Source organism: Streptomyces hiroshimensis (assembly GCF_014650335.1).
Classification (GTDB): domain Bacteria; phylum Actinomycetota; class Actinomycetes; order Streptomycetales; family Streptomycetaceae; genus Streptomyces; species Streptomyces hiroshimensis.
The window spans coordinates 1-56,766 of sequence record NZ_BMUT01000019.1 but is presented as its reverse complement, the minus strand read 5'-3'; the positions used below and the strand labels follow the sequence as shown (position 1 = coordinate 56,766).

54 protein-coding genes and 1 tRNA gene (1 of these 55 only partly in view) are annotated in these 56,766 nt (G+C 71.7%); 33 read left to right on the top strand and 22 right to left on the bottom strand.

The features are described from left to right. Together IE241_RS31065 and IE241_RS31060 are read left to right on the top strand one after the other, a co-directional pair. Window positions 1-132: the end of a cytochrome P450 gene (locus IE241_RS31065; RefSeq protein WP_190025199.1), read on the top strand. It extends 981 nt beyond the left edge of the window; 132 of the gene's 1,113 nt are visible here — the last part of the coding sequence; the start codon falls outside the window, past its left edge; its stop codon occupies window positions 130-132. Window positions 133-187: 55 nt separating this feature from the next. Next, window positions 188-1,381 (top strand): cytochrome P450 family protein, encoded by a 1,194-nt coding sequence (locus tag IE241_RS31060; RefSeq protein ID WP_229900094.1) that lies wholly within the window; start codon window positions 188-190, stop codon window positions 1,379-1,381. 21 nt (window positions 1,382-1,402) lie between these two features. Here the strand turns inward: IE241_RS31060 and IE241_RS31055 are convergent, their stop codons facing one another. Continuing rightward, window positions 1,403-2,308, bottom strand: coding sequence for a LysR family transcriptional regulator (locus tag IE241_RS31055; RefSeq protein ID WP_190025197.1), 906 nt, complete (start codon window positions 2,306-2,308; stop codon window positions 1,403-1,405). A gap of 101 nt (window positions 2,309-2,409) precedes the next feature. Between IE241_RS31055 and IE241_RS31050 the strand changes: the two genes are divergently transcribed. Together IE241_RS31050 and IE241_RS31045 are read left to right on the top strand one after the other, a co-directional pair. Continuing rightward, window positions 2,410-3,810 carry an MFS transporter gene (locus IE241_RS31050; protein WP_229900091.1) on the top strand — a complete coding sequence of 467 codons (1,401 nt, stop codon included), beginning with the start codon at window positions 2,410-2,412 and terminating at the stop codon, window positions 3,808-3,810. A 106-nt stretch (window positions 3,811-3,916) separates the two neighbouring features. Next, complete coding sequence (locus IE241_RS31045; protein ID WP_190025196.1) at window positions 3,917-4,432, top strand: hypothetical protein; 516 nt, start codon at window positions 3,917-3,919, stop codon at window positions 4,430-4,432. A 72-nt stretch (window positions 4,433-4,504) separates the two neighbouring features. Here the strand turns inward: IE241_RS31045 and IE241_RS31040 are convergent, their stop codons facing one another. From IE241_RS31040 to IE241_RS31030, 3 genes are all read right to left on the bottom strand, one after another. Next, the gene (locus tag IE241_RS31040; RefSeq protein WP_190025195.1) at window positions 4,505-5,428 is read right to left on the bottom strand and encodes an RNA polymerase sigma-70 factor; all 924 of its coding nucleotides are present in this window, start codon (window positions 5,426-5,428) and stop codon (window positions 4,505-4,507) included. 46 nt (window positions 5,429-5,474) lie between these two features. Continuing rightward, on the bottom strand, window positions 5,475-6,005 hold the full coding sequence (locus IE241_RS31035; RefSeq protein ID WP_190025194.1) for a carboxymuconolactone decarboxylase family protein: 531 nt from the start codon (window positions 6,003-6,005) through the stop codon (window positions 5,475-5,477). 108 nt (window positions 6,006-6,113) lie between these two features. Next, window positions 6,114-7,286, bottom strand: a complete 1,173-nt coding sequence (locus IE241_RS31030) for a PP2C family protein-serine/threonine phosphatase (RefSeq protein WP_190025193.1) — start codon at window positions 7,284-7,286, stop codon at window positions 6,114-6,116. A 205-nt stretch (window positions 7,287-7,491) separates the two neighbouring features. Here IE241_RS31030 and IE241_RS31025 point away from each other — a divergent pair. Both IE241_RS31025 and IE241_RS31020 read left to right on the top strand, forming a co-directional pair. Continuing rightward, window positions 7,492-7,564: transfer RNA gene (locus IE241_RS31025), tRNA-Ala, on the top strand. Window positions 7,565-7,890: 326 nt separating this feature from the next. After that, a complete protein-coding gene (locus IE241_RS31020) occupies window positions 7,891-8,988 on the top strand; it encodes a calcium:cation antiporter (RefSeq protein ID WP_190025192.1) in 1,098 nt (365 codons plus the stop codon). Here IE241_RS31020 and IE241_RS31015 read toward each other — a convergent pair. Both IE241_RS31015 and IE241_RS31010 read right to left on the bottom strand, forming a co-directional pair. Further along, on the bottom strand, window positions 8,961-9,926 hold the full coding sequence (locus IE241_RS31015) for a terpene synthase family protein (RefSeq protein ID WP_190025191.1): 966 nt from the start codon (window positions 9,924-9,926) through the stop codon (window positions 8,961-8,963). The two genes, IE241_RS31020 and IE241_RS31015, sit on opposite strands and share 28 nt — an antisense overlap. Window positions 9,927-10,054: 128 nt before the next feature. Continuing rightward, window positions 10,055-11,017: a Rieske 2Fe-2S domain-containing protein gene (locus tag IE241_RS31010; protein WP_190025190.1), complete on the bottom strand. Its 963-nt coding sequence runs from the start codon at window positions 11,015-11,017 to the stop codon at window positions 10,055-10,057. 440 nt (window positions 11,018-11,457) lie between these two features. On the opposite strand from IE241_RS31010, the gene IE241_RS31005 reads away from it, so the two are divergent. Continuing rightward, window positions 11,458-12,786: a hypothetical protein gene (locus tag IE241_RS31005; protein WP_229900089.1), complete on the top strand. Its 1,329-nt coding sequence runs from the start codon at window positions 11,458-11,460 to the stop codon at window positions 12,784-12,786. Here IE241_RS31005 and IE241_RS31000 read toward each other — a convergent pair. Further along, window positions 12,731-13,525: an IclR family transcriptional regulator gene (locus IE241_RS31000; protein ID WP_190025188.1), complete on the bottom strand. Its 795-nt coding sequence runs from the start codon at window positions 13,523-13,525 to the stop codon at window positions 12,731-12,733. The two genes, IE241_RS31005 and IE241_RS31000, sit on opposite strands and share 56 nt — an antisense overlap. Window positions 13,526-13,724: 199 nt before the next feature. Further along, complete coding sequence (locus tag IE241_RS30995) at window positions 13,725-15,095, bottom strand: cytochrome P450 (RefSeq protein WP_190025187.1); 1,371 nt, start codon at window positions 15,093-15,095, stop codon at window positions 13,725-13,727. Window positions 15,096-15,534: 439 nt separating this feature from the next. Here IE241_RS30995 and IE241_RS30990 point away from each other — a divergent pair, with 439 nt between their 5' ends. Beyond that, complete coding sequence (locus IE241_RS30990) at window positions 15,535-16,548, top strand: chitinase (protein WP_229900109.1); 1,014 nt, start codon at window positions 15,535-15,537, stop codon at window positions 16,546-16,548. 106 nt (window positions 16,549-16,654) lie between these two features. On the opposite strand, the gene IE241_RS30985 is transcribed toward IE241_RS30990, so the two are convergent. The 5 genes from IE241_RS30985 to IE241_RS30965 form a co-directional block, all read right to left on the bottom strand. Then, a complete protein-coding gene (locus tag IE241_RS30985) occupies window positions 16,655-17,728 on the bottom strand; it encodes a protein-L-isoaspartate(D-aspartate) O-methyltransferase (protein ID WP_190025186.1) in 1,074 nt (357 codons plus the stop codon). 93 nt (window positions 17,729-17,821) lie between these two features. Next, complete coding sequence (locus IE241_RS30980; RefSeq protein WP_229900087.1) at window positions 17,822-18,244, bottom strand: lasso peptide biosynthesis B2 protein; 423 nt, start codon at window positions 18,242-18,244, stop codon at window positions 17,822-17,824. Continuing rightward, complete coding sequence (locus IE241_RS30975) at window positions 18,241-18,531, bottom strand: PqqD family peptide modification chaperone (RefSeq protein WP_190025185.1); 291 nt, start codon at window positions 18,529-18,531, stop codon at window positions 18,241-18,243. Before IE241_RS30975 ends, IE241_RS30980 begins: the two co-directional genes overlap by 4 nt. Further along, window positions 18,515-20,344 (bottom strand): albusnodin/ikarugamycin family macrolactam cyclase, encoded by a 1,830-nt coding sequence (locus IE241_RS30970; RefSeq protein ID WP_268254442.1) that lies wholly within the window; start codon window positions 20,342-20,344, stop codon window positions 18,515-18,517. Before IE241_RS30970 ends, IE241_RS30975 begins: the two co-directional genes overlap by 17 nt. 97 nt (window positions 20,345-20,441) lie before the next feature. Further along, window positions 20,442-20,570 (bottom strand): lasso RiPP family leader peptide-containing protein, encoded by a 129-nt coding sequence (locus IE241_RS30965; RefSeq protein ID WP_107503490.1) that lies wholly within the window; start codon window positions 20,568-20,570, stop codon window positions 20,442-20,444. 189 nt (window positions 20,571-20,759) lie between these two features. Here IE241_RS30965 and IE241_RS30960 point away from each other — a divergent pair, with 189 nt between their 5' ends. The 16 genes from IE241_RS30960 to IE241_RS30880 all read left to right on the top strand — a co-directional run bounded on the left by IE241_RS30960 (window position 20,760) and on the right by IE241_RS30880 (window position 42,395). Next, entirely contained in the window at window positions 20,760-22,133 is a 1,374-nt protein-coding gene (locus IE241_RS30960) for an NsdA family TPR-like regulatory protein (protein WP_190025183.1), read from the top strand. Between the two features lie 321 nt (window positions 22,134-22,454). Next, on the top strand, window positions 22,455-22,739 hold the full coding sequence (locus IE241_RS30955; RefSeq protein WP_190025182.1) for a hypothetical protein: 285 nt from the start codon (window positions 22,455-22,457) through the stop codon (window positions 22,737-22,739). Window positions 22,740-23,022: 283 nt separating this feature from the next. Beyond that, a complete protein-coding gene (locus IE241_RS30950; protein ID WP_190025181.1) occupies window positions 23,023-24,138 on the top strand; it encodes a glycoside hydrolase family protein in 1,116 nt (371 codons plus the stop codon). Between the two features lie 339 nt (window positions 24,139-24,477). Then, the gene (locus IE241_RS30945) at window positions 24,478-25,206 is read left to right on the top strand and encodes a hypothetical protein (protein WP_190025180.1); all 729 of its coding nucleotides are present in this window, start codon (window positions 24,478-24,480) and stop codon (window positions 25,204-25,206) included. Between the two features lie 216 nt (window positions 25,207-25,422). Next, complete coding sequence (locus tag IE241_RS30935) at window positions 25,423-28,464, top strand: AfsR/SARP family transcriptional regulator (protein WP_190025179.1); 3,042 nt, start codon at window positions 25,423-25,425, stop codon at window positions 28,462-28,464. Window positions 28,465-28,631: 167 nt separating this feature from the next. Next, window positions 28,632-29,705: an L-tyrosine/L-tryptophan isonitrile synthase family protein gene (locus IE241_RS30930; RefSeq protein ID WP_229900086.1), complete on the top strand. Its 1,074-nt coding sequence runs from the start codon at window positions 28,632-28,634 to the stop codon at window positions 29,703-29,705. A gap of 68 nt (window positions 29,706-29,773) precedes the next feature. After that, window positions 29,774-30,652, top strand: coding sequence for a TauD/TfdA dioxygenase family protein (locus IE241_RS30925; RefSeq protein ID WP_190025178.1), 879 nt, complete (start codon window positions 29,774-29,776; stop codon window positions 30,650-30,652). Continuing rightward, complete coding sequence (locus tag IE241_RS30920; protein ID WP_190025177.1) at window positions 30,649-32,163, top strand: 4-hydroxyphenylacetate 3-hydroxylase family protein; 1,515 nt, start codon at window positions 30,649-30,651, stop codon at window positions 32,161-32,163. Before IE241_RS30925 ends, IE241_RS30920 begins: the two co-directional genes overlap by 4 nt. Before the next feature lie 53 nt (window positions 32,164-32,216). Further along, entirely contained in the window at window positions 32,217-34,100 is a 1,884-nt protein-coding gene (gene asnB, locus IE241_RS30915) for an asparagine synthase (glutamine-hydrolyzing) (RefSeq protein WP_190025176.1), read from the top strand. Beyond that, window positions 34,100-35,074 (top strand): quinone oxidoreductase family protein, encoded by a 975-nt coding sequence (locus IE241_RS30910; RefSeq protein ID WP_190025175.1) that lies wholly within the window; start codon window positions 34,100-34,102, stop codon window positions 35,072-35,074. The genes asnB and IE241_RS30910 overlap by 1 nt, the downstream gene beginning before the upstream one ends. Window positions 35,075-35,119: 45 nt before the next feature. Continuing rightward, entirely contained in the window at window positions 35,120-36,037 is a 918-nt protein-coding gene (locus IE241_RS30905; protein ID WP_190025174.1) for a DODA-type extradiol aromatic ring-opening family dioxygenase, read from the top strand. 34 nt (window positions 36,038-36,071) lie between these two features. Further along, a complete protein-coding gene (locus IE241_RS30900; protein ID WP_190025173.1) occupies window positions 36,072-37,235 on the top strand; it encodes an AAA family ATPase in 1,164 nt (387 codons plus the stop codon). 209 nt (window positions 37,236-37,444) lie between these two features. Next, the gene (locus IE241_RS30895; RefSeq protein WP_190025172.1) at window positions 37,445-37,894 is read left to right on the top strand and encodes a hypothetical protein; all 450 of its coding nucleotides are present in this window, start codon (window positions 37,445-37,447) and stop codon (window positions 37,892-37,894) included. A gap of 201 nt (window positions 37,895-38,095) precedes the next feature. Continuing rightward, entirely contained in the window at window positions 38,096-40,132 is a 2,037-nt protein-coding gene (locus IE241_RS30890; RefSeq protein WP_229900084.1) for a M6 family metalloprotease domain-containing protein, read from the top strand. Window positions 40,133-40,398: 266 nt separating this feature from the next. Then, window positions 40,399-41,313, top strand: coding sequence for a universal stress protein (locus tag IE241_RS30885; protein ID WP_190025171.1), 915 nt, complete (start codon window positions 40,399-40,401; stop codon window positions 41,311-41,313). Window positions 41,314-41,456: 143 nt separating this feature from the next. Next, window positions 41,457-42,395 (top strand): universal stress protein, encoded by a 939-nt coding sequence (locus IE241_RS30880; protein ID WP_190025170.1) that lies wholly within the window; start codon window positions 41,457-41,459, stop codon window positions 42,393-42,395. Between the two features lie 27 nt (window positions 42,396-42,422). Here IE241_RS30880 and bla read toward each other — a convergent pair whose 3' ends face one another. After that, window positions 42,423-43,340 carry a class A beta-lactamase gene (bla, locus tag IE241_RS30875; protein ID WP_373300810.1) on the bottom strand — a complete coding sequence of 306 codons (918 nt, stop codon included), beginning with the start codon at window positions 43,338-43,340 and terminating at the stop codon, window positions 42,423-42,425. A gap of 134 nt (window positions 43,341-43,474) precedes the next feature. Between bla and IE241_RS30870 the strand changes: the two genes are divergently transcribed. The 5 genes from IE241_RS30870 (at window position 43,475) to IE241_RS30850 (ending at window position 45,631) form a co-directional block, all read left to right on the top strand. Then, on the top strand, window positions 43,475-43,978 hold the full coding sequence (locus tag IE241_RS30870) for a DUF3515 domain-containing protein (RefSeq protein ID WP_190025168.1): 504 nt from the start codon (window positions 43,475-43,477) through the stop codon (window positions 43,976-43,978). Window positions 43,979-44,068: 90 nt separating this feature from the next. Further along, window positions 44,069-44,350 carry a hypothetical protein gene (locus IE241_RS30865; RefSeq protein WP_190025167.1) on the top strand — a complete coding sequence of 94 codons (282 nt, stop codon included), beginning with the start codon at window positions 44,069-44,071 and terminating at the stop codon, window positions 44,348-44,350. A 248-nt stretch (window positions 44,351-44,598) separates the two neighbouring features. Continuing rightward, window positions 44,599-44,781 (top strand): hypothetical protein, encoded by a 183-nt coding sequence (locus IE241_RS30860; RefSeq protein WP_190025251.1) that lies wholly within the window; start codon window positions 44,599-44,601, stop codon window positions 44,779-44,781. Then, a complete protein-coding gene (locus tag IE241_RS30855; protein ID WP_190025166.1) occupies window positions 44,781-45,131 on the top strand; it encodes an ArsR/SmtB family transcription factor in 351 nt (116 codons plus the stop codon). The genes IE241_RS30860 and IE241_RS30855 overlap by 1 nt, the downstream gene beginning before the upstream one ends. A 17-nt stretch (window positions 45,132-45,148) precedes the next feature. Then, a complete protein-coding gene (locus IE241_RS30850; protein WP_268254441.1) occupies window positions 45,149-45,631 on the top strand; it encodes an ATP-binding protein in 483 nt (160 codons plus the stop codon). A gap of 127 nt (window positions 45,632-45,758) precedes the next feature. On the opposite strand, the gene IE241_RS30845 is transcribed toward IE241_RS30850, so the two are convergent. The 3 genes from IE241_RS30845 to IE241_RS30835 form a co-directional block, all read right to left on the bottom strand. Then, window positions 45,759-46,214 (bottom strand): pyridoxamine 5'-phosphate oxidase family protein, encoded by a 456-nt coding sequence (locus IE241_RS30845; protein WP_190025165.1) that lies wholly within the window; start codon window positions 46,212-46,214, stop codon window positions 45,759-45,761. After that, on the bottom strand, window positions 46,211-47,899 hold the full coding sequence (locus tag IE241_RS30840) for a SulP family inorganic anion transporter (protein ID WP_373300809.1): 1,689 nt from the start codon (window positions 47,897-47,899) through the stop codon (window positions 46,211-46,213). The genes IE241_RS30845 and IE241_RS30840 overlap by 4 nt, the downstream gene beginning before the upstream one ends. 68 nt (window positions 47,900-47,967) lie before the next feature. Then, window positions 47,968-48,309: an ArsR/SmtB family transcription factor gene (locus IE241_RS30835; RefSeq protein ID WP_190025163.1), complete on the bottom strand. Its 342-nt coding sequence runs from the start codon at window positions 48,307-48,309 to the stop codon at window positions 47,968-47,970. Window positions 48,310-48,471: 162 nt separating this feature from the next. Between IE241_RS30835 and IE241_RS30830 the strand changes: the two genes are divergently transcribed. After that, window positions 48,472-48,825 (top strand): zinc ribbon domain-containing protein YjdM, encoded by a 354-nt coding sequence (locus IE241_RS30830; protein ID WP_190025162.1) that lies wholly within the window; start codon window positions 48,472-48,474, stop codon window positions 48,823-48,825. 48 nt (window positions 48,826-48,873) lie between these two features. On the opposite strand, the gene IE241_RS30825 is transcribed toward IE241_RS30830, so the two are convergent. The 5 genes from IE241_RS30825 to IE241_RS30805 all read right to left on the bottom strand — a co-directional run bounded on the left by IE241_RS30825 (window position 48,874) and on the right by IE241_RS30805 (window position 52,924). Then, a complete protein-coding gene (locus IE241_RS30825) occupies window positions 48,874-49,374 on the bottom strand; it encodes a S26 family signal peptidase (RefSeq protein WP_229900080.1) in 501 nt (166 codons plus the stop codon). After that, a complete protein-coding gene (locus IE241_RS30820; protein ID WP_190025161.1) occupies window positions 49,371-51,293 on the bottom strand; it encodes an ABC transporter ATP-binding protein in 1,923 nt (640 codons plus the stop codon). The genes IE241_RS30825 and IE241_RS30820 overlap by 4 nt, the downstream gene beginning before the upstream one ends. A 71-nt stretch (window positions 51,294-51,364) precedes the next feature. Continuing rightward, window positions 51,365-51,919, bottom strand: coding sequence for a TlpA family protein disulfide reductase (locus IE241_RS30815; RefSeq protein ID WP_190025160.1), 555 nt, complete (start codon window positions 51,917-51,919; stop codon window positions 51,365-51,367). 93 nt (window positions 51,920-52,012) lie between these two features. Further along, on the bottom strand, window positions 52,013-52,567 hold the full coding sequence (locus tag IE241_RS30810) for a MauE/DoxX family redox-associated membrane protein (RefSeq protein WP_190025159.1): 555 nt from the start codon (window positions 52,565-52,567) through the stop codon (window positions 52,013-52,015). Window positions 52,568-52,726: 159 nt separating this feature from the next. Further along, entirely contained in the window at window positions 52,727-52,924 is a 198-nt protein-coding gene (locus IE241_RS30805) for a hypothetical protein (RefSeq protein WP_190025158.1), read from the bottom strand. An 894-nt stretch (window positions 52,925-53,818) separates the two neighbouring features. Here IE241_RS30805 and IE241_RS30800 point away from each other — a divergent pair. From IE241_RS30800 to IE241_RS30790, 3 genes are all read left to right on the top strand, one after another. Continuing rightward, window positions 53,819-54,667: a PLL family lectin gene (locus tag IE241_RS30800; protein WP_190025157.1), complete on the top strand. Its 849-nt coding sequence runs from the start codon at window positions 53,819-53,821 to the stop codon at window positions 54,665-54,667. A 272-nt stretch (window positions 54,668-54,939) separates the two neighbouring features. Continuing rightward, entirely contained in the window at window positions 54,940-55,965 is a 1,026-nt protein-coding gene (gene argC, locus IE241_RS30795) for an N-acetyl-gamma-glutamyl-phosphate reductase (RefSeq protein ID WP_190025156.1), read from the top strand. A 91-nt stretch (window positions 55,966-56,056) separates the two neighbouring features. Then, window positions 56,057-56,766: bifunctional ornithine acetyltransferase/N-acetylglutamate synthase (locus tag IE241_RS30790; protein WP_190025155.1), on the top strand; the 710-nt coding region annotated here is incomplete at its 3' end.

Genomic DNA, 56,766 nt, shown 5'->3' with positions numbered 1-56,766 from the left:
GAGCTGCTGCTCGACCTCGTACGCGGGGACGGCCTGACGGTCGACCCGGCGCAGAAGACCGCCAAGGTTCCGCTGCTCGGCCTGCTGGGGGTCGAGGAAGTACGCCTCATACGGGTGCGTCGTGCCGTCTGACGCCGTCGCGGGCCCCTGCGCTGATGCCGCTTGCGCCGATGCCGCTGTCGAGACCGTGGGTGAGCCCTTCTTCTCCCACCAGCACGACGCCTACCGGCGATGGCGCGAGCGGGGCGGCGCGCACAAGGTCCGCTTCTCCGGCGCCGTCCCTGTGGAAGGGTGGGTGATCACCGGCCATGCCGAGTGCAAGGCGGCCCTCGCCGACCCCCGGCTCAGCAAGAACTCCGCAACGGAGGTTTTCGCACGGCGGCTCGGGCAGGACGGCAGCGGTGGTGGCGGACCGGGCAAGGGTCTGACCGCGCACATGCTCAACGCCGACCCGCCCGAGCACACGCGCCTGCGCGCCCTGGTGCAGCAGGCCTTCACCGCGCGGCGGGTGGCGGATCTGCGGCCCAAGATCGAGGCCCGTGCCACCACCCTCCTGGATGCGCTGGACGGACAGGAAGAGGCCGATCTCATCAGCCGGTTCGCGCTTCCGCTGCCGGTCGCGGTGATCTTCGACTTGTTCGGCGCGTCCGATGAGCCTGGTGATCCCTTCCGGGTCCGGGGCAACTCGACGACCGAGGACGGCGGGGACGGGGAAGTGTCCGTCCTGACCGCCGAGGCCATGCTCGACCGCATTCGGGCCCTGATCCGGCACAAGCGCGCCCACCCCGGCGACGACCTCCTCTCCGCCCTCATCGCCGCCCACGACGACGGCGACCGGCTCACGGAGCAGGAGGTCACCTCCATGGCGTTCTTACTGCTGGTCGCCGGACACCAGACGACGGTCAACCTCATCACCAACGGCATCCACACCTTGCTCACCCACCCCGGGCAACTCGCCGCCCTGCGCGCCGACCCTTCCCTGATGCGAGGCATGATCGAGGAAGTCCTGCGCTACGAGAGCCCGTTCGGCATCGCGACGCTGCGCTACACCACCGAGCCGGTCACGATCGCGGGCACCACGATCCCGGCCGGGGAGTTCGTGCAGATCGGCCTGCTGGCCGCCAACCGCGACCCGGCCGTCTTCGACGACCCCGACCGGTTCGACATCACCCGTGCCACACCCTCCCGGCACCTGGCGTTCGGCCACGGCATCCACCACTGCCTCGGCGCGCCACTGGCCCGGCTGCAGGCCGAGGTCGCCTTCGCCCACATCCTCCGGCGCTACCCCGGCCTGCGCCCGGCCGGTCCCGGGCATCCGCCGCAGTGGCAGCACAACGCCAGGCACCGCGGACTGCTCACCCTCCCGGTGCGGTTGCGCTGAGCGGCGGCAGGGAGGCCCTCCTCACGCGCTGATCCGCGGCCCCATCTCCCGTGCCAGCGCCAGTGCCAGTGCGCGGAAGATCCGGACCTCGGGGTTGCGGTCCAGGGCGCGGACGGCCAGGTAGCTGCTCTCGTGGGGAACGTCGAGCACGGGCACGAAGACCGCGCCCGGCCACGCGTAGTAGCGCGCGAACGACTTCAGGCCGGAGCCGGCCGCCCGCCCGGTGACCACGCCGGTGAGCACCTCCTGCGGTGTCAGTGCCACGTGCGGGCTGCGGCGCCGGGCCGCGCAGTCGAAGTAGAGGTAGTCGGTGAAGGTGCGGGGAGTGTGCCCGGGGACCGTGAAGAACGGCAGGTCGGCGATGTCCGCGAGCAGGGCGCCGGTGTCACGGGCGTCCGCCAGCGGCGACGACTCCGGCACCGCCACGATGCGCTGCTCGGTCGTCAGGACGTCCGCGGTGATGCGTTCGTCCGCCGGGGCGGGCCGGACGAACGCGACGTCCACGCGGTCCTCGACGAGTGCGGAGACGTGCTCCGTGAAATCTAGCTGCCGCAGCTCGACGGGGACGTGCGGGCGGGCCCGCCGGAAGGCGTTGACCGAGGCGGGAGTGAGCTCCGCCGAGCCGTGGCCCATGATGCCGACACGGAGCGGTCTTTCCGCGGCGGCCGGGGCCCGGGCGGCCTCGGCCACGTCGTCCAGTGCGGCGTTCGCGGCGGCGAGCAGCGTACGGGCGTGGCCGGCCAGCCGCTCTCCGGCGGGTGTGGGGGAGACGGGGTTGCGGTTGAGTAGACGGGTGCCGAGGTCGCTCTCCAGCCGCCGGACATGCTGGGTGACGGCGGCCGGGGAGAGGAAGAGCCGTGCGGCTGCCCGCGCGAAGTGTCCCTCCTCGACCACCGCCAGGAAGGACGACAGCAGACGAAGATCCATGACGGCCACGATAGACATCGGAGCCGTCCGGTTCGTATGTGCGTTCACGAATCGTGAATGCGGGCGGCGAGGGTGGGGTGCAGGCCCGTAGGACTGCCGGCATGAGTATTCCTGTCCGGCCCTCCGCCCCTGACGCCTCCGCCGCCCTCCCGCCCACCGATCCCGGGACGAGCCCGCCGCCCCGGCACAGCGGGCCAAGGGCGCAAACGGGCCGGCTACCGAAGGGCGGGCCTCGGACGGGCCGGCTGCGGACCGGCTGGCTGCGGACGGGCTGGATGATGACGGCCTCCGGATGGAGCGCGAACCAGTTCTCCGCCCTGCTGGGCGCCTACCGGTCCGAGCTCGGCCTGTCCGAATCCACGGTCACCGGCCTGTTCGCGCTGTACGTCGTCGGTCTCGTCCCCGGCCTGCTGATCGGCGGGCCGCTGGCCGACCGGCGCGGCCGCCGACCGGTGGCCCTCACCGCCCTCGCCGTCAATCTGCTCTCCACCTGCCTCCTGATGGCCGGTTCGGCCGCCACGGCCTGGCTTCTGCCCGGCCGCTTCCTGACCGGGCTCAGCGCCGGTGCCCTGCTGGCCGCCGGCAGCGCCTGGGTCAAGGAGCTGTCCTGCCCGCCCCACGCCCCGGAAGAGGCGCCGGGGACGGCGGCCCGGCGCCCGGGCCTGTTCGTCTCGGCGGGCTTCGCCTCCGGCGGCCTGGTGGCCGCGCTGATCGCCCAGTGGCTGCCGCACCCGATGGCGACCGCCTACGTTCCCCACGTGATCCTGGCCGTACTGGCCTGGGCGATCGCGTACCGGGCGCCGGAGACCCGCCGGCCTGCCGTACGGGCGGCGGCGGACAGCCCGGACAGCCCGGATCGTACGGATGGTGCGAGCGGTGACGGAAGCGCCGTCGGCGCGGCAGTCGACTGGTCCCGGTTCCGGCGTGCCGTGCTGCCCCTGGCCCCGTGGGTCTTCGCCGCCCCGGCCGTCGGCTTCGCCACCCTGCCCGGGCTCGTCGACGGCGGGCTGACCGGCTGGCGCACCGTCTACGCGGGTATCGCGACCGCCGTGGTCCCCGGCTGCGGCCTGCTCGTGCAACCCGTGGCCCGGCGCCTGGCCCTACGGCACCGTCTGGCCAACGCATTGGCCGGCCTCGGCGCGATCGTCGCGGGGCTCGCCCTCGCCGTCCCCGCGGCGGCGGCAGCGCAGCCGGTGCTCGCTCTCGTCGCGGCGGCCGTCATGGGCGCGGGTTACGGCCTTGTGCTGACCTTCGGTCTGACCGAGGCGGCCGCGGTCGCACCGCCCGCGCGGCTGGCCATGGTGACCTCGCTGTTCTGGAGCGTGGCCTATCTCGGTCTGCTCGTTCCGTACGCCCTGGCGCTGCTGTCGCGCTGGTGGAGCATGCCCGTACTCCTCGCTGCGGGAGCCGTGCTGGCGGCGCTGACGTGCGCCGTACTCGCCGCACCGGCCGCACTCGCCGCATTCCGCCGCACGGCGGAGCCGGACCGTACTCGCGCATGATCCCTGCGCGGCGAGCAGCCGGAACAGTGATCGCATGGCAACGAGCGCGAGTGCAACACACCAAAAGAACGCGGCGCATGCAGCGGCGCATGCAAAGGCAAAGACCGTGGACACGGGGACCGAACGGCCCGTGCCGCTCTGGGCGGAGCGGGTCGCCCGCCTGCTTCCCCTGCTCGCCCTCCCGGTGTGCCTGTGGCGGCTGCCCATCGGCTTCGGCTACGTGATGGGCATGGACGTCGAGCCCATGTCGGCGGCGCGCTGGGCCGCCGTGGCGTACGTCGGCTCGCTCAGCCTGCTGACCGAGGCCGCCGCCCTGCTGTGCCGTGGCCTGGTCCGTCCCTGGGGCGAGGTCGTGCCCCGATGGGTACCGAGGATCGGCGGCCGGCGCATCCCGCCCCTGGTGGCCGTCGTACCCGCCGCCCTCGGTGGTCTCTTCCTCACCTGGCTGCTCGCCGACTGGGTGCTGGGCGTGTTCCACATCGCCGGTTTCTCCACCGTCCCCTACACCAGCGTGTGGTGGAGACTGCTGGCGGATGTGGTCAGCGGCCTGTTCGTCCTGTGGGCACCGCTGGTACTGGCCCTGACCTACGCCTACCACCGGCGCCGCCGCACCCTCTCCTGAGGGGCCGGTCTCCTGAGGGTCCGGTCCCTCAAGGGTGGTGCGGGGCCGCCCCGGCCCGCACCACCCTCCAGGTCAGTGCGGCTGCCGACGTGCCTGCTTCAGCTCGCGCTGGACGGCCCAGGCGTCGGCGACCGGCCCGAGGTGGCCGAGCTTGTCGGGGTTGGTCACCGAGCGGATCGTCTGGATCTGCCCGCCGAGCACGTCGAGGACCATGGTGTGGAGCACCTTGCCGTCCCGGTCGCGGAAGACCGCGCCGGGCTGGCCGTTGACCTCGTGCGGCTCGAACGACACGTCGATCCGGACCAGCCAGGGGTAGACCGTGCCCAGCAGCCGGGCCACGTTCTCCGCGCCCATGACGGCCCTGGCCAGCTGCGGGGCCTTGCCGCCGCCGTCCCCGACCAGCTGCACGTCGGCGGCCAGCAGATTCCGCAGCCCGCCCACATCGCCGTTCTTCAGCGCGTCGAAGAACCGCTCCGCCAGCTCCTGCCGCTCCTGACGGTCCGCTGCGAAGCGCGGCCGCCCGGCTTCCATGTGCCGCCGCGCCCGCACCAGCAGCTGTCGGCACGCCGCCTCCGAACGCCCCACCGCCGAGGCGACCTCGTCGAATCCGAAGGCGAACACCTCCCGCAGCAGGAAGACCGCCCGCTCCAGCGGGCTGAGCCGCTCCAGGAGCAGCAGTGCCGCCATCGACACCGAGTCGGCCAGCTCCACCGATCGCGCCGGATCCTGATACGGATCGTTCAGCAGCGGCTCGGGAAACCAAGGCCCGACGTACTCCTCCCGCCGCACCCGCGCGGAACGCAGCACGTCGATCGATATCCGTGTCACCGCGGCCGACAGGAACGCCTTGGTCGACGTGGGCCGGGTCGACGAGCCGTCAAAGCGCAGCCACGTCTCCTGCACGGCGTCCTCGGCTTCACTCACGCTGCCCAGAATCCGGTAGGCGATCGAAAACAGCAGCGGCCGCAGCTCCTCGAACTCCTCGACCTTGCTCACGCCGTATCCCCCTAGCTCTTGCCTATACCTGTGCCTGTGTCTGTGACTATGCCTGGGCCGGGACCGGTGCCGATCCGGGTGCCGAGTCCGGTGCCGATGCCGCTCGGTGGAACTGCCCGGGCTCGTAGTCGCCGGCCGGCTGCCGGGTGATGACGTTCAGCCGGTTCGCCATGTTCATGAAGGAGACGAGGAGCACCAGCGCGGTGAGCTGCTCCTCGTCGTAGTGCTCGGCGGCACGTGCCCACACCTCGTCGCCGACCCCACCGGCCCCGTCCGCGACCCGGGTCCCCTCCTCCGCCAGCTCCAGCGCGGCACGCTCCGCCGCGGTGAAGACCGCGGCCTCCCGCCACGCCGCCACCAGGTTCAGCCGCAGCGGGGTCTCGCCGGCGGCGGCCGCGTCCTTGGTGTGTATGTCGATGCAGACGGCGCAGCCGTTGATCTGGCTGACGCGAAGCGACACCAGCTCCTGCGTCGCGGCCGGCAGCGGCGAGTCCTTGAGCGCCTGGCCCACCGCCATGAAGTGCTTGAGGGTCTTGCCGGCGATCGGGTCGGTGAAGAAGTTCAGTCGTGCGTCCATGGTGTGCTCCTCCGTGATCGTCAGTGGCCTACACCCCCTGAGACGGGGTAGCCCGATCCCCTGTGACATGGGCGGATGTGACCTGCGTCTCGACGCCGCCGCGGCGTCTTACGCGGTTTCCCGGGGGAGGCGTTCGACGGCCATGACGGCGACGTCGTCGGTCATCGCCCCTCCCGCATGCGCGAGCAGGTCGCGGTGGAGGCGCTGGACGAGCCGGTCCGGGTCGGTCTCCTGCCAGGCGGCGACCCGGTCGGCCAGGGGGTAGAAGCGCCCCTGCGCATCGCGGGTCTCGATGACGCCGTCGGTGTAGAGCAGGAGGACGTCGCCCGGGCGATAGGGGAACGACTCCGACTCGTAGTCGTCCTCCGTCAGGCTGCCGGTCAGGCCGAGCGGCAGCGCGGGGTCGGCCACGGTCACGGTGGTCACCTTGCCGTCGCTCAGGACGAGCGGGGGAGGGTGCCCGCAGTTGATCAGCCGGAGCACCGGCTGGTCGTCAGGGATGTCCAGGATCGCGGCGGTGATGAAGCCCTCTCCGATCGTCCCGCCCGTTCCCTCCATCCCCTCCATCCCCTCCGTTCTGTCCGTCCCGCTCGTCCCGTTGTCGAGGGGTTCCGCCATGTCCCAGTACGTGGCGTTCTGCAGATGCGCCACCAGCCGGGGCAGCGGGGGATTGCGGTGGGCCGCCGCGCGGAAGGCCCCGAGCAGGGAGGCGGCGTCCCCGATCGCGGGGAGGCCCTTGCCGCGCACGTCGCCGATCATGACCCGCGTGCCGTGCCCGGTCCGCGCGGCGGCGTACAGATCGCCGCCGATCCGGGCCTCGGCCTCGGCCGCCACGTAGAGGGAGGCGATCCGCAGGGGGCCCAGCCGTGGCGGGATCGGCCGCAGCAGGACGCGCTGGGCCACCTCGGCCACCCAGCGGGCCTGGTTCAGCTCCTGCTCGCGCTGTTCGCGGGCGCGGCGGAAGAGCACCAGGAAGACGGAGATGAGCAGCAGTGCGGCGACCTGGGCCTGGTGGTTCGGTGTCTCCAGGCCCCCGTGGAAGACGCCGATCACGACCTGGGCCGTCACGGCGAGGGCGCCGATGACGCCGGTGAGCACCGGCCCGCCGATGGCCGCGCTGATCGCCGGCGCGGCGACCAGGAGGGGGCCCAGGTGGATGTCCGGGGGCGTCAGGAGGTCGACCACCATCACCAGGGCGATGAGCCCCAGCGGCACGGCGACCAGGGACCGGCCGGTGTGCCACCACCGCCCGAGTCCGGACACCATGCGCTGAAGGGGCATGGGTACTGCTTACCTTCTCGGTGCCCTCCCTGCACACCTGCCACATCGGTGGTGTGCCGACCGCTCAGAAACAGGTCGTGGCCGGTCAGGTTGATGGAGTCCCGCAGTGTGAACACGTGATCGTCTCGGTCGTGTAATATTCTCGGTGTCGCCAGGGAGACCGGGCGGAAAGCGGGACGAGTTCAGTGGCGGAACAGCTGAACGCGGGGCTATAGCTCAGTTGGTAGAGCGCCTGCATGGCATGCAGGAGGTCAGGAGTTCAATTCTCCTTAGCTCCACAGCTTCATAGTGAACGGGATGGAGGCCACCCAGCCGGGTGGCCTCCATCCCGTTGTGCGTTCCCCGTCGTACGTTCGCCCTTGCGCGTTCCCCTGGCCTGCTCCCCGATGGGGGGAGTTTGCGCACCCGTCCGGGTGACGGGCGTTTCTCGGATCATCCGACGGCGAAGATCCTTCGTGGCAGTTGCAGGCACGCTGCAGGCACGTTGCCCTTGCCCAGTCCTACCAGCCGCGGACTGGGCAGGGGCGAGGACGGCCCGCCGAGGCGGCAGCTGCGCCGTCCCCTCCAAAACGGGACATAAGCACTGATCTGCGAAGCTTTCCGTATGAACTCTCGGCTCCGTATGCTCGCTGCGCGCTGGCCCGCCCTCGTTCCGGCGCTTGCCGCCGTCGTCCTGGCCCTGACCTGGGGGCGGTCGCTGTCCGCCGGGGCGGTGGCCCTGGTGAGCTGCTGCCTGGCCGGTGCCGTGCTCTCCGCCGTGCATCACGCGGAGGTGATCGCACACCGGGTCGGCGAACCCTTCGGGTCGCTCGTCCTCGCCGTCGCGGTGACGGTCATCGAAGTGGCCCTCATCGTCACGCTCATGGCCGACGGCGGCGACAAGAGCGCCTCCCTGGCCCGCGACACCGTCTTCGCCGCCGTCATGATCACCTGTAACGGCATCGTCGGCCTCTCCCTCCTGGTGGGCGCGCTCCGGCGCCGCGTCGCGGTGTTCAACGCGGAAGGCACCGGTGCCGCCTTCGCCACCGTGGCCACGCTGGCCGGGCTGAGCCTGGCCCTGCCGACCTTCACCACCAGCACCCCGGGCCCGCAGTTCTCCCCGGCCCAGCTCGTCTTCGCCGCGGTGGCCTCGCTCCTCCTCTACGGACTGTTCGTGGCGACCCAGACCGTACGGCACCGTGACTACTTCCTCCCGGTGACCGCCCAGGGCGAGGTCATCGACACCGACCACGCCCACCCGCCCACGGCCCGGACCGCCCTGACCAGCCTCGGCCTGCTCGCCGTCGCCCTGGTCTCGGTCGTCGGCCTGGCCAAGGGGGTCTCCCCGGCCATCGAGTCCGGCGTGGCCGCCGCGGGCCTCCCGGCTTCCGTCGTCGGCGTCGTCATCGCCCTGCTGGTGCTGCTCCCCGAAACCATCGCAGCCCTGCGGGCCGCCCGCCGCGACCGCGTCCAGACCAGCCTCAACCTCGGCCTCGGCTCGGCCATGGCCAGCATCGGGCTGACCATCCCCGCCGTCGCGGTCGCCTCCGTATGGCTGGACGGCCCGCTCGTCCTCGGCCTCGGCGCGACGCACATGGTCCTGCTCGCGCTCACCGTCGCCGTCGGCACCCTGACGGTGATCCCGGGCCGCGCCACCCCGCTCCAGGGCGGCGTACACCTCTCCCTCCTGGCTGCCTACGTGGTGCTGGCGGTGAGTCCTTGAGGGATGGAGGCAGGGATGGGGGCAGGGGTGGGGACGCAGAAGGCGTCGGTCATCCAGGCGGCGGTGTGCCGGCTGGCCGGCAGGGGGCGTTCCTCGTAGCGCGGCGAGATGAGGTGGTACTCGATGTTGCCGCTCAGCCACGAGCGCAGCCCGCGGATCAGGTGGCCGATGCACTCGCGTTCCTCGGGGGTGACGTCGAGGTGGGCGCACAGGTCGGGCAGCGCGCGCTCGAGAGCCAGGAAGGCGTGCATGCGCTGGTCGGCCATCGTGACGGCCCGGGCGATGGCCTCCTCCTGGGTGCACCGGTACTGGCGCTGGATGAGGGGAACGACGTTGATGTGGTCGTTCCACGAGGCCTCGCGGTGCACGCCGGTGATGTCGTTGACGAGGGCGATGTGGTCGCCCGTGGCGCGCTGCATGGCGTGGAGGACGGGGTGCATGACGATGTCGTCGCTGAGATCGCAGCGGTGCTCGAGGTCGTTGAAGCACATGTTGGCCAGGGAGGCGGTCGACCAGATCCGGTTGTCCAGGTAGTGCTCGACCGTGGGCCAGACGCCGTCCCGGCGGTAGGCCGCGTCGCGGAGGTAGGAGTCGAGGAAGCGGCTGAAGCGGCTGGCGGTGCGGCGCTGCCAGCGGAGCGACATGCCATGGTCCCGGGTGCGCCGCCACAGGTCGGACAAGGCCACCGCGAACGGGCCGGAGTCGTCCCCGAGTGCGTCGGGGTCGTTGCGCTCGAAGATCTCGTTCATCTCGTCGACGGCACCGCGGATGAGGCCGGGGTCGTGGACTTCCAGGACGTCGTCGAGCATGACGCCCCACGTCCCCCAGTCGGTGACCAGGTCCAGCAGGTCGCCGGTGCAGTACCACCACACGCAGGAGCCCCAGAGGTCCAGGCGGTAGGTGTCCCAGAGGTCTGCCGCCTCCTCGGTCCGCGCCATTCCCATCTCCTGGCACCATGCCCTGGTATGGGCGCGCGCCCGTTCGGCATCGGGGCTTATCTGCAGGGGAAGCGGGCAGAAGAACCGGTTCAGGCGCCGCATCTCCGTACCTCCGTATCACCGATCCGTCAGGAGCTCGCCTCGCTGTAGAACTGACCGGCCCAGCGGCGGTACTCCATGATGGGACCGTCTCCCTTGGCCAATTTGGGGTGCTCGATATACGTCTTGTGCCGCCAGATCGGGAAGTCCTTGGACCCGTCGCGGTTGATCAATGGGGCGAACGCCTTGCTGAGCAGCTTGGTCGCCCAATGCGGCAGGGCGATTCCGGCCGCCTCCTCCACGTTCACGGCGATCCGCAGTTCGATATGGCGCGGGTCCACGGGAGTCGGCATGGTCCAGAAGCGGATGCAGGAACGCAGCTTGGGAATGCTTGCCCTGGCGGCCAGCCATCCGAGGCCGTGAACCTGCAAGTCGTAGTGGACCTGGTTGGCCACCAGGTAGCCGTTGCTGCGGACTCCGGCGGGAGACGTCGAGAGGTCGACCTCCATCGTGTTTCCCGTGCACCGGATGCGCCGGACTTCCGTATCCATGCGGTGCACGGGCCGGCCGTGCCCGGTGTCGATGGCGTTCTCCATGACGTCCTGGGGGTGAGCGACCACCGTGTGCACGACGTGCCCGGCCGGGCTGAACGCCGCCGGTGTCGAAGGGGGTATCTCCCAGGCCGGCGGAAGTCCTCGGGCATGGTGCCAGAGGGCGAGGGCGCCGTCGACCTCGCGTACCTCCCGCAGTGTGAGGCGGGCGCGAGGCGGTGGAGTGCCGTACTCCGTACGTACGCACGTCCCGTCCGGAGAATAGGCGAAGCGGTGGAACGGGCAGACGATGTCCTCGCCGTCCACCGTGCCGCCGTGACCGAGATGCGCCCCCAGGTGCGGGCAGAACGGGCGCACCGCCCGCACCAGGCCGGAACGGGTCCGGTACAGCACGACGTCCTCGCCCATGAACCGTCGCGTCAATACCCGGCCTGCCGGGAGTTCATCGCGAAATGCCACGACGAACCAGCCGTCGGGATAAGGGAGCTGGGAAATCGTCATCGGTGGAGACCGTTTCTCCGGACAGGAAGCAACTTCTCCGGACAGGAGGCAACTGCGGTCGGTCGATCGCCCTGCAATGCCGGGATCTGCAGAATGCCGTTGCGGCACCGGCCCGGCAACCCTTCGGTTCGCCCAGCGAACCGCCTCCTTGTGCGGAAGGCGGGGCGGGACTTAGAAGATGAATCATGACGACCGTCTCGGGCCGGCCGCCTGCTCGCCGCATCCAGGATGCGGTGAACCGGCTTATGCCGCACCTAGGTGACACGGGCACTTGCCCGGACAGTTACAACACGGCGTTCGTATCCCGCGTCCGTTCCCCCGGGGGATCCCCGCGTTATCCCCGCGCGCTTCAGTGGCTGCGCGCACGCCAGCATCCGGACGGTTCCTGGGGAGGCCGGATCGGCCTGCCCGTCGACCGCCTCACCTCGACCCTGGCGGCCGTGCGGGCGCTCGTCGACTACGCGGACACCGCACCGCCCGGCCCGTCCGGTTCATCTGGTCCATCCGGCTGGGTGACCGGCGCACTGGAGCGGGGAGTCGGCTATCTGCGGTCGTCAGCGTCCGGCGGCGGCTGCCCGAGCGGACCGCACGAGCCGATCGGGCTCGAATTCGTCGTGCCGGAACTGACCCGTCAGCTCCGCGCCCACGGCGTGCGACTCCCGCCGCAGGCATGGCCGGACATCCACGCCCTGCGGCAGGACAAACTCGCCAGAATGGCCGCCTCCGCAGCGGGACCGGGCTCCCCGTCCCTGCGGTACTGCATGGAGGTCGCGCCGGATGAGGCGCTTGCGGGCGCCGCGATGACGATGCAGATGATGCAGACGATGCAGTCGCCCGGAGGCTCAGTGGGGTGCTCCCCGGCGGCCACTGCGGCCCTGTGGCAGAAGACGGGCTCCCCCCGGGCGCTTGCCTACCTCGACGCGCTCTCCTGCCGCTCGGCCGACGGCGGGGCGCCCGAGGTACACCCGATGGAGGCCTTCGAGATCGGCTGGTCCCTCTACCACCTCGGCCGGGCCGGTCTGCTCCCCTCCCGCGCGATGACTCACCTCGGCTCGCTGGCGGGCGAGCTCGACCGCCGGGGGTGGGTCGGATTCAGCAGGGAATTCCCCGTCCCCGAGGCCGATACCACCGCCATGACCATCAACCTGCTGCCCCACCTCGGAAGGAACCCCGCGCCCTCGCTCGGCCTCCTCCTGCGCTACGAAGCAGGCGACCATTTCTTCCACTATCCGGGGGAGCGCGGAGCGTCGGTCAGTGTGAACGCCCGCCTCCTGGAGGCGTTCAACCACTCGCCGGACGCCTACGCGGCGCAGCGCCGTAAGCTCATCGGGTTTCTCTGCGACACCCGTACGGCGGACGGTTACTGGCTGGACAAGTGGCATGTGTCGCCCTATTACGCCACTGCTCATGTCAGCTTTGCCCTCGGCCGGTCCGTATCCGGTGACCTCGGCCTGTCCGCGACCCGCCGCTGGCTGATCGGCACTCAGCACGCCGACGGCTCCTGGGGAATCGACGGCGGACAGCCGGAGGAGACCGCCTACGCGATTCTGGCCCTGGACGCCCTCGCCGACCGCCGGTCGCCGATTCCGTCCCGCACGGCGGCCGCCGCCCATCGATACCTCATGCCTTTTCTGGACGCAGAGCCTCACGACTTCGCCGAACTATGGCTCGGCAAGTCCCTTTTCACCCCGACGGCGGTCGTGCAGTCGGCCGTCATCGCCGCCACCCATCTTTCCCGGCCTTGCCGCGCCCCCGCTGCAGGCGGGTAGGGGCCGGGCCGGGAGAGAGGGGGAGCGGGGCGGTGCGGAACCGGCGCAAGGCGACAGTGAGGGCGAACGCCGTGCGCCGCAGCTCGTCGGCAGCACGGTTCAGCGCCATCCGGCCTGTGCTGTCACCGATCGTCACACCGGCGAGCACGCGGTGGTCCGGACCGAGGACGGGCGCGGTCACCGTCAGCATTCCTGAGGTGTACTCCGGGCGGTCGACGGCTATTCCGGTGCGACGGATCACCGCGAGTTCGGTTTCGAGCCCGGCTTCGAATTCCTCGTGAGAGGGCCGGACGGCCGCCGTCGCATCACGGTCGAAGGCAAGCAGCAGTTTCCCGATGGAGGTGGAGTGCACCGGCACCCTTTCTCCGACCTCCGACACCAGGGATTGCAGCCGGCGGCCATGGATGCGTTCCACGTACCGCACCTGCCTGCCCTCGTGCACGCCCAGGCCCACGAAGCCGCCCAGGGAGGCGTACAGGTCGAGGAGGAAGGGCATGGCCGTGGCCCGCAGCGTGCTCAGCTGGTCGCGCTGCGCGGTGCGCGCCGAAGCGAGCTCGGCCAGGCGCTCACCCGGCACGTACTTGTCGTCCCAGCGCGAGACCATGCCGTGGGCGCACAGTGCCGTCAGCATGCGGTACGTCGTCGCTTTCGGCACGCCCGTCTCCCGGGCGATCTCGCTGAGCCCGCGCGGCCGGGCGTCCCGGCACACCGATTCCAGGACCCGCAGGGCACGGCCCATCGCGCTCCTTTCCGGGATTCCTTCTGCCGTGCTCCCTTCTGCCGTGCTCCCTTCTGCCGGGGTTCCCTCCGCCGGGATCCCTTTCGCCGGGATCTCCTTCGCTGGGATCCCTCCCGCCGGGACCCCTTTCGCAGCCGGCTCGATGCTGGTGGTGGTACGCGGTTCCCCTCCCTGCGGCATGCCTGGTCATCCCTACTGGTCAAGCGTGGCGGGCGGTGACGCGCATCCGTAGCCCCCGGGGGCTCAGCGTCGACTTCGCGAAAGGCCGGACGGGCCGGTCGGTGAGGCGGACCAGACGCCAGCGGGCGGTGAGCGTGACCAGGGCCAGGACGGCTTCGGCCATGGCGAAGCGGGCGCCTATGCATTTACGGGCACCGGAGCCGAAGGGAAGGTAGGCGGCGCGATCGGGGTGGGTCCGGCGCCACCGGTCGGGGTCGAAGTGGTCCGGGGTCTCGTACAGGCCGGGCCGGCGGTGGATCAGGTAGGGGCTGAAGGCGATCGCGGCTCCCGTGGGGAGACGGATCCCACCGAGCTCGGTGTCCTCGGCCACGGTCCGGGTGACCAGCCAGGCGGGTGGGTACAGCCGCAAGGTCTCCATGATCACGTGGCGGGCCATCTCGAGGGCGGGCAGGTCCGCGAACGTGGCCGTCGCGCCCGCCAGTACGCGGTCGGTCTCCGAGCTGAGCCGGCTCTCGACCTCCGGGTGGGCGGCGAGGAGGTACAGCGCCCAGGCGAGTGTGTTGGAGGTGGTCTCCGTTCCGGCGAAGAAGAACGTGAGGATCTGATCGGTCAGTTCCCGGCCGGCGAGTCCCTCCCGGTCGGCGGCCGGATTCGCGGGGTCCTCGGTGCGCTTGGCATCCTCGGTGCCCTCGGCGTTCTGCAGAGATGACAGCAGGTCGCCGTGGTCGGCCGGGTCGTTGCGCCGGTCGGCGGTGACACTGTCGATCGTGTGCCGGAGGCGGGCACGAGCCCGGTCGTACCGGTGGTTCGCCACGCCCGGCAGCCGTTCGAGCACCGAGGGCCTGATGGCCCGCCAGAGCAGCGTTTCCATCAATGCGTTGATGTCGACGATGATCGTCTGTGCGGCTTCCGGAGGAAGCCCGGTGGTGAACATGGTCTCCACCGCGATCCGCGCGGTCAGCGCCATCATCTCGGTGGTGACGTCGATGACCTGGCCGTCGTGCCAGGACCGGGAAGCGGCCTCTGCCGAGGACGTGAAGGCCGGCGCGTAGTGGGGGAGCCGGTCGGGGCGGAAGGCCGGCTGGCAGAGGCGGCGCTGCCGCCGGTGCCGGCTGTGCGGGCAGGAGACCAGACCGTCGCCCACCAACTCGCGTATGCGCTCGTACAGCGGCCCGCCCTTGTCGAAGACGTGGTCCTCCAGGAGGGTCCGGCGGGTCAGGTTCGCATCGCACACCATCACGACCGAACGCGTCCCCAGACGTAGCCGCACCATCTCCCCGTGGGCGGGCAGGGACGACACGAACGCCAAGGGGTCGCGGACGAGGGGGAGCGCATGGCCCAGGAGGGGTAGCGATCCCGGTGCCAGCGGAATCGACGCAGCCGTCTTCATGCCTACCCCTTCCGGGACGAGTTGCCGGGACGTAGGAACCATCACCATGTTGTCCACCCCGCCCGGTCCGCCAATCCATGGTTGTGCGGTGCACGGAAGCACGTCCGGCGGACGGAACAAGAGGAGGTGCGCCGCACAGTTCCCGTGCGCGGCAGTGCAGCGAAGCGGAAGGGGAACCGGGACAGCGGTGGCAGTCGGCAGTTGCTGAGCACCGGCTTGGTCCAGACCTATTGACGTCCCGGTGGAGCGGTTCTAGCGTTCGACACCTTCGAGCGTTCTCGTCGAGGGGGTCGGCATGACCGGTCGGACGGCGCGTCTGCTGGGAGCCGGCGTGCTCATGGCCGTCGCCTTCCTCGGGCAGGCGCCACAGGACGTACGGGCGCAGACGCAAACGCAGGCGCAGACGCCGACGCCGACGCAAGCGCAGATGCAGGCGCAGATGCAGGCGCAGGAGCAGGAGCGCAGGCAAGCGGCGAGTGCGCCCGGGTCCCGGGCCGACACCTGTCCCGTCCGGCCGAAGCCCGCCGGCAAGGTGCTGCAGGGCTACTGGGAGAACTGGGACGGCGCGGCGAACGGCGTGCACCCGCCGTTCGGCTGGGTACCCATCACCGATGCGCGCATCCGGCAGCACGGCTACAACGTGATCAACGCGGCGTTCCCGGTCATCCGCCCGGACGGAACGGTCCTGTGGGAGGACGGGATGGACGCGACCGTGAAGGTCGCGACCCCGGCCGAGATGTGCCAGGCCAAGGCGGCCGGGGCCACGATCCTGATGTCGATCGGCGGCGCGGCGGCAGGCATCGACCTCAGTTCCGGTACGGTCGCCGACCGGTTCGTCGAGACGGTGGTGCCGATCCTCAAGGCGTACAACTTCGACGGCATCGACATCGACATCGAGACCGGCCTGACCGGCAGCGGCGACATCACCAGGCTCTCCACCTCGCAGGCCAACCTCGTCCGCATCATCGACGGCGTGCTCGCCCGCATGCCCTCGGACTTCGGCCTGACGATGGCACCCGAGACGGCTTACGTGACGGGCGGCAGCGTCACGTACGGCTCGATCTGGGGTGCCTATCTGCCGATCGTGAAGAAGTACGCCGACAACGGCCGGCTGTGGTGGCTGAACATGCAGTACTACAACGGGAACATGTACGGCTGCTCCGGGGACTCGTACTCCGCGGGGACGGTCCAGGGGTTCACCGCGCAGACGGACTGCCTGAACAAGGGGCTGGTCGTCCAGGGCACGACCATCCGCGTCCCCTACGAAAAGCAGGTCCCGGGGCTGCCCGCTCAGCCGGGCGCCGGGGGCGGCCATATGTCACCGGGGCTGGTGGCGCAGGCGTGGAACACCTACGGCGGCGCCCTGAAGGGCCTCATGACGTGGTCGCTGAACTGGGACGGCTCCAAGGCGTGGAGCTTCGGCGACAACGTCAGGCGACTGCAGGGCCGCTGAGCCGCAGTCCGGCAGCCGGCCACCAGGGGAACCGCCGGTGGCCGGGCCGGTGAGGCCAGGGTGAGGCCGGGGGCGGGGCCTCACCCTGGTCGCCTCGTAAGGCGGACTAGTCGACCCATACGCCCGGTTCTGACTCTGGGACTTCCTGCCCTCGCGCCCGCTTCTGAGCCAGCCGGAGGTCCCAGCCGGGGACGTCGCCGTCCATGTCGGGGACCAGGCCCGCGGTGTAGGTGTCAGGGGCGGGGCGGCCGGCATCCTCCCAGGCGGCGAGCCAGCCCCGCAGGACGGTCAGGGACGCCGAGTCCGCCGCGTCGGCGGTGATCGTGTCGTCCTGCTGGATCACGGCGGCGGTGTTGCGGGTCGAGTGCCCGAGGCCGATGACGTCGGCCTTCAGCTCCGTCATCGTCAGTCGGGAGCCGGTGGTGGCCAGCCAGACGCGGAGGCTGGACCAGTCGATCTCTTCTCCCTTGTACTGCTCGGTGTGTCCGGGCTCCCGCAGGCGGTCGAGTACCCCACGCGCCCCGGAGTTCTGCCAGTCGTCCTGCTCGCGCCAGGCGATCGACACCCACGAGGTGGCCGGGACTCGACTCTCCCAGTCGACCCACCGTGCAGGGACCGAGAAGTCGCTGCGGGGAGAAGAGCCGGTCTCGATGTAGGAGCCAGGGAAGATCGACTCGATGCGCGGCTGTCCGTTGCTGATGCGGATCACGGCACCGATCGCCAGGTTCGGCACGGCCGCGATCGGCAGCGTGGCCACGATCAGCCCGCCGTCCTTGACCTGGTCCACCCACGCCTTCGGCAGCAGCGGCGGCGTGCACCAGCCCACCATGCGGTCGTAGGGGGCCCGGCCGGGGTAGCCGGCGGTGCCGTCCACGGCGTAGCAGCGGATGTTGTTCACCCCGCGCTCGGCGTGGATGTGGTTGGCCCACCGCGTCAGGTACGGGTCGATGTCCAGGCTGGTCACCATGCCGGTCGGTCCGACGAGTTCGGCGAGCAGGCCCCCGGAGAGACCGGAACCGGTGCCGACCTCGGCGACGTTCATGCTCATGCGCACGTCGAGGGCTTCCAGCTCCCGGTGGATGAAGACCGGGTTCGTGCGGTGGATGGTCGCGCCCCGGGCCTTGTGGTGGGTGTAGTGCTGCTCGGGGACTCTCTCAGCGGCGGCAGCAACGGGGGTCATCAGTTCACTCCTTCGTGGAAGGGTCAGGATGCGTTCCTCAACTGCTCCGAGTGAGTGAGGGACACGCGTCAACGAGGCGCCAAGTTGACGTGCTCAGATGACGAGAGCGGCGTAGTGGTGCCATCCGGCCTCGGTGTATTCACCAACTGGTCCGCCGCCGGGAATCGCTGTCCACGCGTGGTATTCGGTGGGCGGCGGGGAGAACCGCACCCCCAGACACCAGTCCAGGCGCCGACCGAGGAGGGCTGCGGCCAGGACCGACCCGAGCGAGATTTCCGCGCATGCCGCCCGGACCGGCCAGAGGCGGCCGGTGTGCCGGACGGTGGCGACCAGGGCCTCCGCTCGGTCGGGTGCTATCGCCCGGCGGCCGGCACGGCGGGCGAGGCGGACAGCGCGGACGGTGTAGCGGAAGGGCAGGGCCAGGAGCACCAGGGCCAGGGCGAGGCCCATGGCCGCCGCCAGGCGGTCATGGAAGGGGCCTGTGCGGACGGTGGAGTACGACTCCATGGTGGTCATCGCCACCACCTCGACCAGCCGGACGGGGCCACAGGTTCCCCCGCGATGCCCTGCGTGGTGAGAGCGTCGGCGACGCCGCGAACGTCGACGGCGGCCCGCTCGGGGCTCAGGCCGTAGAGGGTGGCGTACTGCTCGGCGGCCTGGTCCTCGCTGCCGCTGGCGAGGAGGAACAGCACCGCAGCGGAGGCGGTCGGCGTGAGGTAGGTCCAGCGGCCGGTCCGCTCGTTCAGGATGGCTCCGCCTTCGTCGGTGAGGACGGGGTGGGAGCCCTCACGCAGCTGCCACACGGCCGGTCACCTCCCACAGGGCGCCCGCCTGTTCGAGCTGCCGCAGCCACACCTCGGTCACGACCGCCACATGCAGAGCGCCCTGGGCGGTGGCCTGCCCGGCCGCCGCGCGGGCGAGCATCGCCCCCACCGGCCCGTCGGTCACCAGGCCCATGGCACCCAGGCGCGAAGACGGGCCCAGCAGGCGGCGGAGGGCGGGCGCGTGCTGGACGAGCCCGGCATAGGAGAGCGCGTTGAAGCCGCCCTTGGTGGCTCGCTCGAGGACGAAGTCAGGCAGCACGTCGGTGCCCGCGAAGGCTTCGGCCAGCAGCGGTTTGTACCGGCTCGGTGTCCCGCGCTGGTCGGCCGGCACGGCCAGGCAGGCCCTGCGGACCTCGTTGTCCAGGTACGGGGCGGCGATCTCGATGCCGTGCTCGTCGAGAGCGAGAGTGCGCCAGCCGCTGGCGTCCGCTCCGATCCGTGCGAGGTCCTGGCTGTCCGTCCACGCCGCCAGCCGCTCCGGCGGCTCCGTCAGCTCGTCGGCTGCTGTGGTGAGGGCGTCGGCGAGCTGGTGACGCACGTCGATGCTCATCCAGTCGGCCGTGGCCAGCAGCGGCGTCCACGCGATCGGCCGTCGTGCCTGGGGCTCCCACTGCCTAGGGGCCTCGTGTAGCTCTGCGGCGGCCTGGCGCCAGCCGTCCGCCAGCCCGATGCGGGCCGCAGGCCGGGCCCGGCCCAGCACGGACCATACGGAGGTCTGCCGGAGCCGTGCGTGGCCTTGGGCGTGCTGCCAGGCCCGCGGGCGCTGCCGTTCGCGCAGCAGATCAGCCAGGTACGACGGGGAGGCGGACAGCAGCCCGTCACCAGCGACGCCCGTCAGGTGCACGCCTGGCGCCGTCTGGTGGGCGATCACGGCGTCCAGGACAGTTCGCTTGACCGCCGCTGAGACCGCGAACGCGTTCGGTGTGTCGGTGAACGGCAGGGCAGAAGCATCTTCCAGCCCTGCGTAGTAGATCGTCTCCTGCGCCCCGGGGACCTTGTGGTGGTGCAGGTGAGGCACCACGGCGGCTGTCCGCTGCGCGTAGGCGAGATCGTCGTCCCGCAGTCGCTCATCGGCGAACGTCACCGCTGTCACTGGCCGGTGCCGGGCCGCCAGGCAAGCCAACGTGGTGGAGTCCAGGCCCGCGAGGTCCGCGCTCACCGGGCGGCCGTCCATGCGGACCGCGATCGCCTCTGCCAGGGCCGCCTGCACCGTCGGCGCCGCTTCCCGCATACTCACCGGTTCGTACTCGGTCGGCTCGTAGCGAATGGTTCGGGCGCCTTCGGGGGTGATCTGGAGCAGGTGCCCAGTGGGCACCCGGTTCACGGTGCGGAACAGGCTTCGGGAGGCCAAGACGTCGGGCTGGCCGAACGCCAGATGGGCCGCGAGCGCGACGGGATCTGCCGGTGCCCCGTCCAGCGCAGCGAGGGCGGTGGCGGAGGTCGCCCACCAGGTCCCGGCCGCCTCCCGCCGGTAGTAGACCGGGTGCTGCCCTGACAGATCCCCGATCACTGCCAGCGTCGGACCGCTGCGGGCCACCACCAGGTAGGAGCCGGGCCACCGTGTCAGCGCCCGCCATTGCTGGGCCGTCACGACGGGTAGGGCTTCCTCCAGCTGTCGATCACTGGCCCCGCACACCCCGACAACGGCCAGCGCCACCGCCCCCGCCCCGGCCGTGCGGACCTGGCCTTCGGGCCAACCGGCCGTCCACGTCTCGCCCAGCGCAGTCACCGGCCGCCCTGCTTCGGGCTGCCGACTGGCTGGACCGCCCTCCCATCCCGTGCACCACCGCATCGCGAGCCTCCCGACTCCCTCGTCCTCAAGACCGGACATGATTTGCAAAGACCGGGGCCGAATGCGGCGAATACCGCACCCGGCCCCGGCAGGTGGATCAGGTGCCCTGCTTGTACTGGGTGTCGTCGACGGTGTCGAAGTTCTGGTTGCCGAGCGTCACCTCCGCGACAGCTCCGGCGTCCAGGACGACCGGCGCGGTGTAGGCCGGGGACTGGGTGATCTCCATCGTTTCCTCCTTCGTCACTTCGCCGCCCCGTGCACCACCTCATGGGCGCATGGTCAACGGGTTGTGCCGCCCTCTCAACGGCCCGGATGGACCGCGCTTGTGGGCGCTCAATCAGTGAACTGCGAAGGCGAGTTGGGGGGTACCGTGTGGGCCTGGTGGAGACGTATATCGCGTATACCGAGGCCGGCCATGACCAAGCGCACGCCGAACATGCAGCTCAAGGCCCTCATCGACGAGAAGAGGCTGCCGTACGAAACCATCGCTCACGTCGTCCGAATCGTCGCGGCGGAGTCGGGCGAGGTCTTACGCACCAACCGCTCCACCGTCGAGCACTGGATCTCCGGGGCACAGCCCGCCGGGAACACTCCCCGGTACCTCGCCGAAGCCCTCTCCCGGCTGCTGGGCCGCCTGGTGACTGTGGACCGCTTGGGTCTTTCCACAGGGCGTGGGGAGGATGACAGCATCGGACTGTCCCTCGGTCCCGACCCGGTCGAGACCCTGACTCTGATCGGGAAGGCAGACGTGAACCGACGACGCTTCCTCGCCTCCTCCGCCTACTCCGTCGCAGCCGCAGCCCTGCCATTGGGCTACCTCCATGACATCGCCGGCCGGGCCGCCGCTGCCCGCAGCGGCGCCATCGCAGGAAACGCCGAAGTCGCCGCCGTGCGCGACATGGTGCGGGTCTTCACGGACATGGACGAGCTCCACGGCGGGCAGCACGGCCGCTCAGCCCTGGTGCAGTACCTGATGTCCGATGTCGCCACCCTGTGCCGGGGGCGCTTCCGCACCGAGGATGCACGCCGCCAGATGCTCTCTGCCGCCGCCTCGGGTGTGCACCTGGCGGGGTGGAAGAGCTACGACGCTGGGGAGCAGGGGCTCGCGCAGCGGTATTACTTGCAGTGTTATGCGCTCGCCACCGAGTCAGGCATCCCCGGCCACGACGGGTTCGTCATGCGGACCATGGCTCAACAGGGCATGAAGATCCACCGCGCCGAACACTGCCGGGCCCTGGCCGAGACCGGCCTGGACAGAGCCAAAGGCCACGTCGACCCCGCCACCGAAGCCCTCTTCCACGTCACCTATGCCCACGCGCTGGCCAAGACCAGCCAAAGCAGGCAAGCCATCCGCGCGGTCGAGCGCGCGCGGGCCTGCCTCGATGCGGCCAAGGGCGATCCCACGCCCTTCTGGGCCCTGGCCTGGGGGCCGGCGGAGGCCACGGTCCGCTCTCGTACGGCCAAGGTCTTCGCCACCCTGGGCGACCCCCGTAACGCTGCCCAGCAGTACGCCCGCGCAGCTGCCAGCCGCCCGCCGGGCACCTACGCGCGCATCATCGCCCTCGACCTCGTCGCCCAGGCCGAACTCCAAGCCGGTCAAGGCGCCATCGAGGAGGCATGCGCCACCTGGGGCCGCGCCATGGACCACATGGACGGCGTTGCCTCCGTCCGCACCCGCAAGGCCGTCAGAAGCATGCGTCGCGATCTGACCCGCTTCCGGGCCCGTGGTCTGCGCTGCGCGGCAGAGCTCGACGAACGCGGGCGCGACTTCCTCACCGTCCACCGCTGAACATCAGGACCTTTGCCCGGACTATGAGTAACTTCGAGCACGTCTCGATCCTGAGGCCCGGTCCCGGCGGCAGCCGGCCCCTGGGCTGCCCACCTCCCTCAGCCTCTTCCCTGACTCTTGCCCGACGTGCTCCGACCGCCTCGCTTGAGCGGGCATCATTCCGGTTATGGACTTGTCTTCAATCGGCATTGTCGCTCCGCTCTTCGCCAGCGGGGCTTCATTGCTGGCGTTGTTACCCGTCGGACTCAGCAGGGGGTTGCCCGCGACTGCATCAGATGGGAGCTCAGGCTTGAACTGGTCAAGCTGGAAGAGGCCTGCTTTGTGACCGCGCTGGACTACCTGATCGAGGCTGCCAACGCCGCCAATCGCTATATAGCGCGTTCGAGCGAGATCGACGTCACTGAGTACGACGACCGCGAGTCGTACACGCTGGCGATCCTGGACAGACTCGGGGACGGTCCAGGGGTTCGCCGCGCAGACGGACTGCCTGAACGAGGGGCTGGTCGTCCAGGGCACGACCATCCGCAACGTCAGAAGACTCCAGGGCCGCTGAGCCGCAGCCCGGCGCCGGTGCGGCGCAAGACGCCCGGCAGCTGCGGGTCTTGAGGAAGTCGGACTATGTCTGGCGAAATAGGGACGACCACGGATACTCTTGGCCGTCGTGGGGCCATGCGATGGGACATGGAAGTCGGCACTGTCCGGCAGGGCGCGGCGGGGTTTCGGTGCACTGTTCGGCGCGCGCGGGGGCGAGCAGGGGGCGTCGCCCAGGGCTCGAAGCGAGCAGGCGGGGCCCTATTTGGGCTTGGGTTTCACTCACACTCAGTACAGTGCGGACCATGGCGCTCCGGAGGCCACCCGGCGGGCCGGCGCCCTGCTCTCCGCCCATCCCATGCCGCAGAACCAGCACATCATGGGCTGGGGAGCGGAGAACCCCGAACCCACTCCCGGACACTACGACTTCGAGGCGCTCGACCAGCGCGTCACGCTGATGCGGGCCACAGGCGCGACCCCCGTCCTGACCCTGTGCGGCGCCCCCGACTGGATGAAGGGCGGACGGAAGGGGCGTACCGACTGGTCCCGGCTGGAGGCGGCTCCTGACCCCGGGCACTATGCGGACTTCGCCCGGCTCGCGGGCCTGGTCGCATGCCGGTACCCGGACATCCGGCACTTCCTCGTGTGGAATGAGCTGAAAGGCTTCTACGACGAGGACAAGCGCCGCTGGAACTACGAGGGATACACCGAGATGTACAACCTCGTCCACGCCGAGCTGAAAAGGCGGAACCCGGAGAATCTCGTGGGCGGCCCTTACGCCGTGATCGACCACGAACCGCCCGGCGACGAGGACGGCTCACCGGAGGTGCGTGGCGCCTGGGGCGCACTCGACCGGCGCTCCGTCGACGTCATCCGCTACTGGAACGAGCACAAGGCGGGAGCCGACTTCCTCGTCGTGGACGGTTCCAGCTACACCCGTGACGGGCACCGGACGATCCCCGACGAGTTCGCTGCCACCGAGAAGTTCGCCGATGTCACCCGCTGGCTGAGGAACGTCACCGGGCTTCCGGTGTGGTGGGCCGAGTGGTACGTCGAGCCTCCTGGAGATGACGGGACGGGCGGCCGGGACGGCTGGAGCGAGCAGCATCGCACTGCCGTACAGGCCACCGCCATGATGCAGTTGGCCACGAGCGGCGCCGCAACCGCCCTCTACTGGAACCCGCAGAGGACCGACGGCGACTGCCCCGGGTGCCTGTGGCGGGGCACCGGGCCGGACGATGGGGGCAAGAGGTTGCCCATGGCGCGCCTGTTGGCTCGGTTCGCCCGTGAATTCCCGCCGGGAACCACCTTCCGCCAGGTCGAGGCTTCCGCCGAAGGCGGAGCCCGGGTCCGGACCCTCGCCCACGAGAGCGTCGTCCTCGTCGTCAACACCGAGCAACAGCAGGTCGCGGCCAGGGTGGACGGGCGAGCCCTGACGCTGGCGCCGTACGAGGTGCGCTGGCTGGACTGCTGAGCGAATAAACCCGGATGGCGGTGTCCCAAGTCCGTCCACGGACAGGCTGCTCAACGATTTGTGTGGTGCTTCGTAAGACTTCGGTCATTTGTGGTCATCTATGGCTGTGGTGCGTGGCGTGTCGGGGTATCCGGCCGGGTAGGCCCAGAATTCCGTTGTTCGTTCTCCGGACTCCGGGAGCCCGTCATGGTCCTCAAGGCGCTCGCTCGCGCACTGGCTCTGGCCGCGCTGCTCGCCGTGCCGGCGGGGGTGTGCACGGCGGCGCCGGCGCCCCCCGCTCCATGGGTGCCTGCCGCCCCACTGTCGCCTGCGGCTCCAGCCCGTGCGCCGGAGGCGGCCGTGACGCAGCGCTGCCTCCCGCCAGTCGTGGTCAAGGGCAAGAGCGGGCAGTCGGCGAAGGCCGGCGTGTGCGTGGCGCTCGACAACGCGTTCATGACCGTTACCGCGCCCGCGGAGTGCGGCCGGGGTGCCTGTGACACGTCCGGGACGTGGCGGATGAAGCGCAGCGGACGGGACGTCGCCTCGGGGGAGTTCGGCCGGCGGGCGGGGTACCCGGGGCCGGGGACGTACGAGATCATCACCACGCTACGGGTGCGCTCCGTCCCGGCGGGCGTCGACCTCCGGGCGGAGAGAACGGCCAGGATCACCCTGAGCTGGCCTCGTCCCAAGACGACGCACCGCATCGACGTCAGCCCGCGCACGGTCAGGGCGGGTCGCACCACGACGGTGACGTACACCGTCAGCCGCCTGGGACCGGACGGTGACAGCAACTCCCGCCTGGGCCTGATCGGCACCGAGGGCACCGGGGTGAGGCTGACCTCCTCCGACCCCCAGTGCAGCAACCCCTTGTCCGGCGCCTATCCCTCCACGGCCCGCCACCCGTACGTCCTGAACTGTGACCTCGTCAATCTCCAGCCCGGCCGCCCCAACGTGGTCAAGGTACGGGTCCGCATGGGCAAGGTCTGCTCGCCCGTCGTCTCCAAGATGGGCTACTGGCTGCCGAAGGGGCAGGAGGCGTACACGGGCAACATGCTCGTAGGGCCGACGGTCGGGTGTGTGAAGGGATGAGCATGGCTGACGGGAATGCTCTGGCCCGGGCGCACGTGGCGACCAGGCTGCCCGCTCAGGACCTGGACCGGGCGCGGCGCTTCTACTCCCAGCAACCCGGCGTGGTGTTCGCCGTGGCGTGAAGCCGTAAGCGGAAGATCTCGCCCCGCGCAGCGCCTATGGTTGTCGGATTCGCCGATGTTCGAATCTTGCACAACTGAAGGGCGGTCATGCGGGGTGCGTACGCGTGTCGAGTTCAAGGTGCTGGGGCCCCTCGCGGCCGTCGCCGACGGCCGCGTTCTCCCGCTCGGAGGGCCGAAGCAGCGGACCCTGCTCGCCATGCTGCTCGTCAACGCCAACACCGCCGTCTCCGCGGACCGGTTGTGCGACGCCGTCTGGGGGGAGGCCCCTCCGGCCTCGGCCCAGGCCAACCTGCGTAGCTATGCCGCCGTCCTGCGCAAGGTGCTCAGCCCCGCGTCAGGCCCCGCGTCCGGCTCCGTGCCCGGCGGGGACCGGCTGAGTCAGGGCAACGGCGGCTACTGCCTGCGCGTGCTGCCGGGCGAAGTGGACCTGCACCGGTTCGAGGTCCTCGTCGCCCGCGGCCGCGTCGCCCTCGGCGCGGGCGAGCACCGGGCGGCGGCCGACGCCCTGCGGGAGGCGCTGGACCTGTGGCGCGGCAGCCCGTTCGAAGGGGTGGCGCACCACGACGTGCTGCTCGGCGAGGTCGCCCGGCTGGAGGAGTCGCGGCTGGCCGCCTTCGAGGACTACGCCGAGGCGCGCCTCGCGCTCGGCGAGCCCCGCGACCTGGTGGGCCTCCTGCGGGCGGAGACGGCCCGCCACCCGCTGCGCGAGTCGCTGTGGGCCAAGCTGATGACGGCGCAGTACCGCTGTCACCACCCGGGCGATGCGCTGCAGTCCTACGCCCTCGCCCGCTCCGCCCTGCGCGACGAGCTCGGCATCGAACCCGGCGACGAGCTCCGCAGACTGCACCACGCGGTCCTGACCAGGGACCCGGACCTGGGCGCGCCCCCGCCCGCACCCGCGCAGCCCGCCCGCCCCGCGGACCACTGGCAGCCGACCGTCCAAGTTCCGTCCGACGACTCCGACTTCGTCGGACGGAGCCGGCTGATCGAGCGCGTGGCCGGGCTGCTCAGACCCGCCGGGCGGCCCGCCCGCACGCCCTGCGCCGTGCCCGTCGCGATCCTCACCGGCCTCCCCGGCGTCGGCAAGACCGCCCTGGCCACGCGCCTCGCCCACCACCTGCGCAACGAGTTCCCCGACGGCCGGCTGTTCCTGCACCTGGACGGCACCCGCGGCCCCCAGCGCCCGCCCGGCGTGATCCTCGCGGACCTGCTGCTCAGCCTGGGCGTCGCCGGGTCCTCCATCCCCGAGGCCACGGAGGACCGGGCGGCGCTCTACCGCTCGCTGCTGGCCGACCGCAAGGTGCTCGTCCTGCTCGACGACGCGCGCGACGAGGCCCAGATCCGCCTGCTGCTCCCCGGCACGCCGGGCAGCGCGGCCCTGGTCACCAGCAGGGCACGGCTCGCCGGGCTGACGGACGCGCACCTGATCGACGTCGACCCCTTCGACGACGAGGAGTCGCAGGACCTGCTGCGGCGCATCGTCGGCCCGCAGCGGCTCGCGGCGGAGCCGGAGGCCACCGAGCGCATCCTCGCCGCCTGCGCCGGACTGCCGCTGGCGCTGCGGGTGGCGGCGGCGCGGCTCGCCAGCCGCCCGGACTGGCAGGTCCGCAGGCTCGCCGACCGCCTCGCCGACGAGCGCGGCGTGCTGGCCGAGCTCACCGTGGGGGACCTCGCCGTCCGCACGTGCGTCGCCGCCAGTTACCACGGCCTGGCGCCCGACGCCGCGCGCGCCTTCCGCGCCGTCGGGCTGCTCCCCTCGCCCGAGTTCCCCGGCTGGGCGCTCTCCGCCCTGCTCGACGCCGACGGCTCCGCGGCGGCCGGTTCCGCATGCGGTTCCGAAGGCAGGCCCAGGGCAGCCGGCCCCGCGGCGGGCTCCTGCCCCTCCGCCGTCGTGGCGGCCGACCGTGCCACCGACGCGCTCATCGACGCCAACCTCGTACAGATCGAGTCGCCGAGCGGGCACGGGCAGCCGCGCTACCGCATGCACGACCTCCTGCACGCCTACGCGGCCGAGCGCGCCGACGCCGACGAGCCGCCGGCGTGGCGCCGGGCCGCGGTCGCCCGGGTCCTGGACGGCTGGCTCGCCCGTGTGCGCGCGGCAGGGGACCAGCTCATCCGGAGAGGCACCGGCGGGCACCGGCCCGGCGAGGCGGGCGACCTCGTCGGATGGCTGGAGAGCGAGCGGGCGAACCTCGTCACCGCGGTCGGGTTCGCCGCGGGCTGCGGATACGGGGCGCAGACCGCCGGGCTCGCCGCCGCGCTGGAGGACGTCTGCCACCTGCGCAACTGGTGGGACGAGTGGGAGCAGATCGCCCGGGCCGCGCTCGACCGCGCCACGGCGGACGGCGACCCTGTGGCCGCCGCCGTCGCCCAGGGCTCCCTGGCCCGGGCCTGCGCCGTACGGGGCCGCGTCGACGACGCCATGACCCGCTACGCTGCGGCCATCGAGCAGCTGGACGCGCTGGGCCAGGAGCACCACGCCGCCCGCCTGCGCATCCACCGCAGCTTCGCGATCGCCGACCGGGGCATGGCCGGGCTCGCCCACGACGACGCCGCCTCCGCGGCAGCCGTGATGAACCGGCTGGGCGACAAGCACGGTCAGGTCATGGCCCTGCGCAGCCTGGGGTTCGCGCTCGCCTGCCAGGAGCGCGAGGCCGAAGCCGTCGACGCCCTCGAACCGGCGGTGGCGACCGCGGAGCGCCTCGGGCACCCGCTCGCCCTGGCCGACGTCCTGCAGCTGCTGGCCTGGGCGGAGATCGGCCACGGCCGCGCCGAGCGGGCCGCACGCCACCTGCACCGGGCCCTGGCCGAGTACCGGTCGGTGCGGCACCGCCCCGGCGAGGCGTACGCGCTGCTGACGCTGGGCCGGATGCACACCGAGCTCGGCGGCCCCGGCCACGCCGCGTGGGCGCTCGCGCCGCTCGACGAGGCCGCGTCCATCTTCACCGAGCTCGGCGAACGCCGGGGCGAGGCGCTCACCTCCCTGTGGCTGGGCAGCACACACGCCGCGCTGGGGGACACCGGCCGGGCCATGAGCCGTCTCACCGCGGCTCTGACCGGGTTCCGCAGCCTGCGCATGCCGTTCTGGGCCGAGCGTGCGCAGCGGGAACTCGCCGGCCTCACACGGAATGCCTGACCCGCCGAACCCGGTGACCTGCGCCGGGCCGTGACGGCGCGCACCCCTGTCCGACGACGCCCTTCGACTGTCCGACGACGCCCTTCGACGCCTCCCTTGTGCGCTTCTCATGCGCTTCTCATGCGCCCGCCCAGCACCGTGGTGCGCAGTCCACGAAGGGAGGCGCGGTGTCCGAACCAGCCGCACCCGATATCGAACCGGCCGCCGTAGAAGTCATCCGGGAGGTCCTGTCCCACCAGCGCAGAATGCGCGAGGGCGGATGCACCGGACGGGTGTGCCTGCACTGCGTCAGGCATCACCTGGACGCGGTGCGCAGCGCTATGGAGGCCGGCCGGCGGATCGAATTCGTTCTCCCGGCCTTCCCCACGAAGTCCCCGAACCCGGCCAAGGTGCTCGGCCCCCTGCCGGACCTCGCCGAGGAACTCGCCCTGCGCTTCCTCAACTCGCTGTGCGAGCGCATCGGCGAGGTCTACCCGCCGGGAGCCGCCATCCTCATCTGCTCCGACGGGCGGGTCTTCAACGACCTGCTGGGCGTCAGCGACGAGAACGTCACCGCCTACGCACGCGCCCTCGACGCCATGATCAGGAGGATAGGCGCCACCCACCTCGAACAGTTCAGCCTCGACGAGGTCTACAGCGGCGCCGGGCACGAGGACATGCGCAGCATGCTTTCCGCCGGCTACGCCCCGACGCCGGCCGAACTGCGCGAGGAGGTGCGCGCCGGCGGCGCCCCGCTCGCCATGTACCGGGGCATCACCCGCTTCATGCTGGAGGACCTGTCCGGTCCCGGCTACACCGGCACTCGCTCCGCCCTGCAGCGCAAGTGCCGCGACCTCGCGTACCGCGTGATCCAGCGCAGCCGGGCGTGGGGCAACCTGCTGGATCAGCTCTTCCCCACGGCGATCCGCCTGTCCATCCACCCGCAGCCGTGCAGCACGGAGAAGATCGGCATCCTGCTCGCCGACACGCCCGACACCTGGCTGACGCCCTGGCACAGCGTCGCGGTCGCGTCCGGCGGGCGCTTCACCCTCATGAAGCGCGCGGAGGCGGAGGAGGCCGGCGCCGAACTGGTCTACGTGGCGGGAAGCCCCAGCCACTACGTGCTGGAGCCGGCCGTCGAGCCCGCCGTTCCCCGGTCCGCCGCCGCTCCCCGGTCCACCGCTGTCGCTCGGTCCACCGCCGTGCCGGGGACCGTGTCTCCGGCCGCGCACCGTGACTCCTGGGACCAGGCCTGCGCGTAAGCGCCCGCCTGCCGTGCCCGGACAACCGGCGTATCCCCTCACTCCTCTCACCCCACAGGAGAGACCCCATGACCGCTGAGCACGACACCCCCACAGCCGTGGACGTCCTCACCGACCTCCGCTACGGCGTCGCGCCGATCGAACCCTTCGGCCTGGCGATACAGGCGCTGGAGCCGGGCCTGCACGTCCGGGACCTCCCCGTCGCACCGCTGCGCTCCCTCGTCCGCGAGCACCACCTCGTGCTGCTGCGCGACTTCGACTCCTTCGAGGGCCCCGGCGAGCTCTCCGCCTACTGCGAGCGCTGGGGCGAGCCCAGCGTGTGGCCCTTCGGCACGGTGCTCGAACTCGTCGAGCAGGAGAAGCCCGAGGACCACATCTTCGACTCCAGCTACATGCCGATGCACTGGGACGGCATGTACCGCGAACAGATCCCCGAGTTCCAGGTGTTCCAGTGCGTGCTCGCCCCCGGAGCGGAGAACGGCGGCGAGACGACCTTCTCCCACACCACCGCCGTGCTGGAGCGCACCGACCCGCGGACCGTCGCCCAGTGGTCGCAGGTGACCGGCACCTACCACCGCGCGATGGAGTTCTACAACAGCGTCACCGTCTCGCCGATCGTGACCACTCACCCCGTCCACGGCGCCCCGGTCATCCGCTACAACGAGCCCACCGCCGCCGACGACGCCGGCTTCGTCAACCACCCCGACCTGCAGTTCACGGGCCTGCCCGACGACGGGATCGCCGAGATGCACCGCAGCCTGCGCGCCGCGCTGTACGACCCGGCGCACTTCTACGCCCACAGCTGGCGCTCGGGTGACATGGTGTTCGCCGACAACTACACGCTGCTGCACGGCCGGAACGCCTTCACCAGTGGCGCCCCCCGTCACCTGCGCCGCGTCCAGGTGCTCGGCACCCCGGCGCTGGACAACCCGGGGCTGGTCCGATGACCCCCACCGGCAGCCTCATGACGGGCGACGACTATTTGGAGAGCCTGCGCGACGGCCGCCAGGTGTATCTGAACGGGGAACGCGTCAAGGACGTCGCCCATCACCCCGCCTTCCGTAACTCCGCCCTTTCGGTGGCCCGTCTCTACGACGCCCTGCACGACCCGGCCACCTCCGGCGTCCTCACCGGAGTCGACGAGGCCACGGGCATCCGTACACACAAGTTCTTCAAGCCCAGCCGCTCGGCGGCCGAGCTGGTGGAGGCCCGCGAGGCCATCGCCACCTGGGCGAGGATGAGCTACGGCTTCCTGGGCCGCACCCCCGAGTACAAGGCCTCCTTCATGGCCGGCCTCGGCGTCAACGCCGGCTACTACGGCCGGTTCGCCGCCAACGCCACCGCCTGGTACACCGAGTTCGCCCGCAAGGCGCTCTACCTCAACCACGTCATCATCAACCCGCCCGTGGACCGCAAGCGGGCGATCCACGACATGGAGGACGTCTTCGTGCACGCCGTGCGCGAGACGGACGCGGGCGTCGTGGTCAGCGGGGCGAAGATGCTGGCGACGGGGTCGGCCATCACCAACGCGGGCTTCGTCGCCCCGGTCGGATCGGCGGCCCTCGCGCCCGGCAAGGCGGAGGCCTTCGCCCTGGTCTTCTTCGTCCGCATGGACAACCCGGGCGTGAAGCTCGTCTGCCGCACCCCCTACGCGCAGCACGCCGCAAGCCCCTTCGACGCCCCGCTCAGCAGCCGCTTCGACGAGAACGACAGCGTGCTCCTGCTCGACGAGGCGCTGATCCCCTGGGAGGACGTCCTCGTCTACCGGGACGTCAAGCGCGCCACCGGCTTCTACGCCGCCTCCGGCTTCCCGAACCTGTACAACTTCCAGTCCGGCGTCCGGCTGAGCGTGAAGCTGGAGCTCATGGCCGGGCTGCTCGCCCGCGGCACCCGGGCCAACGGCACCGACGAGTTCCGCGGCGTCCAGGCCGCCGTGGGCGAGGTCGTCACCATGCGGGACATGGTGTGGGCCCTGACCTCGGCCATGGCCCACGACCCCGAGCCGGGCAGCGGCGGGACGGTCGTGCCCCGCCTGGAGCACGCCTCCGCGATGCGCATGTACAACGCCCAGGTGTGGGACCGCGTCCACGAGCTGTTCGAGACCACGCTCGGCGGAGCGCCCCTCGCCGTGCCCTCCAGCGCCCGCGACCTCGCCAACCCCGAGCTGCGGCCGCTCATCGACCGCTTCTACCGCGGCGCGGACACCTCCGCCCACGACCGGATCAAGCTCCTCAAGCTGGTGTGGGACGCGATCGGCACCGAGTTCGGCGGCCGGCACGAGCTGTACGAGCGCAACTACTCGGGCAACGGCGAGCAGGTCCGTCTCGACGCGCTCCGGTGGGCGACCGGGCGCGGCAGCCTCGCCCGCTACGAGGCGCTCGTCCAGGACTGCCTCGACGACTACGACCTCGACGGCTGGCGCCGGGGCCCCTGGCGCGACCCCGCCCACACCGACTGATGCCCCCCTATCGGCTGAGACCCGCCCACACCGACTGAGAACGGAGCACGACCATGTGCGGCATCACCGGCTGGGTCGCCTTCACCCGCGACCTCACGGCCGAACAGCGGACCGTGGACGCCATGACCGACACCCTGGCCGCGCGCGGGCCGGACGCCCGCGGCGTATGGCTGGACACCCACGCCGCCCTGGGACACCGGCGGCTCGCCGTCATCGACCTGGAGCACGGGACGCAGCCCATGCGCACCCCGGAGCCCGGCCCCGGCGGCGACCGGCCCCGCGCCGTGATCTCCTACGGCGGCGAGATCTACAACTTCCGCGAGCTGCGCGAGGAACTCGTCCTCCTCGGGCACCGGTTCACCACCCGCAGCGACACCGAGGTGGCCCTGCGCGCCTACCTGCAGTGGGGCACGGACTTCGCCCGCCGCCTCAACGGCATGTACTCCATCGCCGTCTGGGACACCGCCCGCGAGGAACTGCTCCTCGTACGGGACCGGCTGGGCGTCAAGCCGCTCTTCTACCACCCCACGGCCGACGGCCTGCTCTTCGGCTCCGAGCCCAAGGCCGTCCTCGCCAACCCCCTGGCCGCCGACGCCTGCGCCTCCGCGGAGGAGCTGTGCGACGCGCTGCTGTTCCTGCGCACGCCCGGGCGCGTGCCCTTCCGCGGCATGCGCGAACTGAAGCCCGGCCACCTGCTGCGGGCCGGCCGCGACGGGATCACGGAGGAGCGCTACTGGGCCCTGGAGGCCCGCCCCCACACCGACGACCTGCCCACCACCGTGGCCACCGTCCGCGAGCTGCTCGACGACATCGTCCCCCGGCAGATGGTCGCGGACGTGCCCCTGGTCTCGCTGCTGTCCGGAGGACTCGACTCCAGCACGGTCACCGCCCTCGCGGCCCGGGCGCGCGCCGCCGACGGCGACCGTCTGTCCACCTTCTCCGTCGACTTCACCGGCCACACCGAGAACTTCAAGGCCGACGCCATCCGCCCCACCCCCGACGGCCCCTACGCCCTCGAAGTCGCCCGGCACGTCGGCAGCGACCACCACGCGATCGTCCTCGACCGCGCCCGCCTGCTCGACCCGGCCGTCCGCCGCACCGTCCTCGGCGCGTGGGACCTGCCCTTCAACTTCGCCGACCTCGACGTCTCGCTCTACCTGCTCTTCGCCGCCGTCCGGCAGCACGCCACGGTGGCGCTCTCCGGGGAGGGCGCGGACGAGGTCTTCGGCGGCTACCTGTGGTTCTCCGACCCCGAGGCGCGGCGGGCCGAGACCTTCCCCTGGCTCAAGCTGGGCGCCCACAGAGGCCTCGACCCGCGGTCGCTGTTCCACCCCTGGTTCATCGACGGGATCGACCTCGCGGAGTACGAGGCCGACCTCTACCGCACGGCGCTCGCCGAGGTCCCCGTCCTCGACGGCGAAGACACCGAGAACGCCGCGGAGCGGCGCACCCGCGAGCTCGGCTACCTGACCCTGACCCGCTGGCTGCCCATCCTCCTCGACAAGAAGGACCGCATGGGCATGGCCAGCGGACTGGAGGGCCGGGTGCCGTTCTGCGACCACCGCCTCGTCGAGTACGTCTTCAACGTCCCCTGGGAGATGAAGACCTTCAGCGGCCAGGAGAAGGCGCTGCTGCGGGAAGCCGCCTCCGACCTCCTGCCGCAGTCGGTGCTGCGCCGCAAGAAGGCCGCCTACCCGTCCATCCAGGACCCCGCCTACGACCGGTCCCTCATCACCGGCCTCGCCGCCGCGGCGGGCGACGGGGACGCACCGCTCAGCCCGTTCCTCGACGGCGACGCGGTGCGGCGGATGACCGCCAAGACGGCCACCGGCAGTCTCTCCGAGTTCGAGCGGATCCTCGTGGAGTCCACGGTCCGGATGGACGATTGGCTGCGCACATATGACGTCGGACTGATTGATGTGAAGGGAGTGCACTGATGCACGCGATCGAGATCCGGGAGACCGGCGGACCCGAGGTCCAGCTCTACGTGGAGAAGCCCGACCCCGGGCAGCCCGGCGAAGGACAGATCCTCGTCGAGCTCGCCGCGGCCGGAGTGAACTTCATCGACCTCTACCGGCGCGAGGGCCGCTACCCGCTGCCCGTCCCCTGCGTGCCCGGCGAGGAGGGCTCCGGCATCGTCCGGGCCGTCGGCCCCGGCGTCACCCGTTTCGCGCCCGGCGACCGCGTCGCCTGGACGACCGTCCTCGGCAGCTACGCCGAACGGGTCCTCGTACCCGAGGACAAGGCCATCGTCGTGCCCGACGCCATCGACCTGCGGACGGCCGGCGGCGTACTCGTCCACGGCATGACCGCCCACTTCCTCGCCCACGACTCCTACCCGGCCCGGGAGGGCGAGACGGTCCTCGTCCACGCCGCCGCCGGGGGTGTGGGCCTGCTGCTCACCCAGATGCTCAAGCGGCGCGGCGTCCGCGTCATCGGCACGGTCTCCACGGAGGAGAAGGAGCGCACCGCCCGCGCCAACGGCGCCGACGAAGTCCTCCGCTACACCGAGACCGACGACCTGGCCGCCGAGGTCCGCGCGCTCACGGGCGGGGAGGGCGTCCATGCGGTCTACGACGGCGTCGGCGCCGCCACCTTCGACGCGAGCCTCGCCTCGCTGCGCACCCGCGGCACGCTGGTCCTCTTCGGGGGCGCCAGCGGCGCCGTGCCGCCCGTCGACGTGATGCGGCTGCTGTGGGGCGGCTCGCTGACCCTGACCCGGCCCTACCTGGAGCACTTCCGGGCCACCGCCGAGGAGTTCGAGCGGCGCGCGGGCGAGGTGTTCCGGGGCATCGCCGACGGCACGCTGACGTTCACCGTGGCGGGGACGTACCCCCTCGCCGAGGCGCACCGCGCACACACCGACCTGGCCTCCCGCCGCACCTCCGGAAAGCTCCTCCTCGTCCCGTAAACCCGTAAACCCGTAAACCCGTAAACCCGTATAAGGAGACCGCCCATGGGCGACATCACCGGTGCGGGCCTGCTCTCGCACGCGCCCGTCATCATGTTCCCCGAGCCCGCCCGGATCGAGGCCAACGGCGGCAGCGACTTCACGCTCGCGACCGGCCTGGAGCAGCTCCGGCGCGACGTCATCGACACGGCCGACTACGACACGGTGGTGGTCTTCGACTCCCACTGGGCGACGACGACCGAGGCGGTCATCACCGCCCACCCGCGCCGTACGGGCCTGTTCACCTCGGACGAGATGCCGGCCGCGATCAGCGGGCTCCCGTACGACCTCCCCGGCGACCCGGAACTGGCCCACGCGGTCGCCGCCCTGGCGGAGGAGAGGAAGGTGTGGGTCGCCGCCAACGACGACCCGCACCTGCCGATCCACTACGCGACGCTCAACCTCTGGACGTACCTCGGCCGGGGCGTGGGCAGAGCAGCAGGAAAACCCTGGGTGTCCGTCTCCGTCTGCCAGACGGCGACCACCGAGGACTTCCTCAGGATCGGCGAGATCGTGGGAGAAGCGGTCGGCGGCCTCGACCGCAAGGTGCTGCTGCTCGCCTCGGGCGGCCTCTCCCACCGCTTCTGGCCGCTGTCCGAACTGCGCAACCGCATGGCCGGGGACCCCGTCAACATCGTCACCGCCGAGGCGCGCGCGGCGGACGAGCAGCGGATCGCGTGGCTGGAGGCGGGCCGGCACGACCGGGTGATCCGGACCATGCCGGAGTACCTGCGGTACGCGCCCGAGGGGCGCTTCGGCCACTACCTGATGCTGGCGGGTGCACTGGGCGGCGAGGCGTGCGGGGCGCGCGGCCGCCGGTTCGGCACGTACGAGAACGGGATCGGGACCGGCCAGGTCCACCTGTGGTTCGACCCACCGGCCGCTCGCCCGCCGGGCCGATGTCAGACCCCCTTGGCAGACTGAACGAAAGATCCACCGCGATGCGCCGAGAGGTCCCATGCTCACCACTGTCGCCGTCGAGAACTACCGCTCCCTGCGCCGGCTGATCGTCCCCCTGGGCCGGCTCAACGTGATCACCGGGGCGAACGCCACCGGCAAGTCCAGCCTCTACCGGGCGCTGCGGCTGCTCGCCGACTCGGCGCGCGGGGGTGCGGTCGCGGCGCTGGCGCGTGAGGGCGGGCTGGCCTCGACGCTGTGGGCCGGGGAGCGCAAGGGCAGCGGACGCTCCCCGGCGGCCAGCCTGCGCCTCGGGTTCGCCGGGGACGAATTCGGCTACGCGGTCGACTTCGGGCACCCGATACCGGCCTCCGGCAGCACTGGCGCGCCGTCCATGTTCAACCTGGACCCCGAGATCAAGCGGGAGTGCACCTGGGCGGGCCCCGTGCTGCGCCCGTCCGCACTGCTCTCCGACCGTTCCGGGCCCGCCGTGCGCACCCGCACCGCGAACGGCACCTGGCACGACTCCGTGAACGCCGTCCGCCCCTACGACAGCATGCTCAGCGAGCTCGCCGACCCGCAGCTCGCCCCCGACCTGCTGCGGCTGCGCGAGCACATGCGCTCCTGGCGGTTCTACGACCACGTGCGCACCGACGCGCACGCGCCCGCCCGCGGCGCACAGATCGGCACCCGCACCCCGGTGCTCGGCCACGACGGCGCGGACCTGGCGGCCGCCCTGCAGACCATCCGCGAGATCGGCGACCACGAGGCCCTGGACGCCGCCGTGGACGCGGCGTTCCCCGGCAGCAGCGTGGAGATCGTCAGCGAGGGCGGCCGGTTCGAGCTCAGGCTCTACCAGCGCGGCCTGCTGCGCCCGCTCGGCGCGGCCGAGCTCTCCGACGGCACACTGCGCTATCTGCTGTGGACCGCGGCGCTGCTCACCCCGCGCCCGCCCGCGCTGCTCGTCCTCAACGAGCCGGAGGCCAGCCTCCACCCGGACCTGCTGCCCCCGCTGGCCGACCTGATCCTCACCGCGACCCGGGACACCCAGATCGTGGTGGTCACCCACGCCCCGGAGCTGGCCGAGACCCTCCGCTCCGGCGCCGGGCGCCACCGGCTCGACGTCAACTCGATAGCCCTCGTCAAGGACGGCCTCGGGCAGACGGACGTCGCAGGCCGCGAAGGCCTGCTCGACGAGCCGCTGTGGCACTGGCCCAAGCGCTGACGGACCACCAGATCTCCGGTGGTCCGGAGGCGATTGTTCGACGCCTCGCGTGGTGCCTGGCGGCGGGGAGACATGGAGGCCGCTCCGGCCCGTTTCCGCTACTGATCACGCGGAGCGCCCGCTGTCAGTCCTCTGTCAGTCCTCGAAGCTAGAATGCGGCGTTTGTTCGATCGGATGGGCCGTGAGCCCTGAACCGTGGGGGGAACCGCATGAGGGCGAGACTGAGAGAGACCGCGGAAGAGCTGGCCGGCCTGCTGTGGCGGGAGTACATCGTCTACCGCGACCGGTCGGGGGAGGTGGTGATCCGGGGCGAGCACGTCCAGCGCTGGATCAGCCTCGCCCCCGCGGCCGGCGCCGACGAGATACTCGTCCGCGCGGGCCGCATCCTGGACGGCGGCACCACCGCCCCGGCGCGCTCGGAGGCGGTCGTGGCGCTGTCGGCGGGCACGAGTGAACTCGCCGCCGCCTGCCGCCGTCTCCTCGCCGACACCGCCGCCGCCCCCGCGCCCCCGGCCCCGGGCTCCGCGAAGAGCCGCCGGCACGCGACGGCACGGTCCGGCCGCGGGAGCCGCCGCCATACGGGCCTGGGCTCCTGGGTGGTGATCGCCTGTGTGCTCGGCGTGCTCGGCTTCTGCGCCTACCGGATCGTGGTGCCGTAAGCCCGTGGGGTGCCTGTGACCGTGCTCGGGGTCGTCATCGTCGCAGCCCGGCTGCGACGAAGGCGGCGTCACGAGGGACCCGTAGGCACTCCGCTGTCCGTAGGCGCTCTGGCGTCGCACCTGTCCCCGGCTCTACCGTGGCCCCGCTAGGCACACTCGAACAAGCGCTTGTCATGAACTTGCCAATTCAAGAGGTGAGCCGTGTTCCTGCGCCGCAGACGTGTCCGTCGACTGCGTCGACTCAGCGTCGTCGCCCTCCTCCTCGGCGTCGTGGCCGCCGTCGCCGCGGGCCCCGCCCGGGCGACGCCCGATGCCGATCTCCGTAAGCCCCCGCCCCTCGTCCAGCCGATCGATCCGCAGCACTGGCGCAACCCCGACGACATGACCTGGGCCGAATACCGTGCCGTCCCCGGCACGAGCTGGGCCGACCCGGACCGCAAACCCACGCAGCGCAAGTTCAAGGGGGCCCTCGTCCTCCTGGACTACCCCGACGAGGAGTTCTCCGTCAGCAAGCCGGCCGGTGCCGCACGGTTCGGCAACCCGCTGCCCAGCGCCTCCGGAATCCCCCGCGCGCAAGTCCCGAAGTTCTACGAGGACTTCCTCAACAAGCCCGGTGCACTCAACCACGGCCACACCATCAACGAGTACTGGATGGAGGACTCCGGCGGCCGCGTCGGCGTCGCACTGACCTCCTTCGGCGTGTACCGCATGCCGTGGAAGTCCTACCAGTACGGCATCGAGCCCGGCATGAACCCCGGCGCGTGCCCCGTGGGCGACACCTGCGGCAAGGACATCCGCGCCGACGGCAAACGGGCCTGGGTCGATGCCGTTGGTGCCGGGAAGCCCGGCGAGTTCGACTTCGTCTTCTACCTCACCGCCGGCGTGGACGAGTCCTCCGCCTGGCAGGAGTTCGGGCAGATGAAGTTCCGCTCCGCACAGGACGTGCCGGCCGCCTGGGGACCCCCGTCGCCCATCGCCTCCGGCCTCAACGCCGCGAAGACCCGCTACGTGCCGTGGACGTCCTGGCAGGCGGCCGCCCGGATCTGGCCCAACGCCGCGGACGGCTCCTCCACCCAGGCCGAGAGCTCCGGCATGGCCACCTTCGCCCACGAGCTCAGCCACATCCTCGGCATCGGCGACAACTACAACAACCCATACGGGACCCCGCTCAGCCGCGCCTACACCGGAATCTGGAGCATGCTCTCGCGCGGCTCCTTCAACGGCCCCGGCGGACCGCACACCCGCTGGCAGATACCCGCCACCGCAGGCGGCTCCATGGGTGCCCAGCACGTCCTGCGGGACAAGATGAAGCTCGGCATCGTCGACGAGAAGAACGTCCTGCGCCTCGACCGCGACGCCCTCAAGAACTCCGGGCTCGTCGTCGCCCGCGTCACCGCACGCTCGGCCCCGCCCGGCGAGAAGGGGCTCACGGGCGTCAACATCACCATGGGCCGTGACCTGTCCCCGGCCTGCGACCGCACCACCGACCCCCTGTGCGACGGCGGCGGCTACGACAACTACACCGTCGAGGTCGTCGACCGCATGGGCATGGACTCCTTCACCCCGGACAGCGGCGTCCTGCTCAGCAAGACCAAGAACGCCGACCGGGCCCCCTTCGCCTGGGTCGTCGACGCGCACCCCGAGGACATCGGGCTGACGGACTTCACCCGCCCCGACGGCACCCCGCAGAAGATCACCATGGGGGACTACCGGCAGCTCAGCGACGCGCTCTTCCACGCGGGCGCGGACTCCGGCAGCTCCTACGAGTACGTCGACGAGGCCAACCGGCTGCACTTCTACGTCCTGAACGTGCAGCGCGACGCCACCGGCGTGCTCTCCTACGACATCGGCGTCAAGTCCCTGGACGGGGCGGGACCGCAGGCCCGCGGCCTTGCACTCGGCCGCGGCACGGTGAAGAGCGACCCCGAAAAGGGACGGGCGGTGTGCACCTTCGGCCTCGCCAACACCGGCAAGGGCGCCCCGCAGGGCGACCCCACGCTGTCCTCCGACGTCTACCGGCTGTCCGCCACCGCCTCCGGGCGCGGCTGGTCCGCCTGGCTCCCCAACCGCCTGACCACTGCGGCCTCCGGCGCCTCCGTCCCCGTCGACGTCGCCGTCACGACGAAGCCGGGCGCGGAACGCAAGGGCACCGTCACCCTCACCGCGCGCTCGGAGAGCGACCCCGGCAAGACAGCGAAGGCCGTGTGCTCGCTGACGAAGCCGGGCAGGTCCACCTGACCAGGTGCCAGGTGCCAGGTGCCAGGTGCCAGGTGCCAGGTGCCAGGTGATCAGGTGATCAGGTGATCAGGTGATCAGGCGAAATCTCCCGTGAAGGAGGCCCCGCGAAGGAGGCCCCCTGGAGCGGTGGCGGGGCCGTTCGGCCGGGGAGCGGGGGCCCTTGGGCCCACGCGGGGCAGGCGCTCGCGGAGAGACGGTGGGTACGCGCCGCGGACCGCACGACGGTGGCGCCGGCCGAACCCGTACTCACCCGGAGGAAGCACGCCATGCCCCCTACCGTCATCACCGGACTGGACGGCTCGCCCGAATCGCTCGCCGCCGCCGAGTGGGCCGCGCACGAGGCCCGGCTGCGCGGGCTGCCGCTGACGCTGCTGCACGCGCTGGAGGACTGGACGCCCTCCTACGGCCTCGCGGCGCTCAGCGGAGCGGAGTTCGACCCCGCACGCTGGGCGGGCTCCCTCCTCAGAGAAGTGGCCGGGGAGCTGAGCGAGGAGCACCCCGGCCTGGAGATACGCACCGAGCAGGTGGAAGGGCGCCCCGTCGAGCGGCTGGTGGCCGCTGCGAAGGAGGGCGAGGTGCTGGTGCTCGGCTCCCGGGGGCTCGGCACCCTGAGCGGCTTCCTGACGGGGTCGGTGTCCATGTCGGTCCTCGCCCGCGCCGAGCGGCCGGTGGTGCTCGTACGGGCGGGGGAGCAGGCCGGGAGAGCGCAGCCGCCGGCGCGCGCGGGCGGCGGACGCCGCCCGGAGGAGGCGTACGGCGACGTGGTCCTCGGCGTGGACCTCTCCCGGCCGTGCGACGAGCTGTTCGCCTTCGCCTTCGAGGCGGCCGCGGCCCGCGGTGCCCGCCTGCGGGTCGTGCACGGCTGGAGCCTGCCGCCCCTGTTCGGATACGACCCGGCCGCGGTCGACCCGCGGCACGTCACCGACCTGGCCACGCGCGAGGCGGTGGCGCTCACCGACGCACTGCGGCCCTGGTGCGGCAAGCACCCCGGCGTACCCGTCGACGAGCAGTGCGTGGTCGGCCGCCCCGGAGAGCACCTGACCGAGGCCGCGGCCACGGCCTCCCTGCTCGTCGTCGGGCGCCGCGCGCGCCGCTCGGTGATCGGCGCGCGCCTGGGGCCCGTCACGCACGCCGTGCTGCACCATGCAGGCGCCCCCGTCGCGGTCGTGCCACACGGCTGACGTGCGGGGATCCCGCACGGGGCCGTGCTGTCCAGACGGAGTCACTCGTCCGTGTGGCCGCGGCTTCCGTCCCCTGCGACAGTGGCAGGGACGGCCGGACAGTGGCCACATCGAGAAATCGTCGCCCGCCCCATGGAGGCCCTGTGTCCGGCGTGATCACCGTTGGCGTGGACGGAAGCGAGCACGGCAAGGCCGCCGCGGACTGGGCCGCCGCCGAGGCGGCCCGGCGGGGCATGGAGCTGCGCCTCGTTCACGCCTGGGTGTGGCAGCCGCTGGACCTGCCCGTCACCGCGGACACCGAGGCGCAGCAGCGCTGGGCCGAGACGCTGCTGCGGGAGACACGGGCCCGGGTGACCGCCCGGTGGCCCGGCGTGCCGGTGACCGCCCGGCTCCTGCCCGCCGATCCGGTCCCGGCGCTCGTGGCGGAGGCGACCGAGGCCGACATGCTCGTTCTCGGCTCGCGCGGCCACGGGGCGCTGATCGGCTATCTGATCGGGTCCACCGCCCTGCACGTGCTGCGGCAGGCCAGGGGGCCGGTCGTGCTCGTACGCAGCGACGGCGATCCGGCCGACGGCCGGAAGGAGCCGGTCGCCGGCCGAGGGGAGCCGGTCGGCGGCCGAGGACAACCGGTCGCCGGCCCCGCCGCCCCGGAGGAGGTGCTGGTGGGCGTGCCCGGGGCGGAGGAAGAGGCCGGTGCCGTCCTGGAGTTCGCCTTCGCGGCCGCGGCCGCGCGGGGAGCGAGCCTGCGTGCCGTACGCGCCTGGTCGATCCCCCCGGTGTTCGCCTGGAGCCCGGCGTCCATGCGGCTGGCCGACGAGGCGGGCGGCCTCGAACCGCTGGAGAGGAAGCGGCTGGCCGACGTCCTCCAGCCGTGGCGGGAACGGCATCCGCAGGTGGAGGTCGTCGAGCACGTCGAAGTGGGAAGTGCGGCGCAGGTGCTGCTGTCCGCCTGCGAACGAGCCGCCCTTCTGGTCGTCGGGCGCCACGCCTCCGGGCCTCACGCACCCCAGCGGATCGGTCACGTGGCGCACGCGGCCCTACACCACGCCCCGTGCCCGGTGGCGGTGGTCCCGCAGCCCTGAGGCGGGGTGCGGGACCGCCGCCGGCCGTCAGGCGAGGAGCGGCGCCAGGAGCTCGGCGGTCTTGCGCACGAGAGCCTCGTCGCCTGCGGCCTTCGGCTCGTGCTTGGTCGTCAGGACGGAGACGACGACCGGCGACCTCTTCGGGGTCCAGACGACGCCCACGTCGTTGCTGGTGCCGTAGCTTCCGGAGCCGGTCTTGTCCGCGACGGTCCATCCCTTGAAGCCGGCGCGGAACTTGTGGTCGCTGGTGGTGTTGGCCAGCAGCCATCCCGTCAGGCGCTTGCGGTCCGCCGGGTCGAGCGCGTTGCCGAGGACGAGCTGTGCGTAGGTCCGGCCGATGGCGCGGGGGGTGGTGGTGTCGGTGATCCGGTCCGGCTCCGCCGAGTTCAGCTTGGGCTCCCACCGGTCGAGGCGCGTCGTGCCGTCCCCGATCGAGCGGCAGAAGCGGGTGACGGCGGTCGGGCCGCCCAGCTCGGTGAGCAGGAGGTTCGCCGCGGCGTTGTCGCTGTAGGAGATGGCGGCGCCGCAGAGCTCCTCGACGGTCATGCCGTTGGCGACGTTCTTCTCCCGGCCCGTCACCTCGTCGTAGCCGGAGTCCTTGGCGTACTCGGCGGTGTAGTGGATGCGCTTGGCGAGGAACGTGCCGTCGTGGTCGAGGTCCCGCAGGACGGCTGCGACGGCGACCGTCTTGAACGTCGAGCACATGGGGAACAGCTCGTCGGCGCGGTGGACGACCGTCTTGCCGGTGACCATGTTGCGGGCGAACACCCCGAGGCGGGCGGAGTGTTCGGCCTCCAGCGCGCGCAGCTGACGGGAGATCCGGTCCCCTGCAGACGTCGATGCGTAGGCCGTCCCGCCCGTGGACACGGCCGCGGCCAGCGCCGTACCGGCACCGAGGGTGAGCACCGTGCGGCGGGAGGGCTGTGCACCTATGCTTTTCAAGATCGTATTCTCCTTGTGTCTTGCACGGTCTGGTTGCCAGTCAATACGCACCTGATGGTGTGGTTGGTTCCACTTCAGTGCCGTTCAGCCTCATTGGTGCGTACTTGTACGCGCTTGCATGTGTGAAGGAGCACCCGGTGCAGCCTTGGATCCGCCGGTTACGCGGCCTGCCCGTCGTCGTGGCGCTCCTCGTCGCCGCCGGGTCGTCGTCCACCGGTGGCGCTGCGGCCCGTGCCGTGCCGAGGCCGACGGGGCAGGAGGCCGCTCACTGCCGCGCGCTGCACGCGGAGCTGCCCGCCGCCCTGGCCGGGCTGGAGCGGGGGACCTCCGGCCCCGTCTCGGAGTTCACCGCGGACTGGGGCGACCCGGCGGTCGTGCTGCGCTGCGGGATACCGCACCCCGACGTCCTGACGGTGGGCTCCAAGAGCTTCGACCGCTACGCCTCCGCGTGGGAGATCGGCGGCATCGAATGGTTCCCGGTGCGGCTGCCCGACGGCGGTGTCCGCTGCATAGCGATCCACCGCGCGGCCTTCGTGGAGGTGGTCGTGCCGAAGGAATACGGCGGTGACGGCACCGGCCAGACCGCCCTCGCCGAACTGGGCCCGCTCATCGTGAAGGCCGTTCCCGAAGGGTATGTCTAGCCGGGTCTCACCCTAAAGTTGACATCGAGGGTCGTGCGGGGCGGGCAAGCGGCGATCCGGTCCCGGGTCGGCCTGCTGTCCGCCGGCGCCATGACGGCGACGATCCGGCCGCGGCAGATGTACGTCGTCCTCACCGACCGGCGTCTGCTGTTCTTCGACGCCTCGACCAGCACCGGCAAGCCGGGCAAGATGCTGATGGAACTCCCGCGGCCGTACGTTGCGGCTGCTGAGCCGAGGAAGGGCATGTTCGGGCTCACCCTGGTCACCGAACTGGCCGTGGCCGGCCAGAACCAGGGGCTCAAGCCGGCCTTCCCGACAGCGTGCCGGGCCGAGGGCCGGCAGTTGACCGGGGTCTTGCCGGTCGCTGCCTGAGGCGTGAGGCGCTCAGCACCTTTGTGCATTACCCGTGAAGGTGCCGTGGACGCGCGGGAAGCGCCCCGGCCGGCAACAGCCCGTACAACCGCTCAGCGCCGGGCGCCTTGTCCGGGTCTGCCCCTCCCCGCCGAGAACGGCGTGTATCGCTGTCCGGAGTCGAACACAGGAGGCCGAGGGCGCCCAGAGGGTAGGCTTGAAGAGTTCTTCAATTCACCAGTTGTCGTAGTGGCCAAGATGCATCAGATGTGGAGGTCCGGGTGGGCGGGTTCGTCGAGGCGGCGCGGGGTCGGGTGAGCCAGGCGCGGGCGGCTCTCGGTGCCGCGAGGGAAGCCGGTGACGTGTACGCGGTGGCCGTGGCAGAGGATGAGCTGGAGGACGCACTGCGTATCGCCGAGGCGCATGGTGTGGACACGGAGGGCGAGCTGTGATGAGGGCGCCGGTTCCGCTGTATCAGGCGAAGGCCGAGTTCTTCCGGATGCTCGGGCATCCGGTCCGTATCCGAGTGCTGGAGTTGCTCCAGGACGGGCCGAAGCCCGTGCGTGATCTGCTGGCCGCGATCGAGATCGAGCCGTCCAGCCTGTCCCAGCAGCTGGCCGTGTTGCGCCGCTCGGGCATCGTGACCTCCACCCGTAGCGGCTCCACGGTCGTCTATGAACTCGCCGGCGGCGACGTGGCCGAGCTGATGCGGGCCGCTCGCCGCATTCTCACCGAGATGCTCAGCGGGCAGAATGAGCTTCTCGAGGAACTCCGTGACGCCGAGGCGGAGGCTTCGCGGTGACGTGGCGTCGCAGGCGCATGGTGCCGGCGGCAGCGTGCGAGGGCGGTGCGTCTTCGCCTGTATGGCGGCGCATTCTGACGATTCCGCTGGTTCCCGAGGCGGTGCGGCAGGCACGGCGTGATACGACGACGGTGCTTTCGGAGTACGGACTCCGCCCGGACTCGGCCTTCGTCGGCGCCGTTTTGCTGGTGGTGAGCGAGTTGGTCGCCAACGCCGTGCGGCACACCGCCGACCAGTCCCCTACAGCGGATGTGACGATCGCGGTCGGAGCCGGTCAGCTCGTCATCGGCGTGGCCGACCAGGACCCGCGTCTTCCTGATCTGTCCCCGGCAGCGGTGGGGGACGGTCTTCGGACCGTCGCCGATCTGGCCGCCGCCTACGGCGGCACGTTGAGTGCGGAGCCCGCCGTGCACGGCTGCGGCAAGATGATGCTGGCCCGCTTCTGCGTCCCCGGCGACCTGAGCTCCCACGGAAGGCGCGCCGGTTCCCGCGCGTATTGAGATCACGTACCTGCACGCCGACGGCAGCCGTCCCACGCACACAGCGGACGCGGACGAGATCCGCTCCTTCGTGGCGTGGGCCGCGCGGACCGGGGTGCGTCCTGGGCGGCCAGGGCAGTGGGCTGTTTCACGAAGCCGTGAACCGGGTCGTGCCGCCGGCGGCACCGGAGCCGTCGACGGCGTGGGCGAAACGGAAGGCGGCCACGGTCTGCGGATGGATGCGCAGGAGCGTGTCGTGGGGGCCGTGGGCCCAGCCGGGGAGGGTGCGGCGGTAGTGGGCGGCCTCGTCCGGGCTCGTGATGACCTCGGCGAGGCCACCGGCTGTCACCGCCCAGCCGGTGCCGGTGTCGGGGTGGAGATAGTCGCAGTGATAGGTGACGGTGACACGCCCGAAGAGGGCGGCACTGGAGGCGGGCGTGCGGATGACCAGCCGGCCGTACTCCAGAACGTGGCAGGCGGGGCGCACGGCGACGGCATCCCGCTGCTCGTAGACGATGCGGCCCTGGGAGACGCCGCCGAGCAGGTACCAGGCCTCCTCACCGGAGACCTCGAACATGCGGCGGAGCGGGCGAGAAGTGGTCATCGGGAGGACTCCTCAGTGATCACGGCTGCGGGGGCGTGCGAGCGCGCCCGGGCCGGGACGGCAGGGGCGGGGGGCAGGACTCCGGCGCCGTGCAGGTGGCTTCGTGCCGCGGCGATGGCTTCGGGGGTGCCGGCGTAGTCGTCGCCCGTGGCGGCCCGGAGCAGGCCGAGGGCGCCGACGGAGTCGAGGACGTGGCGCTGGCCGGGGCGTATGCCGGAGGCCAGGACGGTGATGCCGCGCCGGTTCAGCTTGGTGACCGCGTCCTTCAGGACGAGGGCGCCGGTGGCGTCCATGGTGGTCACACGGGACATGCGCAGGATCACCACGCGCACGTCCGCGACCTCCGAGAGCTCCAGCAGGAAGCGGTGGGCGGCGGCGAAGAACAGCGGCCCGTCGATGCGGTACGCCACGATGTGCTCGGTGAGCAGCGCGTGCTCCTCGGCGCTGTGGTCGCCGGTCAGGTCCGCTTTCAAGGGAACCTGGTCCAGGCGGACCTGCTTGGCCACCGCCCGCAGGGCGAGCGCGCCGGCGACGAGCAGGCCGACGATGACGGCGTAGACGAGGTCCAGGGCCACGGTGGCGACCGCCGTGAGGATCAGCACCAGGCCGTCGGAACGCGTGGCGCGGGCCATCGCCCGCAGGCTTCCCACCTCGACCATGCGGATAGCGGTCGCGATCAGTACGCCGGCGAGCGCGGCCAGCGGGATGCGGGAGACCAGCGGGGCGGCGGCGAAGACGATGACGGCGAGGACCGCGGCGTGGGTGAGGGCCGCCAGTCGCGAGCTCGCGCCTGTACGGACGTTGACGGCGGTGCGGGCTATCGCGCCGGTGGCCGGGACGCCGCCGAACAGCGGGGCGGCCAGGTTGGCGATGCCCTGCCCGAACAGTTCCTTGTCGGGGTCGTGCTTCTGCCCGACGGTCATGCCGTCCGCGACGGACGCCGACAGCAGCGATTCCAGCGCGGCCAGGGCCGCCACGGCCACGGCGGGCGCCAGCAGCGAGCCCAGTGCTCCGAGGTCCAGGAAGGCCGGCGACGGGGCGGGAAGCCCCGCGGGCAGGTCCCCGATCGGGCGGGCCGCGTCCAGGTGGCACAGCTGTGCCACGACGGTGGCACCGATGACCGCGAGGACGGAGAAGGGGATGGCCGGCCGCCACCGCGCGCCGATCAGCATGAGTGCGGCGACCGCTGCCGCCAGTCCGGCAGCGGTCCAGTTGGGCTCCTCGGCGAAGGCCTCGACCGCTCGCCAGGTCACGACGAGGACCTTGTCGCCCTCCGGCTTGGCGACTCCCAGGGCGTTCGGCACCTGCTGCAAGCCGATCACGCAGGCGATGCCGAGGGTGAAGCCCTCCACCACCGGGGCCGGCACGTATTGCATGTAGCGGCCGGCGCGGGCGAGGGCGAGCGTGATCAGCATCAGTCCGGCGAGCAGGCCGACCGTGAGGACACCGCCGGGGCCGTACCGGGCGACGATGGGCACCAGGACCACGGTCATGGCGCCCGTGGGCCCGGACACCTGGAGATTCGACCCACCGAATATCGCGGCCAGCGCGCCCGCCACCACCGCGGTGGCCAGCCCGGCCTCCGCGCCGAGACCGGAGGAGACGCCGAATCCGAGGGCGAGTGGCAGGGCCACGATCGCCACGGTCAGACCGGCCAGCAGATCACGGCGCGGGCTGCGGCCCATGCCTGCGAGGTCGGCGCGGGTGGGCAGCACGGAACGCACCCGGGCCCGCGCCCGGACGGCAAGGGAGCTCACCGGGCACCGACCTCGGCTTCCCTCAGCTCCTCCAGCAGCTCGTGCTGCCCATTGAGCATCTCGGTGAGGATGCGGCGCGCGGCGGACATCAGCTCGGCCACGTCGCCGCCGGCCAGCTCGTAGACGACCGTGGAACCGGTGCGGGTGGAGGTCACGATGCCCGAGCGGCGCAGCACCGCCAGCTGCTGGGACAGAGCCGAGGGCTCGATCTCGATCGCCGCCAGCAGATCACGCACCGGCATCGGCCCGTCCTGCAGCAGCTCCAGTGCACGGATACGGACCGGGTGCCCCAGCATCCGGAAGAACTCGGCCTTCGCCTGATACAGCGGAACCGGCACGGAACCTCAGCCTCTCGCCTCACCGAGCCTCCTGCCCGGTGCGCGGAGGCAGCGTCTGGTGCTGTGCCCGCGGCTACCTGCAGGCACAGCAAAACCATCATGTAGCGAATTGCACATTTCTGCAATTCGTCATCCTTGCGGGTCCAGGCTTACAGTGGCCCGGTGACCGAGAACCTGCCGCCGTGCCCCGAATGTTCCAGCGTGCACACCTATGAGATGGGTGCGCTCCTGGTCTGCCCCGAATGCGGCCACGAGTGGCCGCCCGCGACCGCCGAATCCGCAGACGGCGCCGAGGGCGGCGTGATCAGGGACGCGGTCGGCAACGTACTCGCCGACGGCGATACCGTCACGGTGATCAAGTCCCTGAAGGTCAAGGGCCACCCGACCGGTATCAAGGCAGGAACCAAGGTCCGCAACATCCGCCTCGTGGAGGGCGTGGCCGGCCACGACATCGACTGCAAGATCGACGGATTCGGCGCCATGCAGCTCAAGTCCAGCGTGGTCAAAAAGGCCTGACCCGCCGGCGAGGTCGGCCTGCGGTGAGATCCTGCTCGCCCGGGCAGGTCACCGCCGGAGCAGCACCGTTCCCAGGACGCGCTCCAGCGGGAAGTAGCCCACCTCCCGCGAATCGAAGCTCACCCGGCCGTTGTCGCCGAGGAGGATCACCTTGCCCGGCGGTACGCGCTCCTCGGGCGCCGTGGCGGGGGAGGGCAGGCAGTCGAGCGGGACGAGGTCGCCGGGGAGCGCGGCCACGCGTTTGATCAGCCAGTCGCGGCCGTGGACGCCGGCCGTGCCCGCCTCGGGGCGTACCGGCGGTGCGGGCCACGTGCCGCCGCCGGCCGGCCGCTCGGCCACCACGACCTGGCCCACGGCCGGCCGCGGGCCGCGCCGGACCAGGACGCGGTCGCCGTCCCGGAAGGCCGGCGCCATGCTCGTGCCGCGGACGGTGACCACGACCAGACCGCGCGTCAGGCATACGGCCGCGCCCAGCGCCGCGCCCGCCGCGGCACCTGCTGCGACCCCGGCCGCGCCGCGCAGCCGCCGCCGCACGGGCCCGGCCGTCACCGGGGCTCCCCGGTGAACGCGGGCTCGCTCCCGGCGCCGCTCCCGGCACCGGTTTCGGCCCGGTAGCCGGCGGCCTGGAGGGCGAACAGGCGCGCGTAGCGGCCGCCGGAGCCGATCAGCTCGGCGTGCGGGCCCTGTTCCACGACGCGGCCGTCCTCCAGGACGGCGATGACGTCGGCGTCGCGCACCGCGCCCAGGCGGTGGGAGATGAGGAGGCCGGTCCGCTCGCCGCGGTGCCGCCGCAGCGCGGTGTGGATCTCGTGCTCCGCCTCGGCGTCGAGCCCCGCCGACGGCTCGTCGAGGATCATCAGGTCGCGCTGGTCCCGCAGGAACGCGCGGGCGAGCGCCAGCCGCTGGCGCTGGCCGCCGGAGAGGATCACACCGGTCTCCGGGTTGTCCTTGTCGGACTCCATGAAGAACCTCCGCGACAGCAGCGTGTCGTACCCGTACGGCAGGCCCGCGAGCCTGGAGTGGATGCCGGCGCGCTCCGCGGCCGCCTCGATCCGAGGACGGTCGCCGAGCGCCGTGAGATCGCCGAGGGCGATGTTCTCCGCCGCCGTCATGTCGTAGTGCATGTAGTCCTGGAACACCGCGCCGATGCGCCGCCGCAGCTCCGCCACGTCGACCGTACGGATGTCCACGCCGTCCCACAGGATCGCGCCGCGCTCGGGGTCGTAGAACCGGCACAGGAGCTTCACCAGGGTGGACTTGCCGGCGCCGTTGAGCCCGACGAGGGCCAGCACTTCGCCGTGGCGCAGGCGCAGGCTGGCGCCGCGCAGCACCCACGGGTGCTCCTCGGAGTACCGGAACCACACGTCGCGCAGCTCGATGCCGAGGGCCAGCGGTGGCAGTGGGGCGGGTGCGGCGGGCACGGGCAGGTCCGGCCCGGCCCCCGCGACCACGAGGTAGTGGTCGAACATCAGCAGGGCCTGGTGCGAGCGGGCCACTTCGCTCGCCAGGGTGGCCAGCGCGCCCTGGATGCCCGCCACCGCGGCGACGAACATGACGACGTCGCCGGCCGACAGGGTGCCGGAGTGCGCGGCGCCCACCGCCCACAGCAGCCCGCCGCCGGAGACGAGCGCGGCCAGCAGTCCGAGCCCGGACTGGACGACGGCCTCGCGCCGGTCCACCGTGCGCTTGGCGCCGTCGGCCGTACGCCGGTCGGCCAGCATCCGCCCCCGCAGGAACGCACCGATGCCGAAGAGCCGTATCTCCTTGGCCGCTTCGACGCTCGACAGCAGCTCGCTGTAGAACATCTGCCGCCGCTCGACCGGTCCGACCTCCCACAGCGTGCGCGCCTTGCGCCGTGCCATCGCGACCTCGGACACCAGCGTGGGCACGGCAGCGCCCAGGACCAGGGCGGTCATCCACGGGCTGAGCAGCGACAGGGAGCCGAGGAACCCGCCGATCGTGATGGCGCTGCGAGCCATGCCGACGGCTCCGTCGACGGCCTGGTTGGGCATGCCGCCGCCGGAGCTCTGCGCGAGCCGCAGCCGGTCCAGGAAGCGCGGGTTCTCGAAGCGGCCCAGGCCCGCGAAGCCCTCCACGGCCGTGAACAGCCGGTCGTCGGCGAGCAGTCCGACCCTGCGGTCGAGCTCGCGCCGCAAGTACTGGCTGACCTGCGGCACCACGGCGATGACCGCCCCGGCCGCGGCGAGCCCGGCGCCCAGGCCCAGCAGCGTGCCCAGGGAGGCGCCCGAGCCCAGACCGTCGAGCATCAGCTTGGTCAGCCAGGCGGTGACCACGGGGAGAGCGCCGGCCACCAACGTCAGCGCCAGGTAGCACGCGAGGGCCGCGGGGGCCGCGCTCGCCACCAGCGCGGCGGCCGCGGCGATCCGCCGGGCGGAGGCGCGGGGGCCGGCGGAGCGGGCGGGAGGGAGGCCGGCGGCGTCGGCGGGGGCGGTGCCCGGGCCGGGCATCGGTGCAGGGCCCGGTCCAGGGCCCGGCCCCGGACCGGGGGCTGCCTGGTGCCGGCCGTGGTCCTGCCCGTTCATGCGGCTACGACGGGGGAATCCAGGTTCACGTTGTTGCGCGCGATCACGGGCCTGCCGGCGCCGTCCGAGGCGACCTCGAGCAGCGTCGGGAACCCCATGATCTGGAAGGCGTCGGTCAGGACGGGCTCGCTGCCCTGCACCACGACGCGGGCGACCGGGCTCAGCTCGGCGACCTGCCCCTTGGCCCGCTCGGGCGTGCCGACCACCACGGCCAGCACCTGCTTCCGGCCGCCGGGCACCGTACGCGCGTACTCCGCGAACTTCGGCAGCATCTCGTGGCACGGGCCGCAGCTGGGGGAGAAGAACGCCACCAGGGTGTCGCCGGACAGCGACTCGCGGGTCAGCAGCTCGCCGTCGACGGAGACGGCCTGGAACTCGCCGACCTCTTCACCGACCTTGATGACGGGCGGTCTGCCGGGCGCGTTGCCGTCGGCCATCTTGGACAGCATCGCGGTGTGCTCCCGCAGCCGCTTGATCACCCCCAGGGTGAGGATCAGGTCCAGCGTACAGAGCAGTCCCACCAGGACCACCGCCGCGATCAGGACGGGCATGGAAGTCGTCTCCTCTGGGATCACTTGGCGTCGGTTGTTCGGAGTCGGTTCGCAGTCCGCAGTCGGTTCGGAGTCGGTTCGAGCCGGTCGGGATCACTGGCCGCGGGCGAGGCCCGGAGCGCCCTCGACGGGCCGGAACAGATCGAGGATGTCGTCGAGCGCGGCGACCAGCCCGCCCAGGAGCAGGCCGCCGAGCACCGCCACGGCCGCGCCGCCCGGGGTGGTCGCCCCGGGCACGGCGACGGCCGCCGCGCCGGTGACCGCCGCGGCCGTGAGGGCGAGGTTGCGCACGATGTGTCTCGGCCCCAGTGGGCTCGCCGAGGCGCCGAAACACCGGCAGGGCGTACGCACTCCCCGCCGTACGGAGACCGCGATGGCGGCCGTGAAGACCGCCAGCAGTCCCGCCGCGATCACCAGTCCCGCCACCGTGGCGGCCGTCACCGGCACGGCGAGGCTCACGCACACCGCGCACTCGGCGGCCACCACGGCCCGGGCCACCGACCGGGCCCGGCGTGAGGGCATGATCCGCATGCCCTCCACCGAGACCACGAACCGGTCGAACGCTCTTCGCCCCGCTGACTTGCCGAGGGACGAGGCGAGGAAGACCGCGCCGATCAGACACTGGATTCCGATTGCCAGATAGCCCACCTGGGTTTCCTCCTCCAGCCGTTGTCGTGACGCTCGCGGTCGTGACGCTCCCGGTCGGGGCGGTCGGTCATCGCCGGCCGGGTCTCTCAACCGGTCGGCAGGAGAGTGCTGTTCTCGGCGTTGTGCCGGGTGCTGCTCTCAGCGCCGTTCTCGCGATCGCTAGCACTGACAGACGATCGTGGGACAGCCGTTGGAGTTGCAGCAGGCCCAGCAGGGGGCGTTGTAGCCGCACTTGCCGCTGCACTGCCAGCAGGCCGGGTAGTTGCCGCAGGACAGGAGCTCCGCGGCCGCAGCATCGATCTCGGGCACGAACTTCCCGAGCAGGCGACTGCCCAGCTCGGTGAGCTTTGCGTACATCGACACACTCCTCACGTGATCGGTCTTGATCGGATCGGGTGTGAACCGGGCCGATGCCCGGTGCTTACGCCGGTCGAGTCTCATCGGGCCGCGGAGGGGCGGATAGTGCAGTTTCCGGCCGAGTGGGCGGGCAGGCCGGGACACCCGGGCGGACCTCCGGGTGGCGCGAAGCGGCTCTTGCGGAGTGCGGGAGTCGTGGTTCCGGCGTACGGGCCGACGGGAGGGGGAGGCCGCCGGGCTCTCTGCACCCCCCGTCCGGACCGGCACATTCCCCTGCCCGCGCTGAATCCGTGCCTCCGTACGGGCGGGGAGTACGCGCACTGGCCAGCGCCGGTGCACGCCGTACTTCTCCGTACTTCTCCGCCACCGGCGGTCGGCGGCCGAGGAAGTGGAAGAGACAGATTCCGGCCGATGGTTCCGTGCGTGAAGGCAAGGGGCCGAGGAGGTGGTTCCACTTTCTTGCGGGGCGTGGTAGGTCCGCCGCCCAGGCTTCGTTCAGGACAGCGTTACGGCTCCTGTGTCGCGTACGGAGGTGCTGCCGCGTACGTCATGTCGACGTCCGGCCCCTGTTCCTCGTAGGCCGTGCGGACGCACGTGCCGTTGTCATGTCCGGGTGCGGAGGTGTCCGTGCCGGAAACGGGGTCGTGCCGGGCGAGCGCGATCGAGGGCGTGGTGGGCGGGAGGGTGCCCGGCTCCGGCGCCTGCAGCGGAGGTGACGTCGCGTTCCGCCCGACAGCATGGGCGGGAGGGCGGCCGGGCGCGCCGAGGCCGGTTCTCTCCGGCCTGTTACCCGGAACGTGTCAGGGGCGCACTCACGGCGTGATGCGCCCGTGCCGGGTGAGCGGAATTGCGAACGCGTGTGTGAAGTGGCCTGTGTGGGGTAGGTGTTGGCCCATGGGGAGAGCCTTCCGGAGTGTCACTCGTGCTGCTGTCGCGCTCGCCGTCGCCTGCGCGGGAGCTCTGGTCGCCGCGCCTGCGGCACCCGCGGCGCAGGTCGCGGTCGAGGGCGCCGCCGCCACGACGCGGGCCCCGGTGTCGGGGGGCTGCAGCATGGACCCCGGGGCACAGGGCGTCGCCACCGGCGCGTCCGGCAGCCCGGTCTCCGTTCCCCGTGCCGACGGCCGCGTCGATCAGTTCCAGGTGTTCTACGACTCCACTGCCACGCAAGGCCTGCCGTTCGTATGGCATCGTGCGCAGTCGGCGCCCGGGGGCTCCTACGGGGCCTGGGAGCGGGTCAGCGCCGGCACGGTCGGCCCGAAGGCGAGCTTCGTGACCGCAGTCGAGAATGCGGCGGGCGGGCTCGAGGTGTTCTGGCTCGACCACGGCGGCTTCTGCCACTCCGTGCAGGGACCGGCGGGCGGGCAGTGGTCCACGCCGGAGAACTTCGGCCTCCAGCCGTCCCCGTACCACGGCTTCCTCGTGCTCTTCAAAAGGTCGAACGGCACCCTGATAGCCATGGCGTCCTCCGGCAAGCCGGACCGCTCCATGGAGTCGCGCACCCAGCTGAGCTCCGACGGCGTCTGGCACCCGGCGGAGATGATGGGCAAGGTGCCCGAGACGGATGTCGGTCTGGGGCAGCCGAGCACCGTCACCGAACTGCCCGACCAGCGGCTGAAGGTGACGGCCCGTGAGTGGAACCGCGACCGCTACTGGCAGATCGCCGAGGAGGCCCCGAACAACGGGATACCCAGCGGATGGTGGGCCGCGCGGTGGCAGCTCTGCGCCACGCCCCAGTGCGACTGAGGTGCGTCTCCGTCACCGTGTGACCCCGCCGATGTGATCTTTTCGCCGAACGAAGTCGATCACTTGCCCGATGCAGGTTAGGTTAGCCTAAGCTAAGTCCCGCTTCGGGTGTCGTCCTGCACTCTTCGAGACCGCCTTGCCCTGCACGGCGGTGGTAGTGCTGCGCGGAATCCGATGCCGGCTCGGCCTTTCTTCGGCGGGCGGATTTGCGTGCATCCATGCAGATGCGTCCTGCCCTGGCGATGAACGACGCAAGGACGGAACGACGGAACATGGTGCGCACAGCTGTGGCGGGCGCGAGTGGATACGCGGGCGGTGAATTGCTGCGGCTGCTGCTGGGGCATCCCGACGTCGAGATCGGTGCGGTGACCGCCGCGTCCAACGCCGGGCGGCCCGTGGGGGAGGTGCAGCCCCATCTCGCCCCGCTGGCCGGAAGAGTCTTCGAGGAAACCTCCCCGCAGGTCCTCGCCGGGCACGACGTCGTTTTCCTCGCGCTGCCGCACGGTCAGTCCGCGGCCGTCGCCGCCGAGCTCGGTGACGGGACGCTGGTGATCGACTGCGGTGCGGACTTCCGGTTGGAGGATGCGGGGGAGTGGGAGCGGTTTTACGGTTCGGCGCATGCCGGGACGTGGCCGTACGGGTTGCCGGAGCTGCCGGGTGGGCGGGAGGCGTTGAGGGGCTCGCGGCGTATCGCGGTGCCCGGTTGCTACCCGACGGCGGTGTCGCTGGCGCTGTTCCCGGCGTATGCGGCGGGGCTGGCCGGGTCGGATGCGGTGGTCGTCGCGGCGTCGGGGACGTCGGGTGCGGGCAAGGCGGCCAAGCCGCACCTGCTGGGGTCCGAGGTCATGGGCTCCGCCGGCGCCTACGGTGTGGGCGGCTCCCACCGGCACACGCCCGAGATCGTCCAGAACCTCTCCGCGGTCGCCGGACGGCCCGTCAGGGTCTCGTTCACCCCCACCCTCGTGCCCATGCCCCGCGGCATCCTCGCCACCTGCTCGGCCCCGGCACTGCCCGGCGTGACAGCCGGGAGCCTGCGGGCCGCGTACGAGAAGGCGTTCGCGGACGAGCCCTTCGTCCACCTGCTGCCCGAAGGACGACAGCCCACGACCGGAGCCGTGGTCGGCGCCAACACCGCGCTGGTGCAGGTGGCGCTGGACGAGGCGGCGGGGCGGATCGTCGTGGTGAGCGCGATCGACAACCTGACCAAGGGCACGGCCGGTGGCGCGGTGCAGAGCATGAACATCGCCCTCGGTCTCCCCGAGGAACTGGGCCTGCCGGCCACGGGGGTGGCGCCATGAGCGTCCGCAGGCTGATCGCGACCGTGCTCGCGCGGCTGGTGCCGTGCGACCCCCGAGACGTCCGGGCCGCAGCCGAGAACGAGGAGAAGCAGTGAGCGTCACGGCAGCGAAGGGATTCACGGCGGCGGGCATCTCCGCCGGGATCAAGGAGAGCGGCAGCCCCGACCTGGCACTGGTCGTCAACCGCGGTCCGCGCCTGGCCGCCGCGGGCGTCTTCACCGCCAACCGCGTCAAGGCCGCGCCTGTGGCGTGGTCGCAGCAGGTTCTGGAGGGCGGCCGGGTCTCGGCCGTGGTCCTCAATTCCGGCGGTGCCAACGCCTGCACGGGACCGGACGGCTTCCGGGACACCTGCGCCACCGCCGAGAAGGCGGCCGAGGTGCTGGGGCAGAGCGCGGGCGAGATCGCTGTGGCGTCCACGGGTCTGATCGGTGTGCGGCTGCCTATGGACCGGCTGCTGCCCGGCATCGGCAAGGCGGTCGGCGAACTCTCGGAGCACGGTGGTGAGAAGGCCGCCATCGCGATCAAGACCACGGACACCGTGCACAAGACGGCCGTGGTCCAGGGTGACGGCTGGACGGTGGGCGGCATGGCGAAGGGCGCGGGGATGCTGGCGCCCGGGCTGGCCACGATGCTCGTGGTCCTGACCACGGACGCCGACATCGATGCTGCCGGTCTTGACGCGGCCCTGCGCGCCGCGACCCGTACGACCTTCGACCGGGTCGACTCCGACGGCTGTATGTCCACCAACGACACCGTGCTGCTGCTCGCCTCGGGCGCCGCCGAAGTCACCCCGGCCCAGGA

Bases quoted from the DNA above. Each gene is read 5' to 3' on its own strand.
- IE241_RS31055 (WP_190025197.1), bottom strand. From the start codon at position 2,308: ATGGATCTTCGTCTGCTGTCGTCCTTCCTGGCGGTGGTCGAGGAGGGA.
- IE241_RS31050 (WP_229900091.1), top strand. From the start codon at position 2,410: ATGAGTATTCCTGTCCGGCCCTCCGCCCCTGACGCCTCCGCCGCCCTC.
- IE241_RS31035 (WP_190025194.1), bottom strand. From the start codon at position 6,005: ATGGACGCACGACTGAACTTCTTCACCGACCCGATCGCCGGCAAGACC.
- IE241_RS31030 (WP_190025193.1), bottom strand. From the start codon at position 7,286: ATGCCCCTTCAGCGCATGGTGTCCGGACTCGGGCGGTGGTGGCACACC.
- IE241_RS31020 (WP_190025192.1), top strand. From the start codon at position 7,891: ATGAACTCTCGGCTCCGTATGCTCGCTGCGCGCTGGCCCGCCCTCGTT.
- IE241_RS31015 (WP_190025191.1), bottom strand. From the start codon at position 9,926: ATGGCGCGGACCGAGGAGGCGGCAGACCTCTGGGACACCTACCGCCTG.
- IE241_RS31010 (WP_190025190.1), bottom strand. From the start codon at position 11,017: ATGACGATTTCCCAGCTCCCTTATCCCGACGGCTGGTTCGTCGTGGCA.
- IE241_RS31000 (WP_190025188.1), bottom strand. From the start codon at position 13,525: ATGGGCCGTGCCCTGCGGGTCCTGGAATCGGTGTGCCGGGACGCCCGG.
- IE241_RS30995 (WP_190025187.1), bottom strand. From the start codon at position 15,095: ATGAAGACGGCTGCGTCGATTCCGCTGGCACCGGGATCGCTACCCCTC.
- IE241_RS30990 (WP_229900109.1), top strand. From the start codon at position 15,535: ATGCAGGCGCAGGAGCAGGAGCGCAGGCAAGCGGCGAGTGCGCCCGGG.
- IE241_RS30985 (WP_190025186.1), bottom strand. From the start codon at position 17,728: ATGACCCCCGTTGCTGCCGCCGCTGAGAGAGTCCCCGAGCAGCACTAC.
- IE241_RS30980 (WP_229900087.1), bottom strand. From the start codon at position 18,244: ATGACCACCATGGAGTCGTACTCCACCGTCCGCACAGGCCCCTTCCAT.
- IE241_RS30970 (WP_268254442.1), bottom strand. From the start codon at position 20,344: ATGCGGTGGTGCACGGGATGGGAGGGCGGTCCAGCCAGTCGGCAGCCC.
- IE241_RS30965 (WP_107503490.1), bottom strand. From the start codon at position 20,570: ATGGAGATCACCCAGTCCCCGGCCTACACCGCGCCGGTCGTCCTGGAC.
- IE241_RS30960 (WP_190025183.1), top strand. From the start codon at position 20,760: ATGACCAAGCGCACGCCGAACATGCAGCTCAAGGCCCTCATCGACGAG.
- IE241_RS30950 (WP_190025181.1), top strand. From the start codon at position 23,023: ATGCCGCAGAACCAGCACATCATGGGCTGGGGAGCGGAGAACCCCGAA.
- IE241_RS30925 (WP_190025178.1), top strand. From the start codon at position 29,774: ATGACCGCTGAGCACGACACCCCCACAGCCGTGGACGTCCTCACCGAC.
- IE241_RS30920 (WP_190025177.1), top strand. From the start codon at position 30,649: ATGACCCCCACCGGCAGCCTCATGACGGGCGACGACTATTTGGAGAGC.
- asnB (WP_190025176.1), top strand. From the start codon at position 32,217: ATGTGCGGCATCACCGGCTGGGTCGCCTTCACCCGCGACCTCACGGCC.
- IE241_RS30910 (WP_190025175.1), top strand. From the start codon at position 34,100: ATGCACGCGATCGAGATCCGGGAGACCGGCGGACCCGAGGTCCAGCTC.
- IE241_RS30905 (WP_190025174.1), top strand. From the start codon at position 35,120: ATGGGCGACATCACCGGTGCGGGCCTGCTCTCGCACGCGCCCGTCATC.
- IE241_RS30900 (WP_190025173.1), top strand. From the start codon at position 36,072: ATGCTCACCACTGTCGCCGTCGAGAACTACCGCTCCCTGCGCCGGCTG.
- IE241_RS30895 (WP_190025172.1), top strand. From the start codon at position 37,445: ATGAGGGCGAGACTGAGAGAGACCGCGGAAGAGCTGGCCGGCCTGCTG.
- IE241_RS30885 (WP_190025171.1), top strand. From the start codon at position 40,399: ATGCCCCCTACCGTCATCACCGGACTGGACGGCTCGCCCGAATCGCTC.
- IE241_RS30865 (WP_190025167.1), top strand. From the start codon at position 44,069: ATGACGGCGACGATCCGGCCGCGGCAGATGTACGTCGTCCTCACCGAC.
- IE241_RS30855 (WP_190025166.1), top strand. From the start codon at position 44,781: ATGAGGGCGCCGGTTCCGCTGTATCAGGCGAAGGCCGAGTTCTTCCGG.
- IE241_RS30850 (WP_268254441.1), top strand. From the start codon at position 45,149: ATGGTGCCGGCGGCAGCGTGCGAGGGCGGTGCGTCTTCGCCTGTATGG.
- IE241_RS30845 (WP_190025165.1), bottom strand. From the start codon at position 46,214: ATGACCACTTCTCGCCCGCTCCGCCGCATGTTCGAGGTCTCCGGTGAG.
- IE241_RS30840 (WP_373300809.1), bottom strand. From the start codon at position 47,899: ATGGGCCGCAGCCCGCGCCGTGATCTGCTGGCCGGTCTGACCGTGGCG.
- IE241_RS30820 (WP_190025161.1), bottom strand. From the start codon at position 51,293: ATGCCCGGCCCGGGCACCGCCCCCGCCGACGCCGCCGGCCTCCCTCCC.
- IE241_RS30815 (WP_190025160.1), bottom strand. From the start codon at position 51,919: ATGCCCGTCCTGATCGCGGCGGTGGTCCTGGTGGGACTGCTCTGTACG.
- IE241_RS30805 (WP_190025158.1), bottom strand. From the start codon at position 52,924: ATGTACGCAAAGCTCACCGAGCTGGGCAGTCGCCTGCTCGGGAAGTTC.
- IE241_RS30800 (WP_190025157.1), top strand. From the start codon at position 53,819: ATGGGGAGAGCCTTCCGGAGTGTCACTCGTGCTGCTGTCGCGCTCGCC.
- argC (WP_190025156.1), top strand. From the start codon at position 54,940: ATGGTGCGCACAGCTGTGGCGGGCGCGAGTGGATACGCGGGCGGTGAA.